Origin of the sequence: Microcoleus sp. N3A4 (assembly GCF_036701805.1) — a bacterium.
Taxonomy (GTDB): Bacteria; Cyanobacteriota; Cyanobacteriia; order Cyanobacteriales; family Microcoleaceae; genus Microcoleus.
In genome coordinates, this window is sequence record NZ_JAUBRJ010000003.1 from 115,343 (window position 1) to 173,013 (window position 57,671).

General features: G+C 44.9%; 53 protein-coding genes and 1 pseudogene (1 of these 54 cut by a window edge). 32 read left to right on the forward strand and 22 right to left on the reverse strand.

Features of this window, described 5'->3' with window-relative positions:
* Positions 1-7 precede the first annotated feature (7 nt).
* Entirely contained in the window at positions 8-658 is a 651-nt protein-coding gene (locus tag QUA56_RS02865; protein WP_333352948.1) for an NAD(P)H-dependent oxidoreductase, read from the forward strand.
* A gap of 53 nt (positions 659-711) precedes the next feature.
* Here the strand turns inward: QUA56_RS02865 and QUA56_RS36720 are convergent.
* Positions 712-1,758 (reverse strand): annotated as a pseudogene (locus QUA56_RS36720) (ISAs1 family transposase); the annotation flags it as partial.
* 109 nt (positions 1,759-1,867) lie between these two features.
* Between QUA56_RS36720 and QUA56_RS02880 the strand changes: the two are divergent.
* Positions 1,868-2,287, forward strand: coding sequence for a hypothetical protein (locus QUA56_RS02880; protein ID WP_333352951.1), 420 nt, complete (start codon positions 1,868-1,870; stop codon positions 2,285-2,287).
* Positions 2,288-2,488: 201 nt separating this feature from the next.
* Here the strand turns inward: QUA56_RS02880 and QUA56_RS02885 are convergent, their stop codons facing one another.
* A complete protein-coding gene (locus QUA56_RS02885; protein ID WP_333352954.1) occupies positions 2,489-3,868 on the reverse strand; it encodes an NB-ARC domain-containing protein in 1,380 nt (459 codons plus the stop codon).
* Between the two features lie 198 nt (positions 3,869-4,066).
* On the opposite strand from QUA56_RS02885, the gene QUA56_RS02890 reads away from it, so the two are divergent.
* The 5 genes from QUA56_RS02890 (at position 4,067) to QUA56_RS02910 (ending at position 8,064) form a co-directional block, all read left to right on the forward strand.
* Positions 4,067-4,243 carry a hypothetical protein gene (locus QUA56_RS02890; RefSeq protein WP_333352956.1) on the forward strand — a complete coding sequence of 59 codons (177 nt, stop codon included), beginning with the start codon at positions 4,067-4,069 and terminating at the stop codon, positions 4,241-4,243.
* Positions 4,244-4,331: 88 nt separating this feature from the next.
* Positions 4,332-5,504: a radical SAM protein gene (locus QUA56_RS02895; RefSeq protein ID WP_333352959.1), complete on the forward strand. Its 1,173-nt coding sequence runs from the start codon at positions 4,332-4,334 to the stop codon at positions 5,502-5,504.
* A gap of 150 nt (positions 5,505-5,654) precedes the next feature.
* Positions 5,655-6,767 (forward strand): aKG-HExxH-type peptide beta-hydroxylase, encoded by a 1,113-nt coding sequence (locus tag QUA56_RS02900; RefSeq protein WP_333352962.1) that lies wholly within the window; start codon positions 5,655-5,657, stop codon positions 6,765-6,767.
* 37 nt (positions 6,768-6,804) lie between these two features.
* Positions 6,805-7,611 carry a hypothetical protein gene (locus tag QUA56_RS02905; protein WP_333352964.1) on the forward strand — a complete coding sequence of 269 codons (807 nt, stop codon included), beginning with the start codon at positions 6,805-6,807 and terminating at the stop codon, positions 7,609-7,611.
* Between the two features lie 42 nt (positions 7,612-7,653).
* Entirely contained in the window at positions 7,654-8,064 is a 411-nt protein-coding gene (locus QUA56_RS02910) for a hypothetical protein (RefSeq protein ID WP_333352967.1), read from the forward strand.
* 324 nt (positions 8,065-8,388) lie between these two features.
* Here QUA56_RS02910 and QUA56_RS02915 read toward each other — a convergent pair whose 3' ends face one another.
* Together QUA56_RS02915 and QUA56_RS02920 are read right to left on the reverse strand one after the other, a co-directional pair.
* On the reverse strand, positions 8,389-8,907 hold the full coding sequence (locus QUA56_RS02915; protein ID WP_333352970.1) for a DNA-binding protein: 519 nt from the start codon (positions 8,905-8,907) through the stop codon (positions 8,389-8,391).
* Positions 8,908-8,966: 59 nt separating this feature from the next.
* Positions 8,967-9,350 (reverse strand): DUF6932 family protein, encoded by a 384-nt coding sequence (locus tag QUA56_RS02920; RefSeq protein WP_333352972.1) that lies wholly within the window; start codon positions 9,348-9,350, stop codon positions 8,967-8,969.
* A gap of 30 nt (positions 9,351-9,380) precedes the next feature.
* Between QUA56_RS02920 and QUA56_RS02925 the strand changes: the two genes are divergently transcribed.
* The 5 genes from QUA56_RS02925 to QUA56_RS02945 all read left to right on the forward strand — a co-directional run bounded on the left by QUA56_RS02925 (position 9,381) and on the right by QUA56_RS02945 (position 11,249).
* Positions 9,381-9,629, forward strand: a complete 249-nt coding sequence (locus tag QUA56_RS02925; protein WP_333352975.1) for a hypothetical protein — start codon at positions 9,381-9,383, stop codon at positions 9,627-9,629.
* Positions 9,630-9,689: 60 nt separating this feature from the next.
* Entirely contained in the window at positions 9,690-9,911 is a 222-nt protein-coding gene (gene vapB, locus QUA56_RS02930; RefSeq protein ID WP_106150059.1) for a type II toxin-antitoxin system VapB family antitoxin, read from the forward strand.
* A 1-nt stretch (position 9,912) separates the two neighbouring features.
* The gene (locus tag QUA56_RS02935; RefSeq protein ID WP_333352978.1) at positions 9,913-10,293 is read left to right on the forward strand and encodes a type II toxin-antitoxin system VapC family toxin; all 381 of its coding nucleotides are present in this window, start codon (positions 9,913-9,915) and stop codon (positions 10,291-10,293) included.
* Positions 10,294-10,445: 152 nt separating this feature from the next.
* A complete protein-coding gene (locus QUA56_RS02940; RefSeq protein ID WP_333352981.1) occupies positions 10,446-10,808 on the forward strand; it encodes a hypothetical protein in 363 nt (120 codons plus the stop codon).
* A gap of 12 nt (positions 10,809-10,820) precedes the next feature.
* A complete protein-coding gene (locus QUA56_RS02945; RefSeq protein WP_333352984.1) occupies positions 10,821-11,249 on the forward strand; it encodes a type II toxin-antitoxin system VapC family toxin in 429 nt (142 codons plus the stop codon).
* Positions 11,250-11,274: 25 nt separating this feature from the next.
* Here the strand turns inward: QUA56_RS02945 and QUA56_RS02950 are convergent, their stop codons facing one another.
* The 6 genes from QUA56_RS02950 to QUA56_RS02975 form a co-directional block, all read right to left on the reverse strand.
* Positions 11,275-11,568, reverse strand: coding sequence for a TIGR03792 family protein (locus tag QUA56_RS02950; RefSeq protein ID WP_333352987.1), 294 nt, complete (start codon positions 11,566-11,568; stop codon positions 11,275-11,277).
* Between the two features lie 244 nt (positions 11,569-11,812).
* Complete coding sequence (locus QUA56_RS02955; RefSeq protein WP_333352990.1) at positions 11,813-14,023, reverse strand: PAS domain S-box protein; 2,211 nt, start codon at positions 14,021-14,023, stop codon at positions 11,813-11,815.
* Between the two features lie 265 nt (positions 14,024-14,288).
* Positions 14,289-15,497, reverse strand: a complete 1,209-nt coding sequence (locus tag QUA56_RS02960; RefSeq protein ID WP_333352993.1) for an AAA family ATPase — start codon at positions 15,495-15,497, stop codon at positions 14,289-14,291.
* A 70-nt stretch (positions 15,498-15,567) separates the two neighbouring features.
* Entirely contained in the window at positions 15,568-16,113 is a 546-nt protein-coding gene (locus QUA56_RS02965; protein ID WP_333352996.1) for an RNA 2'-phosphotransferase, read from the reverse strand.
* 1 nt (position 16,114) lies between these two features.
* Positions 16,115-16,564, reverse strand: a complete 450-nt coding sequence (locus QUA56_RS02970; protein ID WP_333353286.1) for an SMI1/KNR4 family protein — start codon at positions 16,562-16,564, stop codon at positions 16,115-16,117.
* Positions 16,565-16,784: 220 nt separating this feature from the next.
* On the reverse strand, positions 16,785-17,465 hold the full coding sequence (locus tag QUA56_RS02975) for a class I SAM-dependent methyltransferase (RefSeq protein WP_333352999.1): 681 nt from the start codon (positions 17,463-17,465) through the stop codon (positions 16,785-16,787).
* Positions 17,466-18,023: 558 nt separating this feature from the next.
* Here QUA56_RS02975 and QUA56_RS02980 point away from each other — a divergent pair.
* The 4 genes from QUA56_RS02980 to QUA56_RS02995 all read left to right on the forward strand — a co-directional run bounded on the left by QUA56_RS02980 (position 18,024) and on the right by QUA56_RS02995 (position 24,027).
* Entirely contained in the window at positions 18,024-20,855 is a 2,832-nt protein-coding gene (locus QUA56_RS02980; protein ID WP_333353003.1) for a diguanylate cyclase domain-containing protein, read from the forward strand.
* 645 nt (positions 20,856-21,500) lie between these two features.
* Positions 21,501-21,794 (forward strand): hypothetical protein, encoded by a 294-nt coding sequence (locus QUA56_RS02985; protein WP_333353006.1) that lies wholly within the window; start codon positions 21,501-21,503, stop codon positions 21,792-21,794.
* Positions 21,781-22,938, forward strand: a complete 1,158-nt coding sequence (locus tag QUA56_RS02990) for a DUF6745 domain-containing protein (protein ID WP_333353009.1) — start codon at positions 21,781-21,783, stop codon at positions 22,936-22,938. The genes QUA56_RS02985 and QUA56_RS02990 overlap by 14 nt, the downstream gene beginning before the upstream one ends.
* A 900-nt stretch (positions 22,939-23,838) precedes the next feature.
* Positions 23,839-24,027: a hypothetical protein gene (locus QUA56_RS02995; RefSeq protein ID WP_333353012.1), complete on the forward strand. Its 189-nt coding sequence runs from the start codon at positions 23,839-23,841 to the stop codon at positions 24,025-24,027.
* A gap of 85 nt (positions 24,028-24,112) precedes the next feature.
* On the opposite strand, the gene QUA56_RS03000 is transcribed toward QUA56_RS02995, so the two are convergent.
* Both QUA56_RS03000 and QUA56_RS03005 read right to left on the reverse strand, forming a co-directional pair.
* Positions 24,113-24,901, reverse strand: a complete 789-nt coding sequence (locus QUA56_RS03000) for an ABC-2 family transporter protein (RefSeq protein WP_333353015.1) — start codon at positions 24,899-24,901, stop codon at positions 24,113-24,115.
* Positions 24,902-25,303: 402 nt separating this feature from the next.
* Positions 25,304-26,284 carry an ATP-binding cassette domain-containing protein gene (locus QUA56_RS03005; RefSeq protein WP_333353018.1) on the reverse strand — a complete coding sequence of 327 codons (981 nt, stop codon included), beginning with the start codon at positions 26,282-26,284 and terminating at the stop codon, positions 25,304-25,306.
* A gap of 206 nt (positions 26,285-26,490) precedes the next feature.
* On the opposite strand from QUA56_RS03005, the gene QUA56_RS03010 reads away from it, so the two are divergent.
* The gene (locus QUA56_RS03010; RefSeq protein ID WP_333353021.1) at positions 26,491-27,300 is read left to right on the forward strand and encodes a calcium-binding protein; all 810 of its coding nucleotides are present in this window, start codon (positions 26,491-26,493) and stop codon (positions 27,298-27,300) included.
* 240 nt (positions 27,301-27,540) lie between these two features.
* Here the strand turns inward: QUA56_RS03010 and QUA56_RS03015 are convergent, their stop codons facing one another.
* Positions 27,541-28,341: an SDR family oxidoreductase gene (locus tag QUA56_RS03015; protein ID WP_333353023.1), complete on the reverse strand. Its 801-nt coding sequence runs from the start codon at positions 28,339-28,341 to the stop codon at positions 27,541-27,543.
* Positions 28,342-28,665: 324 nt separating this feature from the next.
* Between QUA56_RS03015 and QUA56_RS03020 the strand changes: the two genes are divergently transcribed.
* Positions 28,666-29,592: a DMT family transporter gene (locus QUA56_RS03020; RefSeq protein ID WP_333353026.1), complete on the forward strand. Its 927-nt coding sequence runs from the start codon at positions 28,666-28,668 to the stop codon at positions 29,590-29,592.
* A 515-nt stretch (positions 29,593-30,107) separates the two neighbouring features.
* Positions 30,108-30,968, forward strand: coding sequence for an Hpt domain-containing protein (locus tag QUA56_RS03025; protein ID WP_333353029.1), 861 nt, complete (start codon positions 30,108-30,110; stop codon positions 30,966-30,968).
* Between the two features lie 138 nt (positions 30,969-31,106).
* Here the strand turns inward: QUA56_RS03025 and QUA56_RS03030 are convergent, their stop codons facing one another.
* Entirely contained in the window at positions 31,107-31,481 is a 375-nt protein-coding gene (locus QUA56_RS03030) for a hypothetical protein (RefSeq protein ID WP_333353032.1), read from the reverse strand.
* Between the two features lie 458 nt (positions 31,482-31,939).
* Here QUA56_RS03030 and QUA56_RS03035 point away from each other — a divergent pair, with 458 nt between their 5' ends.
* From QUA56_RS03035 to QUA56_RS03045, 3 genes are all read left to right on the forward strand, one after another.
* A complete protein-coding gene (locus QUA56_RS03035) occupies positions 31,940-34,462 on the forward strand; it encodes an ATP-binding protein (RefSeq protein ID WP_333353034.1) in 2,523 nt (840 codons plus the stop codon).
* Between the two features lie 123 nt (positions 34,463-34,585).
* Positions 34,586-36,049, forward strand: coding sequence for a CIA30 family protein (locus QUA56_RS03040; protein WP_333353037.1), 1,464 nt, complete (start codon positions 34,586-34,588; stop codon positions 36,047-36,049).
* 568 nt (positions 36,050-36,617) lie between these two features.
* Positions 36,618-37,496 carry a sugar ABC transporter permease gene (locus QUA56_RS03045; protein ID WP_333353041.1) on the forward strand — a complete coding sequence of 293 codons (879 nt, stop codon included), beginning with the start codon at positions 36,618-36,620 and terminating at the stop codon, positions 37,494-37,496.
* Positions 37,497-37,654: 158 nt separating this feature from the next.
* Here the strand turns inward: QUA56_RS03045 and QUA56_RS03050 are convergent, their stop codons facing one another.
* The 3 genes from QUA56_RS03050 to QUA56_RS03060 form a co-directional block, all read right to left on the reverse strand.
* Complete coding sequence (locus QUA56_RS03050) at positions 37,655-38,356, reverse strand: DUF4079 domain-containing protein (protein ID WP_333353044.1); 702 nt, start codon at positions 38,354-38,356, stop codon at positions 37,655-37,657.
* Between the two features lie 32 nt (positions 38,357-38,388).
* Positions 38,389-40,662, reverse strand: coding sequence for a glycosyltransferase (locus tag QUA56_RS03055; RefSeq protein WP_333353047.1), 2,274 nt, complete (start codon positions 40,660-40,662; stop codon positions 38,389-38,391).
* 177 nt (positions 40,663-40,839) lie between these two features.
* A complete protein-coding gene (locus tag QUA56_RS03060; RefSeq protein WP_333353050.1) occupies positions 40,840-41,628 on the reverse strand; it encodes a YHS domain-containing (seleno)protein in 789 nt (262 codons plus the stop codon).
* A 285-nt stretch (positions 41,629-41,913) separates the two neighbouring features.
* Here QUA56_RS03060 and QUA56_RS03065 point away from each other — a divergent pair, with 285 nt between their 5' ends.
* From QUA56_RS03065 to QUA56_RS03075, 3 genes are all read left to right on the forward strand, one after another.
* Positions 41,914-42,525 (forward strand): cupin, encoded by a 612-nt coding sequence (locus tag QUA56_RS03065; RefSeq protein WP_333353053.1) that lies wholly within the window; start codon positions 41,914-41,916, stop codon positions 42,523-42,525.
* 158 nt (positions 42,526-42,683) lie between these two features.
* A complete protein-coding gene (locus tag QUA56_RS03070) occupies positions 42,684-44,138 on the forward strand; it encodes a HAMP domain-containing sensor histidine kinase (RefSeq protein ID WP_333353055.1) in 1,455 nt (484 codons plus the stop codon).
* Positions 44,135-44,815: a response regulator transcription factor gene (locus QUA56_RS03075; protein ID WP_333353057.1), complete on the forward strand. Its 681-nt coding sequence runs from the start codon at positions 44,135-44,137 to the stop codon at positions 44,813-44,815. The genes QUA56_RS03070 and QUA56_RS03075 overlap by 4 nt, the downstream gene beginning before the upstream one ends.
* 261 nt (positions 44,816-45,076) lie before the next feature.
* Here the strand turns inward: QUA56_RS03075 and QUA56_RS03080 are convergent, their stop codons facing one another.
* Both QUA56_RS03080 and QUA56_RS03085 read right to left on the reverse strand, forming a co-directional pair.
* Positions 45,077-45,496, reverse strand: a complete 420-nt coding sequence (locus QUA56_RS03080; protein ID WP_333353060.1) for a DUF6335 family protein — start codon at positions 45,494-45,496, stop codon at positions 45,077-45,079.
* Positions 45,497-45,734: 238 nt separating this feature from the next.
* A complete protein-coding gene (locus QUA56_RS03085; protein ID WP_190734170.1) occupies positions 45,735-45,941 on the reverse strand; it encodes a hypothetical protein in 207 nt (68 codons plus the stop codon).
* 165 nt (positions 45,942-46,106) lie between these two features.
* Here QUA56_RS03085 and QUA56_RS03090 point away from each other — a divergent pair, with 165 nt between their 5' ends.
* Complete coding sequence (locus tag QUA56_RS03090) at positions 46,107-46,520, forward strand: peptide chain release factor 1 (RefSeq protein WP_333353063.1); 414 nt, start codon at positions 46,107-46,109, stop codon at positions 46,518-46,520.
* A gap of 317 nt (positions 46,521-46,837) precedes the next feature.
* Here QUA56_RS03090 and QUA56_RS03095 read toward each other — a convergent pair whose 3' ends face one another.
* A complete protein-coding gene (locus QUA56_RS03095) occupies positions 46,838-48,349 on the reverse strand; it encodes an FAD-dependent oxidoreductase (RefSeq protein ID WP_333353066.1) in 1,512 nt (503 codons plus the stop codon).
* 101 nt (positions 48,350-48,450) lie between these two features.
* On the opposite strand from QUA56_RS03095, the gene QUA56_RS03100 reads away from it, so the two are divergent.
* The 4 genes from QUA56_RS03100 (at position 48,451) to QUA56_RS03115 (ending at position 52,788) form a co-directional block, all read left to right on the forward strand.
* Entirely contained in the window at positions 48,451-49,296 is an 846-nt protein-coding gene (locus QUA56_RS03100) for an ABC transporter permease (protein WP_333353069.1), read from the forward strand.
* Between the two features lie 187 nt (positions 49,297-49,483).
* On the forward strand, positions 49,484-50,359 hold the full coding sequence (locus tag QUA56_RS03105) for an ABC transporter permease (protein ID WP_333353072.1): 876 nt from the start codon (positions 49,484-49,486) through the stop codon (positions 50,357-50,359).
* A 51-nt stretch (positions 50,360-50,410) separates the two neighbouring features.
* The gene (locus tag QUA56_RS03110; RefSeq protein WP_333353075.1) at positions 50,411-51,472 is read left to right on the forward strand and encodes a spermidine/putrescine ABC transporter substrate-binding protein; all 1,062 of its coding nucleotides are present in this window, start codon (positions 50,411-50,413) and stop codon (positions 51,470-51,472) included.
* Between the two features lie 227 nt (positions 51,473-51,699).
* Positions 51,700-52,788 carry an ABC transporter ATP-binding protein gene (locus tag QUA56_RS03115; RefSeq protein WP_333353079.1) on the forward strand — a complete coding sequence of 363 codons (1,089 nt, stop codon included), beginning with the start codon at positions 51,700-51,702 and terminating at the stop codon, positions 52,786-52,788.
* 276 nt (positions 52,789-53,064) lie between these two features.
* Here QUA56_RS03115 and QUA56_RS03120 read toward each other — a convergent pair whose 3' ends face one another.
* Positions 53,065-55,212 carry a protein phosphatase 2C domain-containing protein gene (locus QUA56_RS03120; protein ID WP_333353082.1) on the reverse strand — a complete coding sequence of 716 codons (2,148 nt, stop codon included), beginning with the start codon at positions 55,210-55,212 and terminating at the stop codon, positions 53,065-53,067.
* A gap of 334 nt (positions 55,213-55,546) precedes the next feature.
* Here QUA56_RS03120 and QUA56_RS03125 point away from each other — a divergent pair, with 334 nt between their 5' ends.
* Together QUA56_RS03125 and QUA56_RS03130 are read left to right on the forward strand one after the other, a co-directional pair.
* Positions 55,547-55,978: an NfeD family protein gene (locus QUA56_RS03125; RefSeq protein WP_333353085.1), complete on the forward strand. Its 432-nt coding sequence runs from the start codon at positions 55,547-55,549 to the stop codon at positions 55,976-55,978.
* Between the two features lie 197 nt (positions 55,979-56,175).
* The gene (locus tag QUA56_RS03130) at positions 56,176-57,135 is read left to right on the forward strand and encodes an SPFH domain-containing protein (protein ID WP_333353088.1); all 960 of its coding nucleotides are present in this window, start codon (positions 56,176-56,178) and stop codon (positions 57,133-57,135) included.
* Positions 57,136-57,281: 146 nt separating this feature from the next.
* Here the strand turns inward: QUA56_RS03130 and QUA56_RS03135 are convergent, their stop codons facing one another.
* Positions 57,282-57,671, reverse strand: the 3' portion of a protein-coding gene (locus tag QUA56_RS03135) for a Fur family transcriptional regulator (protein ID WP_172184862.1). Its footprint extends 3 nt past the window's final position; 390 of the gene's 393 nt are visible here — the last part of the coding sequence; the start codon falls outside the window, past its right edge; it ends in the stop codon at positions 57,282-57,284.

Here is a 57,671-nt window from a genome sequence, read left to right on the forward strand (position 1 = left end):
AAAAGAAATGAATCACATCACTACGACAGACTTACTCGAAAATCTCAAATGGCGATATGCCACCAAACAGTTCGATCCAGCCAAAACAATTGCTCCAGAAATCTGGACAGCTTTAGAAGATGCGTTAGTGTTAACACCATCTTCTTATGGGCTTCAACCTTGGAAATTTCTGATTATTACCAGCTCGGAACTTAAAGAACAGCTCAAGCCTCTCTCCTGGAATCAGTCACAGGTTACTGATTGCTCTCATTATGTCGTGTTCGCGATTAAAAAGAATCTCACTTCCGAGGATGTCGATCGCTTTGTTGCCCGCACTGCCGAGGTGCGAGGCGGGACTGTAGAGGCAATGGCAGGATATCGGAATCTAATCGTCAGTGACTTGGTTGATGGTGGCCGCAGTTTTAATATCAATCAATGGTCAACGCACCAAACTTATATTGCACTGGGCAACTTTATGACCAGTGCTGCATTGCTTGGTGTTGACACCTGTCCAATGGAAGGAATTGAACCTGTCAATTACGATCGCCTGTTGGGTCTTTCTGCAAAAGGCTTTACTACCGTCGTAGCTTGTGCGGCTGGCTATCGCTCTGAAGCAGATAAGTATGCTTCACTCGCAAAAGTAAGATTCCCTAAGTCAGAAATCTTAGAAACTTTATAAGCTGTTCTGCATTTAAATTGTATGTTAAAAAACAATCAAACTCTTGTGGGGAGTCAGGGTAAGAGCATCTCAATCAGGCTTGACACAAGCACTCTTTGAATCTGCATCACATAGTCATCATTCATCGCCGCTCGGTTCTTTTTTTTGTCGCAAACTACGTCGGAGAGTCGTTTCTTGATTGATGGCATTAAGTGCCATTCGTCTTACAAGAGTCAAATTCTGAGGACTGTTGAACGACCGAATGCAGCATTTGTCTTCATTAAAAGTAACTTTTATTGTCCAATGAACTTGGTTTTCAATCCCTCAATGTTGACGAATTGCACGGCCATTAAGCTGAGCATCCACTGGTAAAGAACTTAGGTAAAACTGTACCTCTTGAGTGGTTTTATTCCAAAGATGACGGACTCGTTCTACAAAAACAATCGTCTGAATATCTGTCCATTGTTCTTGTTTATAAAGCCCTCCTAATGCCGCCACGGACACCGCCCAAACTTTTCTAATTTCGACGCTCCGGATGTCCCTTTTCCGTTCGAGAATCCTGACCAAGAATTTCTTGATGGTACCCGCCACGTGATTTATCCGTGGAATCAATCCAAAATCTAAAATCTAAAATCCTCAAGCCCCCGAATTTATCCGTGGGGTCAATCCAAAATCCAAAATCTAAAATCTAAAATCGAATGACTCACTTCAATTCCCTCAAACTGTTGAGCTTTCGCCATCTCAAACCAGGTTTTGACGCTTATTATAAAGAGTTGGATGATTACTTTTTAAGGTGACTACATAATCGGCTTTTTTTGACGAATCAGCCGAACAATCTCGGTTTGCGTCCCCATCGCATCAATCCTAATAATGGCTCCGGTGATGTCAATTAATTCCAATAATGCCGGGTTCGCTGTGATTTCATGATTAATGGTCTTCAACTTTGACTTGTTCCAAGACTAACCGATGTTCACTCGCCCACGCCGTCACTAAATGTAAGTTTTTTACCCCTTTTTCAGGCGTCATAATACCCTCTCAGATTTTTGCCATCAATCGGGATCGCTTCGCGGGCCAACTGACCCGATTAATTGGTTAATCCATTGAGCTAATTTTTGAAGAGAAAATTTTCGGACGCTCCGCACCATACAATCTGTTTTAAATGTTCAACAGCTTAGACTTAAAAAATTCAGGAATTCGACCGGGAATGTCTTTATTTTTATCCGTAATAAAGTGACAAGATTTAAAGGATTTAAAGCTAACGTCGCTTGTAAGTGGAAAGGAAAATATCGTGGAGTTACAGTCAAAAAAGGATGGTTTATATTAACTAATTTTAAAATATTAAAAGCTGCTATAAGCGCTTATAAACAAAGATTTGATATAGAAGAAATGTTTAGAGATTATAAAAGCGGTGGCTATAACATTGAAGAGGCCCAAGTATCAAAACCCAGGATATTGACCTTAATGTTGTTAGTAAGCATCGCTTATACAGCGACAATTATTGAAGGAAAATTAGTCATAAAAGTGGGCGCAAAAATATGTAGCTCGTCCCAAACAACCCAAACGTATTTATCGTTCGCACAGTACATTTCAAGTGGGTATGCGGGCAGAAATTTGGATAAGTTTTATGGATATTTGTCAAGAAGAAGTTAGAGAATATATTAGTTTACACCCCAATAAACGGTCAAATTATCAACGAGGTAAAAGGGCGGCAAAGCTTATTAGAACTGTCTTGCAGCCATTTTTTTCACCCTTTCAGGCCTGTTCCACAAACAATTAATTTTTTTGTGGGGAGTAGGGGTTGGGCAGGATGCCCGCCCATTAAAGGCTGATTGAGATGGTGCAACATCTCAGTTACAACCCTTTGATATATTGCTTCAGTACAGGTGGCAAAGTGTAAAGACTTTCCTGTTTTTCTATCAAGCAGCGCCGCGATAGAGATTGCAATGCGTTTAGCAAATCTGATGATAATATTTGTCCGTTTTGTAGCAATTTGGCGGCGTTGACTGGCTGGTTTTCTGCCGCCAACAATGACATGACTTGTTTTTCTAGTTCGGAAGTGCGATCGTACTGCTGCTGTAAAACATCTTTCAAATCTTCGGGTAACAATATGGTATTATCTATTAATAACTCAGTCGCACCGATTCCTAACTCTTGAATCAAAGTCGCCACGCTTTTTAACCAGAAGGGATTGCCTTGGTAGCGGTGAATGAGTGCTTCGCAGTTATCGATTTCTGCTAATCCTTTATCTCTGAGGATTTCCCGTGCGGCTGCGGTGTCTAAACCAGTGAGTTGTAAGGTACGAATGGGAGTATTTTCGCTGGTGAGTTGAGGAACTTCTTTGGGTGGTTCCCAACCGACTAGCAGAAAACAACTTTGATGGGATAATTTTTCTATTTGTTTGAATAGGGAGCGATATTCTTCGTATTGTGGTTTATACTTTCCTGCCAATTCCCTGCTACAGAAAAGGTTGTGAACGTCATCCAAGACTACTAAACAGCGATGGTTTTGTAAATACTTAATCAGCGGTAAGCGTTTCTGGTTTGTTGGGGATGAATCTTGTTTTTCTGACTGGGAAAAAAGCTGTATTAGGTTAGATTGAAATTTATCGATGGTGGGGAATTCGTCTAGTGTGTACCAAGCTGCGTATTCAAACTCGTCTTTGATTTGTTGTACGAGTTTTACTGCTAGGGATGTTTTGCCGATGCCGCTGATGCCGGTGAGGGTGATGAGGCGGCAGTTTTGTTGTAGAATCCAGGTTGTGAGGGTGTGGAGTTCGAGGGTGCGATCGAAGAAATTACCCAACTCCGGCATTTCGCTTAAATCTTGATGTAGAGTTTTGGTTTCTTTTGCGTTAGATATTTCGTCATTATCTGGATGTGACGTTGATATATCTGGCGGGTATCGAGCTTCTCCACAAAAATTAATATTCCTAATTTGCACAGAGTCTTGTGCAACATTTGATGAAAATAAGGAGACTTGCAATCTCTCTATTGCCGATCGTAAATTTGATTTACTGATATCTTCTCCCAACTCTTGTGAAAGTATTTGCCATAATTCCGATCCCACTTTCCGAACACTACTTTCGGAACAGTCAAAGTCTTTGGCTATGTGCTTGTATGTCTCGCGTTGTAGAGTTCCCCGCAGAACCGCTGCTTGTAAATCGTCCAGGTGTTGACCCGTTTTCTCGAAGATTATTTTATCCGCGATTTTTAAAGCTTCTTTTAGGTTCATGGGATAAGAGATATGTGAAATTTTTATGTATTATACACATTTACCCGCTTTTTTGAACAATTTTGTACAAAAATAGATTAATTAGAGTGAAACAAGGAAAAATTGTAGGCAAAATTGAACATTTTTGTGGTAGACAAATCTTTAATTTCCATAAATAATAGGACAATGCTAAATCAATCAAATGTGCGAGGCAAATAAATGACAGTTTATCTTGGTTCTAAACCTGTTGCTGAAATTGCAGTTAATGATTTGAAAGAGGAACAGCTACAGAAAATCAATCCAAAAGTTGTAGCTGCGATTCAAGCGATTCAAGCGGAACGGATGGGTAAAGCACCTATTGAATGGTTGGATTTCAGTAGTCACAGTACTAATTGAGTCAGCTTTTTACCGATAGGGCGGTTGCCTGGGAAGGCTTTTCCCCAACAATGATTTTGGTTCTACAGCTTTGAAGGAAAATGAATGTATGTCACTTGAGTTGCTTCTACCCCAAAGAACAGAGTTCTACGAAGTCCGACCTATAACAACTGTTGTAGTTAAAATCGTCAGTCGTTGCAATCTCAAGTGTTCCTATTGCTATATGTACGAACACCCAGATCAAACTTGGAGAGAGCAGCCAGTTTTGATGAGTCTTGAGACGATCCAGCTTCTGGCGGATCGTCTCAGTAGCTATGTTCGCGATCGTAAGTTAAAGCAGCTTATTGTGGTCTTTCATGGGGGTGAGCCTCTGCTACTCGGAGCCACTAAGCTTAGAGAGTTTTTCACTATCTTGCGAAGTAGTTTTCAGGATATAGAAGCGGATATCAAATTCGGACTTCAAACGAATGCAACGCTCGTAGACGATGACATAGTACAGGTATTTCAAGACTTCAAAGTGCGTGCTGGTGTGAGTATTGATGGGCCGCAAGAATGGAACGACCTTATGCGAGTTGATGCCAAAGGGCGTGGCAGCTTTTCGCAGATTATAGCTGGTGTAGAAAAGTTGCGTAATCCCAAGTCTGGGGAGTCTGTGTTTGGAGGTTTTCTCACAGTTGCGAATCCTGAAATAGATCCTTATAAGCTATTGACATTCTTTGAGGAACTAAACACCACTGCTATAGATTTTCTACTGCCAGACTTCAACTATGATACTTTTCCCTACGATAAGTATCCCCCAGGAACTTTTGGTCGATGGCTATCCGCTCTTTTCGATTATTGGTTAGCTTCAGAAACCAAGATGGAAGTTCGTATATTCAGAACTATCATGAAGCTTTTAATGGGTGGAAAGAGAGGCTATGATTCCTATGGGGCATTGAGTGATGGAGTTATTGTGGTTGAGACTGATGGCACTTATCACGGACTAGATGTTCTGAAAACTGCATATCATGGTGCTACCAAAACAGGTATGTCGCTCGCTTCTCATCCGATAGAAGCTTTAGAGTGTTTGCCACTCGTAACAGCACTATCTAAGAAGCAGTTTTCTGCACCGGAAAAGTGCCTTGATTGTCGCTTGTTTGATATCTGTGGTGGCGGATATCTGCCTCATCGTTATAGTTCCGAGCATGGCTTTAATCTGGAATCAATTTATTGTGAAGATTTAATAATTCTCATCGATCACATCAGAGATTATTTGTCCACTGAACTATCAGGTATCTCATAAGGACGTTGCGTTATGATCGTGTGTGCCGAGCAAGAGACTAAGATTGGAACTGTTGACTTGGAGTTGACCTGTAAGCTAGATGATACTCAACTATTCTACCACAATGCGTTGATTAAATATGTCGAGGAGTCAGCTACCCGACACATAGCCATGCTACATATTCTTAGCGATCGAGGTTATGAGCTAGCAGCGGCGCTTCTAAAACAAAGCGATGATGTGGATATATTGAGCGGTTTGTTTTTGCAATATCGGGAACTGGAAGCAAAAGCTCGATCACTTTTTCAAGCTTATGTCAGCGGTGATACTGATAGGATTCAGGAATTATTAATTAATTTTTATACTCTGTTTTCACCGCTGAGTGGGGGCTTGACTTTAGGTTTAGATCCTCTCAGAAACGTAAAAGTCACTGCCGGCTCTATTCTTTGTTTTCCTACGCTAGCTAAAGCGGGGGCTGTGACGCGAGATAGCGATCTAGGAGAAATTACAGAACAAGCAATTGAGGTGCTAATTGATGATAAATGCGATCGCATAACTTGGTGGTCAGACAGCTTTACACGATCGGGAATTCGGATTTCCACAGCAATAACTCAACCAGCAGCAGCGGGAAATGAGTTTAATTTCATTGAAAAAGATTATGTTCATGATATTTCGGCTGTAACTACCAGGCATGATGAAATCCGCCTCTGTTTGGATATGCTTCCATTCCTAGATATCGGACTTGGTGTCAGCATGAGTCGCCTGATGAAAGTTTACACTGTCTTACCTCGTTACTCTCCAACTACGCGCAAGGCAGGTTCTGTATCACACTTGCCTGGTTGGGCTTGGCAAGACTTCGATCCCGAAGCCGATCGAATGGAAGAAAGATGTCACTTGTGCGTACAAATGGTGCATGAATTTTTTCATACGAAAGTTAATCTGGTTGAAAAAAATGTGCGTCTATACACAACAGACGGAAATTCACCAGAGGTTTTCTCTCCTTGGAAAAACAGAGCTCGTCCTCTTAGACAGGTGATTCATGCTTTACTGACATTTTCAGCCGGGGCGGCTGTATGGGCTAAACTTGTATCTTCTCCTTGGTTTTCATCTGAAAAGTTGTACTCGGAAGCTGAGAGTTACTGGGTTGAAACACTGAGTTTTACTGATATAGCTTATCAAGGTTTAATAAAGTCTGAATCCTTAACTGATGCGGGTAAGGTTTTAGTTAGTTCTTGTGTTGATAATTTGCGAGTGACTATTAAATCAGGTCGCAGCAATTGGTCTTAGTTTATAGTAATATGAATCGATCGATGAGGCTGGATGTGTGAATCAACTGATGGAAGGAATAAAAATCGTTTGCAGTGATAGCGACATAAATTTGAAAGATCGCCTTTTCTTAAGTTCGGGAACAGAGCCAGCTAGTGTTTCGACAGATTGCGGTTCTACTCCTTACTGTAATAATGCTCTTGTCCCTCGATTACCGTGGCGATCGCTTACTTCAATGGAACAACAAATCCTTTTTAACACTAAGCTTGAGAAGCTAGAAAGTCTTTATGTAAGTATTCTAAATATTCCTCAAAATATTTTAGATTGTCTGAAAGAGCTAAATAAGCTAGAAGATCGTAGGTTTTTGAAGGATATTTTACAAACAGAGAGGGTAAAAAAAGGGGTCGCTCTAATTCATGAGTATATTGAAACATTTCGCATGCAAAGTGCAGAATTAAGCGAGTATAGAATTGACTGGAACGAGCCGAAACAGATGACTGTAACTGTGGACAGCGAGCGCTGTCGCGTTGGTCTCCACATCGATAATCAGCGTGGCTCATCTCTGCATCGTATCTCGATCAATCTAGGTTCTGAACCGCGCTATTTTTTGTTCATAAATTTATCAATTGACCAGTTGTATAGATTAATTTTCGAGACAGATGGTAATGCAGTTAGTATAATTTCGGGTCGTTCAAGAATTTGCATGGCATTCATGCAGCTTTTTCCAAATTATCCGGTTGTCAAATTGAGAGTTAATCCAGGCGAGGCTTATATAGCTCCTACAGAACATATTACTCATGATGGGTGTACGGAAGGAACCCATAATCTTGATGTATTCTTCACGCTGCGCTCCATATTTAGTTAATGAAGTTGGTATTATTGTCCAATAAACAAGAGTGTGAAAATCATGGAAGAAAATTTTATGCTATTGGGTGAGTTAGCAAAAAGACTATCCTATAAGCCAGGTTATAGATTTTTAATCCGTCGAATCGATAAGGAAAAAGCTTTAATTTCTCTTAGATGTCCATCCTTACCTCATTCTGAAGAAGAAGGGGAAGAGGTTGGGTTAACAATTAATAATACAGTAAAGCTGTCAGCGATATCAACACCATCAGATGCCTTACACGCTTTTGCGAACCTCGTGGCAAGTTTGGAGCTTCACGAATCGGCAGAATGGTTCAAAATCGACGATCGCCAAGTATTCCTGCCACATGGTTGGGGAGATGAGTTTGGCGGTTTTAAGTGGGAAGATTTTATGAATCTTAATGGTAAGTTTCTTACGGCTCTAAAAAACTTTATGGAGCAGCCTAGTGTATGAAGTAGAGATGCTTGCATGGATAGCGATCGCCCCAGCACGCATCAAGATCGATCGCCCTTCTGATTTTTTCCGATGAGCGAGATCCTAAAATGAAAGAGCGATCGCCCGAACACGTATCAAGAGCGATCGCCCTTTGTTGCTTCTAATAACCGATCGCCTAAAATGAAAGAGCGAGATCCCTTACTATTTTTTCAGCCAGGTGCGATCGCCCTTTCTTTTTTATGATAAACGAGAGGCTAAAATGAAAGAGCGAGAACCCTAGCTAATTCACAGCCAACAAACCAAATTAACTCTGATTTTTGCCTGAGCAAGTTATCCAAATCTTTAGGCTATTTTACTTGCATTCTCCCTTTTTCGTTGGCGCCATCTTTCCGCTGTTTTTTTAACCGCCTCTATTTCCTCAAAATCTACCTGCATCACAGCATTTTTAAACTCCAATCCCAAAGCAAAGCTAATATCAAGAAGTTCCAGATAACTAGCACCTTGATAATTTTTCTTCTCGTGTTCCTTGATTCGTTCTGGGTCAATATCCAAAATTTCTGCTAGCTCTTCCTCGCTCATTTTTGCTGCCATCCGAGCTTTAATTAAAGCATCTGACAGTTTATTGAAATTCTCAACTACAATTTCGATCGGCTTGCTTTTGTCACACTTAATCAATCTTTCATATTCTGCTATTTCTTCATGTAATTGATCTAAATGGCATTGGATCGCACTTCTACCTGCATCCCATTTGAGAAAATCCTTTGTTTTTGCTTCTTCATCCCGCTCCATTGCTGCTATAGTTTTGTTAAACCTTTCTACCCATTCTTTACTGAATTCATATTGTGATTCATTTTTAATCATGGTTCCCACCTCATTAAATCTATCGCTATAATTCCTTTCTTATTTTTGTCTCTGTCAGTTTAAAAAAAATCAAAGGAATTATCGCCGTAATTACCTACAGGTTGGTCAGAGGGAAAAATCTCCCCTCTATACTTAGCTTTTTGGGCATTTCGGTCATAATGATTAAACAATCTAGGAGCATTAACTCTCAGATTATTCATGTCTACAGTTTCGCGATCGTAACAAGCGTCAAAATCTTTAGGCTTTTCTTCGCTGGTAACAAAACTACCATTAATATAAATAGTTCTACTACCTGCTGCTTTTAACTGGATCATTGCCAGTTTCAATCCCTCTATCATGTTCTGTCTTTTGACAGTCGTACCAAATCTCTCGTTAAACTCCTCCCATTCGCAGAAATGAACTCCCGGTGGTAGATTGCCCTTTTCATCGAATTCTGGAATCACTCTCTCACACTCATTTTACATATTAACTATTTGTCTCTTAATCTTAGCATATTTATCATTATAACTCACCTGTATCTAGACGACAGACTTGCTATAGGTGTAGAGGAAGGGATTGATCGATCGCCCTTCACACCAAATACCCAACACTGCGATGATTTTACCGAGAACGATCGCCCTTACACGCATCAAGAGCGATCGCCCTTTCTTGTTTCTGATGACCGATCGCGTAAAATGAAAGAGCGATCGCCCATAAGTCAAGAACTCCTGCACACCCTATGACCATCACTGCAATTACAGTATAATGAGTAAGTATGATATAGTAAAAATTGTACAAAAATCATGACTATCGATCTACAGATTTTTCAAACTGTCGTCAAGATGCCAGAATCTCTCAAACAAGAGATATTGCATTATGCAAAATATTTACTTGAGAAACACGCCAAAACTGAATCATCTCCAGAACAACTTGAACAACCTCATGGTTATGGTAGTTGGGCCGGTCAAATCGTCATGTCTGATGATTTCGATGAACCGCTAGAAGATTTAAAGGAATATATGTAAGATGGAATGCCTTTTAGATACTCATGCCTTTCTGTGGTATTTGCTTGGCGATTCCAATCTAGGTAGTAAAGCAAAAGAAGCGATCGATACTAAAACAGGTTTGTATTTTAGTATTGCCAGCCTGTGGGAAATCTCCATTAAAATTAATGTCGGTAAGCTTCAACTGAATCGACCATTAGAAGACCTTCCGAAGGAATTGCAATACATTAACGCTCAAATTCTACCAATTACATTTGAAGACACTGAGATTTACGCAGGTCTTCCCCTGCATCACCGAGATCCTTTCGATCGCATTCTGGTAGCACAGACGATGAATCATTCGCTTGTTTTGATTAGTCGTGATGAGGCTTTTGATGCTTATCCAATTCAGCGGGTGTGGTGATAAACAAGGCATAAAGTTTATACTTGCGATCGCCCCTCACACCAAATACCAAACACTGCGATGATTGTACCGAGAGCGATCGCCCCTCGCACCAAATACCAAATCGATGTCTGCGGTACAATAAAAGTAAACCCATAATTAGTCTTTCAAAAATGAACACGATCGACCTAGAGTTACCGCAGTCCGATCCCTTCAGCAACCTCAAGGTGACGCTGCTGCTAGAATCACTCACATCCGGGGAAGTTGCGGCATCTGTCAGAGAGTTTCCCGACTGTCAAGTGAAAGCAGAAACACGAGAAGCGGCGATCGCACAAATTCAAGCTACCTTTTTAGAACGGCTCAAAAATATAGAAGCGATTTCATGGAACGTGCCGATTAAAGCTTCAGAACCAACCTGGATGAAATTTGCAGGTGTGTTTAAAGACGATGCCGATTTTGTGGCAATTATGGAATCTATTCGCGCCGAACGAACCTCAGATGATGACTCAGAAGTCGATCCTTCCTATTACCTGTAGAGGTGGCTTTTTGTGTCTCGATATATTCTGGATACGGATTGCGTTTCACTGATTCTCTACAATCATCCCCATGTCACCGCTAACGCGACAAAGTATCAGGTTGCTGTCACGATTGTCACAGTTCAAGAACTCTTCAATGGCTGGGTTGGCAAGATTAACGATCCGTCCCTGCTGCATAATCTACCTGCACTCTATTCAAAACTTTGGACAACTGTAAAATATCTCCAAACTATTAAGGTACTGGACTTTACACCGGAAGCTGATACTTGTCTCAAGAAACTGTTAAAAGATAACCCGCCCCTGCGGAAAAATCGCCTGCAAAAAGATATGCGGATTGCAGCCATTGCTTTGTCTGTCGGTGCTACCGTTGTCACCCGCAATCAACGAGAATTTTGTCAAGTTCCGGGACTTTCGATCGAAGATTGGACGCTTGATTCCTAACTCCTAACTAATGACTGCTGACTAACTAATGCAAAAACTTGCGAACTTGATATTCGCGACTTTCGGCGATCGCAATTTGCAAATCGCCCATTTGGTTATCCAACTCATCTATTGTGCTTTGCGGAACCGATTTCCACTGCTTCCTAGTTTCCCAGCGAATCAAAATCACCACCTCATTTTCTACCGCATCCACCCAAATTTCTTTGCCCAAATAACCTGGGAAATTTCTTAGTCCGGCCGTCCAAACTTCTTCATCTCGCCGAATAAACGCCTCCCACTTTTCGGGAGGTACTTTAAATCTCAACCACTCAATTATCATATTATTTTCCCCTTGTAACTCAGTCGATTTTTGATTGTAAAATTGACTCTGCAGCAGCGCTCTGGGCGCTGAAACAGGAGTTACGAAAAAAAATGTTTTACGCGCTACTTATAGCGGTAAGGTGAGCTTCTGCAGTGCACCCTACATAATTAGGTTCTGCATAAGTCTTGTTAAACTAATATCTAAAATTTTCGCTCTGGGCGACTTTTGGCGGGAGATTGTCTCCATCTTTGAGTGAAGTCAATTAATCGTTACCGATCGCAATTTTAACGATCAACTCAGTTCCCTGTCCCGGAAGAGAAACACAGTGCAACTTACCACCGTGCTTTTCTACTACTAAATGCTGGGATATTGCTAGACCCAAGCCAGTCCTCGTGTCGGGAGATTTAGTGGTAAACAAAGGGTCAAAGATGCAGCCGAGGACTTCTTCCGTCATCCCAGGGCCGTTGTCGCTAATGGCGATCGCAACTTCGCTTTCCCCTACCACGGACGTGCGAATCCGAATTTCGGGATTGAATATTTTAGCTCCCGAGCCGCCCGAAGACAAGAAAGACCGATCTTCCATTGTACCGTACTTTTCGGGATTTCTCCCCCCTTCTTCCAAAGCGTCGATCGCATTTGTCAACAAGTGCATGAACACTTGATTTAACTGTCCGGCATAGCAGCGGACTCGCGGCAAATCCCCGTATTCTTTGACTAGAGAAATTCCCGGGCGTCCCCCTTTAGCTTGCAGGCGATTTTGCAAGATCAGCAAAGTGCTGTCCAAACATTGGTGGATATCTGCGGTCTTCATTTGGGCTTCGTCGGTACGCGAGAACAAGCGGAGCGATCGCACGACATCCCGAATCCTTTCCGAACCCACTTTCATTGAATTTAGCAATTTCGGCAAGTCTTTTTTGATGAATTCTAAGTCTAATTCTTCCATCCAATCTTGAATTTCCTGGACGGGCTGCGGATAATACTTTTGGTAAAGCTCGATCGACTGCAGCAGTTCTTGAATGTAGCCGGTGGCGTGGCTGACATTGCCGGAAATAAAACTAACTGGATTGTTAATTTCGTGCGCTATTCCTGCAACCAACTGCCCCAGAGATGACATCTTTTCTGTTTGAATCAGTTGAGTTTGAGTTCGCTGCAAAACTAACAAAGTCTGCTCTAATTTCGTCGCTTGCTGCCGCAGGCGCTCTTCGGATTCCTGCAAAGCCACAAGAGACTGTTTGCTTGCTGTAATGTCTACTCCCACAAATACCGCAGCCGTACTTTTTTGATATTTTTGAGCGACAATTAAATAAGTTTTATTTTCGCCTCTGATGCTCGCTGTGACTTCTTGAGATGTCTTCTTTTCAGGGTTGGCAAAAAAATCGTATACTAAATCGTTAAATTTGGGACTTGTCTCTAAAAAACCTACTTTTTGACCGCTAAATACTTCGGCAGGCATTTGGTAGGCGGTAGCTAAATGTCGATTTACTCCCAAATAGCGCAAATCGGAACTTACCCAAGAAACTAATCCGGGCACGGCGTCCAAAACGGCTTGAAGTTGCTCTTTCGCTTCTAAAAGGGCTGATTCTGCTGCTTGGCGAGCGGAAATGTCGCGGGCGATCGCGCAGCGGTATTCGCAGCCGCCGTATTCTAAATAATTGACTTTAACTTCGACCGGAAAAGTGGCGCCGTCTTGGGTTGTGTAACAGGTTTCAAAAGTGAGGTTGTTTTGCTGCTTGAGTTGAGCCCAGTGCTCGGGCCAATCCGATGCTGACAACTGCGAATCGATGTCGGTAACTGTCAGGTTTAGCAGTTCCGATTCCGAGTAGCCCAAAAGATGGCAAGCGGCTTTGTTTGCGTAGCAAATTTCACCGTCGGAGGTAGTAAAAAAAACTGTATCAGCAGCATTTTCGAGGGCAATTTGAATTACTTGCGGTCTTGTTTCTAACTGCTTGCTTTTGACCTCGGACTGAAATTTATTATAGCAATTTGTTTCAGCGAGCTCCTCAGCTATCTCAGAGGCAAACAGGATCAAACCGCCGATCGCACCTTCGCTATTTTTCCAAGGTCGAAATACCCATTTTACCGACGCGCTGACTGCGCCTCCGATTTGTCCTGCTACAGATGGGGTCGATCGCCCTACTACAAACTCGCTGTATTCCAAAACACCAGCCAAACAAGCCCGAGCATTTTGCTGCCAATATTCGGGGAGATTCGGGAACAGTTCCCAATGAGACCGGCCGATCGCCTCGCCGCCATCCAACCCGCAATCTGTTTCCCAGCGACGAGAAACCGACAGATAGCGCATTTCACAGTCTACCATTGCTACGGCGTCGGCGGAGCGCTCCACAAACCGCCGAAATCGCTCTTTACTCTCGAACACGGCTGCCTCTGCGGGTTGTTGGTGGGCGATCGGGATTGTCCCGTCGGCGTACCTTCCCAGTCCCTGACTTTTTTTCTGAACTGGCTTAGTTTGCACGGTTTGGGATTTCCTCCATAGCTGTTGAGTTTGAAAAAGTCTGTTTGAGACCAAAAATGCTGTTCTCCTGATTTGTTCTCTCGGGTGATACCCTTAGAGGGTATCACCCATCAGTGATATCATTTTTGATGGGGATGTGTCTATAGGTACTCAATACATTTTTCCCCAAACTTTGAGATTCAGAACATTTCCTCGCGATTGTTTGGTATTTGAGGTAGTGCAGCCAGTGCGATCGCCGAGATTGCTCTAGAATTTAAGAGTTCGCTCAAACAAATTTGTGTGTAAATTCACGGGTAAAATCCACTCTCCCTTTCCGCAACATTGCAGGATCTAATCTTTCAGTCGTGTTGCAAGTCATTAACACTACGAGCTTTTGCTGAAATTGAATGCCGTGTTCGTCAATGACGCTTTGATACAACGTTCCGTCGAGCAAACTCAAAATGTGTTCAGTTTTGTTAGTGCGTTGGGCCTCTGCGGTCGATCGATCTTGAGCCAAATTATCAGCTTCATTGATAATAATACAAATCCGCTCCAAATAACTAGGCGGCACAAAATTTTCCACAGCATCGTGATCCAAGATAAAAATTACATAACCCAGCGGCACTAAAATTTCCTTTGCTACCGCTTGCGTCCAAGCAGTTTTGCCCGTACCCGGTTCACCGCTAACCAAAACAGCCAACTGATTTTGATCCAGAATTGCCTGCTGAACTGTATCGGTAAAACTTTGAACTTCCGCAGAAAACGTCCGAATCGGGAACTGACTGTGAACCTGTCCGACGCGGCTTTTGTACCCGCCCAGAATCACCGCTAAATTGTAAGTTGCCTTGCTAACCAGCGGCGCAATATCTTTAGAAATCAGAGTGTAGCAGCGTCTTCCCCTGTCGTAGCTGTCAATTTGCAGCCAGCAGCCGAATCCGGCCCAATGAGCGTAAACAGTACCCAAAACTTCTAAGCGTTCCCAGCTAACAAACCGCTCCGGGGGATAAGAAAAATGCCGCTCCATAAAAAACTGGGTAATCGCATCCGGTTTTCCCAGCAAATCGAGAACTTTAAAAACAGTAATCTCTTGAAGTTTGTTGAGAACGTAGTCGATGGGAATGCTAGCGCGGCTGACCAATTGCACCACAGGCGTTTCGGTAATTAAAACGTCTTTGTAGCGGTAATCAGGGTAAACTGGCTGCGGAGTAATGTAATCCCAAAATTCATCGATTTCGTAGCGAGTATTTTCCGAAAATACATTTAAAATATTTGCCCACCAGGTATATTGGTGTCGTCCCATTGCGTCTGCAATGTCGCTAGCTGCATCTAAACTTTTTTGAGCTAGTTCAAATGGGTCGCTAGATGCTAAGTGCAGCAGGTGTTCCAAATCAAATTGACGGTAGAGAGGTCGCCAGCCAGAGCCGAGCAGTCCTCGATTTTGAGGGTTATTTTGATTGTAATTGTTTTCGCGATCGCCCATATGTTCCGCACTCATTTTCTGAAACTCCTAGTTACTATAATTCTAAAATATTTCGCGCACAATTCACACAAAAAACAGGAATTTCTCAACTGAGTTTGAGATAATTGGGCGGCACAAAATCTACTAGCCAAACTTTGTTGACCGAGCAGTAAAATATATAGCCGTCGCCTTGCATGGCTGCGGCATCTACAGTAAAGACTGCCGGGATGCCGTGTCTTGCACCTACTTGGCGCGCCGTCTGGATATTCACCGACAAATGAACGTGATGCCGCGACATTTTCCTAATTCCTTGACTGAGAATAGACTCGACGGCAGTGCTACCTGTTCCGTGATATAAAATATCCGGGGGAACAGCGGGTTCTAACTGCAACTCAACCTTTACGCTGTGTCCTTGGTTGGCACGAATTAGAGTGCCCGTTTCGTCGAATGAAAAGCGCTGTTTGTCATTTTCGGCAACTACTTCTTTGAGTTCTGCAAGCTGAACTGGAAAGTTATTTTTTTGGCACGCAGCGAGGAGTTCGCTAACAGGAACCCAGCCGCCTGGAGCGAGTTGAATGCCGATGCGATCCGGGGCGTGTCGCAGGTGTCGGCTGAGGTATTTGCTAATTTTGACTAAGCGTGAGTTATTCATTTTATTTTTTCAAATAAAGTCTTTTTTTCTCAAAAATATATTTACCAGTTTCTAAATCTGTGGCTAACTGTTCTAACCATTCTTGCAAACTTTTAGCAATAAAGCCTCTGTAAGCATCATCGTGGCACATAAAAATAATTTGCCCAACTTGACCTCCTGCTGCTGGATCTAAATCCACACAAAGACTGTCGCCGCTGAGGTCGGAAACGATCGGAATCCATTTCGGATTCCACCACAATTCTGTCCGAATCAGTCCATCTGAAGCGCAGCCACAATCATTGCCATCTTCTTCATTAAAGTCGCCTGCATCCAGTAATTCTTTCCAAGAATTCCACTCTCCTATCATTCCTTCTAAACAAAGAAACTGCCAGTATGGCATTATTGAATATCTCTCTTCAAACTGACCGTTATGAATGCGGTAAGATGCTTTTACATCTTCAGGAAACTCGATTTATAAAAATAGTTCTGCAGCTTTGATAGCTTCATGGGTTGCTCCCGGTTGCAGATTGTTCAGGATTTATGGCGCATTAGCAGCAAGCCAAGAGTCAATGCGATTCCAGATGGTTTTTATGATAGTGTAACGTTAATTTATGGCATATTTACAGAATTCGATCGGTTAAAATTTTTGTCGCAATCGCAGATATATCCTAACGAAGCTTCACCAGTTGCATTCACTTCTTAACTCCGCCAAAAATAGCAAAATTTAGATAGCGCCAGTGACATCCTGCGTCTGTAAAACCCGCTTCTGCAAGCCACTTTGTCTGCTCTTCCACAGAGGAGGGAATATCTTCGTCGAGATACTTTTGAAACCAGGCTGCATCGTCTTCTCCGTTAGCTTTCATGTACTGCCGCCACAACTGTTCGTATTGCTCAGTCAGCCTGGGGGTAGCACCTGTCACAATATCTCGAATTAGCAAGATTCCCCCTGGATTCATGGAGTCGAAAAGTTTGTGAAAAAGTTTTTGTTTCCCTTCGCTATCTAGGTGGTGAATTGCCAACCCAGAAACTACTAAATCGTAACCGCTGCCGAAATCATCTTCGGCGAAGTTTCCCTGCTGCAAGGTCAGCCGTTTTTGGAAAGCGGACAAATTAGTTTGGCAAATTTTCAGCATATTTTCCGCGATGTCAAAGGCTGCGACATTTGCTTGCGGAAATCCTTGCAAAATCAGAGCTGACAGTATGCCCGTTCCTGCGCCTAAATCCAGGACTTTTATGTTAGCATTAGTTTGAAAAGGGATTAACTGCAATATTAAATCGTGTTGCTCGCGATAGCGTGGAATGAGGCTGGGAATTAAACCATCATAATCAAATGCTCTTTGTTCAAATTGCTCGCGTACCTTGTCTAAATTCACAGCTCATTTTCCTCAAATTGTTAATAGTTGAGTGCGTCAATGCAGTTGGGCTGCTCTCTCATTCGAGGTTGTATTACAGTTTATAATACAAAAAGTATGCAGAGGTGTCAAGATGTAGAATAAAATAATTTAACAGAAGTTGGGGACGATCGCAAGACACGGACTTTGTTCGCCCAAACCCGCTAATGATTTGGGAATTGTCAAGCCCTGCACATATATCTTGTTGAGTGGAAATTAGGGAGAATGCCGGAGACCCGAAAGCCTGCGGAAGCAGAAATTTGGTGCCAGATGCGGAGGGTAATTGTGAGAAAAATGTTGACGTTTATTATACCAATTTAAAACAAGAATGCAACTGTAGGGCCGTGCTCCACACCCTCAATTCATCAGTCATTCGCCATCCTAAAATCGAAAATCGAAAATCGAAAATCTAAAAGGGTATTACCCAGCGCCCGATCGGGAAAATCTGAGAAACTATGTCCTCAGATTGACAAAATTTAGCTCAACAGTAAATAAAATTTGAGTTGACTGCCGAGTAGATGTGCTGCCTGGGGATTTATCATGATAATGAAGAAATACAAAATATTGCACCCGCTGGCACGGGGAAAAACAGCGATAATAAATCAGGATGCGAGTAGATTAGGTGTCAGCCGTCAGGGGAAAATAGAAGCAATGGAAATCCAACAGCGGAGCAAGCATCAGGCCGATAGCCAGCAACCGAACGCGCCCGATCGTTCAGGTCAAATTTCTACGACAAAAGAACTAGATTCGTCGCTGCAAGAATGTTTAGATTTTAAAGAAGCGATCGACAGATCGGCACTGGCGGTGAGGACGGACGGGCGAGGAATTATCAACTACGTCAGCGATCGAGTTTGCTCCATCTCCAACTATTCCCGCCCCGAACTGATCGGCTGCCACTTCGGCATCCTCCATTCGGAATATAAGTCTTCAGAATTAATCAAAAATCTGCGGTCAACCGTTACCAAAAGTGAAGTTTGGCAAGGAGAAATTAAGAACCAATCTAAGAATGGCAGCGATTATTGGGTGTACGCAGCAGTAGTTCCGCTGTTGGACAGCAAGGGAAAACCCTGTCAGTATTTGGCGATCGGATTCGACATCACCAATCGCAAAGTCGTTGAAGCAGCCCAAGCCGAAGCCAGCCGGGCAAAAGACGAATTTCTGGCGATCGCCTCCCACGAACTGCGATCGCCCCTGAGCGCGATTTTGGGATGGGTGCAGCTAGCTCGATCGCGCAAGTTAAACGAAGCCACCACCAACCGCGCTTTGGAAATCATCGAGCGCAACGCCAGATTGCAAAATCGGCAAATAGACAATCTCCTCGACCTCTCGCGGCTGCTGCGGGGGAAAGTGCGCCTGAACATCGGCCGGGTTCACCTCCCGTCTCTGATAGAATCTGCGATTGACACCCTCCGTCCCGCCGCCGATGCCAAAAACATCCGGGTAGAAACACATTTCGACCCCGCCGTCGGCTACATTTTGGCAGATGCAGAACGCTTGCAGCAAATAGTCTGGAACTTGCTTGCTAACGCCATCAAATTTACCCCGGAATCCGCCCCTGGGCTAGTCCAAATACAGATCGAGTCTACTGCGTCCGGGGCGCTGATTCGCGTCAGCGACACCGGTTGCGGGATCGACTCCAAATTTCTGCCGCACATCTTTGACTACTTCCGCTCGACAGATAGCTTCCAGACCAAGGAACAGCACCGGCTTGGCCTGGGGCTCTCAATTGTGTGGCAGTTGGTGGAACTGCACGGAGGAACTATTTCGGCTGCGAGTTCCGGTATCGCTCAGGGAGCGACGTTTGAGGTGCACCTACCGATCGCCAACAAAAATGTACCCGACGATCGCACTGCTGCGATCGCCCAAATCGAAAGCAGACCCGGATCGGTTTCTAAACCCCTAGCGGGAAAGCAAGTTCTGGTGGTGGAAAGCAGCGCCGAGATCCGGGAATTTCTGAAAACTGGCCTCGAAGCATTTGGAGCCAAGGTAACAGCGGTTGGTAGCGCCGGCGAAGCAATGGCCGAGTTGGAACAGTCGCGGCCCGACGTGTTGGTGAGCGATATGGCGGTGTCGGGAGCAGACGGCTGCGATTTGATCCGCCGGATCAGAGCAATGGAAATGTCCGAGCAAAGGGAACAGCTACCGGCGGTGGCGCTGACGGGAGGCATCCGGGAAGAAGATTCGGCATCGGCGCTGGAGGCGGGGTTTCAGAGGCATTTGTCGAAGCCGGTGGAAGCGAATCAGTTGGTGAGTGCGATCGCCCAATTGGCCGGACTGACTGGATTCGGCTCCCGAGAGTGGGACGCGGGAAATTTCCGGGCGATGGGTGCGATCGCCCCGATGCCGGACTCTAATAGTTTGGACGACAAAAACAATTGGGAACAATCAACATCTGACAGCCGAGAATTACCACTGTTGCTGCTAGTAGAAGACAACAATTTTCTGCTGGCTTACCTCCAAACTTTATTGAGTCCGTACTATCGAGTTGCCGTGGCGAGTGACGGGGTTGAAGGTTTAGAAAAAGCCAAAAATTTGCAGCCAAATTTGATTGTTAGCGACCAAATCATGCCCCGACAAAACGGATTGGATTTGCTCAAGGAGATTCGGAACACGCCGGAATTGAGTTCGACTCCGGTAATCTTTTTGACAGCGCGATCGGGGATGGAAGCTCGGATCGAAAGTTTGGATGCGGGTGCTGACGATTATATTTCAAAGCCTTTTGACGAGAGGGAACTGCTGGCGAGGGTGAGAAATTTACTCAGAACCCACGCAGCCGAACAGCAATTGGCGGCGCTCAACCGTCAGTTGCAGGAGCAGAAACGGCAGTTAGAAACGGTGAATCGAGCCTTGCAGTATTTGGCAACTTACGACAGTTTGACTGAGGTAAGAAACCGCCACTCTTTTAATGAATATCTCGATACGGAATGGCGGCGTTTGGCGAGGGAACAAGCACCGCTGTCTTTGGTTATGTGCGATATCGATTATTTCAAACTTTACAACGATACTTACGGGCACCAAGCGGGGGATGAATGTTTGCGGGAAGTGGCGGCGGTTCTCCAGAATTCTGTAAAGCGATCGGCAGATTTAGTAGCGCGTTACGGTGGAGAAGAGTTTGCAGTAGTTTTGCCGAATACGGATATTGAAGGTGCGGCTTGCGTAGCTGAAATGATCGGCCAAAAGGTGCGGGATTTGCAGATAGTTCACGCTAAGTCTGCTGTCAGCGAATACGTGACGCTGAGTTTGGGTGTAGCTTGCTGCATTCCGGCGCCAATGTCCCAGCCAGGGACGCTAATTGCGATCGCCGATGAGGCGCTTTATCGGGCAAAAAAAGCAGGGCGCGATCGGGTTTCGGTTGCCGCATTTGAAGGATAATAGTCATTAGTCCTTAGTCAGTTCGCTCCGAGCGAATTGGAAAAACTAAATATCTTACAAAAATAGGTTCTGATTAAGGACTTCCGTCCTTAAATCAGACTTAAGAAGCACTAAAGTCCTGACTAAAAACTTAACTTATTTCTAATAGCAACAGAATAATTATAGCAGGTCGTCTCATGACATTAACATTAGATAAGCCTAAAGACCAAAGGCTAGTCCACTCCGAGATTAGCTGGCAACAATTTAAACAATTCAGCAGGGCTTTTCTAACTCCCCCGGCATCAGATTGTTTTATTTCAAAGGTGAGGTAGAAATATTGTCAGTCTCGCAAAAACACGAAGTCTTCAGCAGAATGATTGCAAGCTTGCCGATCGACTACTTTGTTGAAAAAGACATCGATACAAACCCTCTAGCTGCGCGTAGGTAGGCATTCAAATCTAAAACTTTCTCGAAACTGGCATCTATTATAGCATTTCTGTTTCCGATCGCACTTTCACGCTCGAACATAACGCCTGTCAGTGCAGCAAACATTTATGGAATATGGTGTCGGTCGATCGCTCTTGACGACCGTGTATTACCTATGTAGTATAGAGTTGCGGTCGGAAAGCTCGATCGACACCAGCAAACAAAATAGAGAAAAAACCTATGCAACCCATCCGACAAGGCGACGTAATTCTCACCCCCGTACCGCAAATCCAAGGAGAAAAAAAACCTCACCTAACTCTCGCCGAAGGTGAAGTCACCGGACATTCTCACCAGATTATTGAGGGACAAGCTGAACTGTACGAAAAAGACGGCACTCTGTACTTGCGGGTGCTTTCGCCGACAGCTTTATTGAGTCACGAAGAACACCATGCGATCGCAATTCCCGAAGGTAATTGGAGGGTGCGAATTCAGCGGGAATACGAACCCCAAGGTTGGAGGTATGTCACAGACTAAGGTTAAAAAACTGACGCCAGCACAAGAGGCTCTGATTCCAGTTTATCGGGATAAGTGGAGAGAAATTGCTCTCTCCCCTGGGCCGATAAATCGCTCGCAAGCTGCGGAAACAATTAAAGCGGCTTACGCGATAATGGGCAAAAAACCACCGGAAATAATTTTTTGCGATCGCCCCTACCAAGCTGCCGATCTAATCCTCAGTCACGCAGACAATCCCAGGAGCCTACTGCGGAGTCAATTCGAGACAAAACTGCGCGGCGAATTAGAAAAACAACTGCGGAGTTATCTACGCAGCGAACTTGAAAGCCAACTGCAAAGACAACTGCCAAGTCAACTAGAAAATCAACTTTACAATGCACTGCAAAGGCAACTATGGACATCTCTCTGCGAGCAATTAGATAGAGAAATTTATCGGAAATCTTCACAACATTTGAGCGGGACTCTGAGTAAAGAAATCTACTGGAAAACATTAGGAGAACAACTCAATAATTGCATTCACCCAGAATTGTGGGCTTGTTATGGTAGTTTGTTAGATTTTTGCATTTCCGTTCTAAATTTACCTCATTCTTACGGCAGAAATTGGATTGTTTTTCAATCGATTGTCCGGGATTGCGGCTGGATTTATCCATATGAAAAATTTTGTATTGTGTGCGAAAAGCCGATCGCCCTTTGCGTTGACAGCGACTACCGCTTGCACGCCGAAGGTACACCAGCCGTACAATTTGCCGACGGTTTTTCGATTTACGCCTACCACGGCGTGATTTTACCCGAATGGTACGGCAATTTGTACCCGCACCAGTGGCAGTCTCAGTGGGCGTTAAAGGAACATAATGCGGAAGTTCGGCGCGCATTAATTCAGGGCATTGGTTACGATCGCATTTGTCAAGAATTAGAAGCTACAGAGTTAGATACATGGCAGGAATATACCCTGTTAAAAATTGATTTTAAGGACGATTTAGACACCGATGGGAAGCCATTACCAGTTATTTTGTTAAAAATGACCTGTCCGAGCACCGGATTTATTCACGCTTTGCGAGTGCCACCTGATGTGCGATCCTCTTCGAGGGCTTCGCTAACGGCTCAAGAAGCAATTCGTTGGGTAAATTGGGATATCGATCCAGAGGACTTTAGCGTGCAAACTTAAAGATTTGTCATTACCCACAAGCCCGCCTGGGGTTTAAACCCCAGGCTCAAAGCTAAAGTCACGTGAGTTCGACGCGGGCGATCGCGAGGAACTATCCTACATACAGATAGAGTATGCTGGGGTTTAGATGCAGGCGATCGCGAGCAACCACTCAAACTAATACTAATTCTCAAAACTCATGCAACAGTATTTGTAGGGTGCGTCGCCACCCGTAAATATTAAAGAATATCCACAATCTTTGAGCGACGCACCCGGAGATCAGGCGATCGCAAACAAACCCACACTTATCATTGTTGCTTTCTGGAGGCGAGAATTGGTATAACAGATAGGCATTTTAAGGAATTAGCCCCATCAGGAGATGTTTTATGCAATACCGCTCATCCCGCGCATGATATTACGGAAATTTTTTGCGCTCTTGCTGGGGGGTGACAAAGAGGTCTAGGAGATAGAGCCAATAAGGGTTGCAGCCCTTATACCCCAATACGCTTGGGTTAATGTTTTTTTGTCATTGCCAGCTTTGGGCGAAGCATAAGCCCGAAGGGCAGGCTTCGCCAACGCAGTATCTATTTTTCACAGGGTTTTGTCTCCATGAGTGTCCGATCCCAAGCGTATTGGAATATACACCATATTCCATGTATATGCGGTACACACAATCTTGAGATCGCCCGTGTAAGGTGCGTCGCCCTCAAAAATCTGTAAGTTTTATCAAATATGAAGCAGCGACGCACCCTACTGATTAACACCACATAATTAAGGCGGATACTGTACTTCATGAACCACCGAATATGCTGTATGAGAAAAAAACTGTCAATTCAACTTTCTTATTGAGCGGCAAATTCAGAGAATAATGATACTAAAACCAGAAACAATCGGCAGGTTTCTTGGGGCTGCGGGGAATGTATGAAAACTCTCAGTCATCCGAGCCAAATCTGCGGAATGTGGGTGGTAAATGTGGTCGATCAAATCTATAAAATTGGTCGAAAGGTGACTGATGATTTCCAGAAAAATCTGAAAATTGTTTTTGATGAATATTTACCCAAATGGAACTATCGAGCCGTACCTCAACTCACTAAGCAATCAAGTTATTAATTTTTCATTCCTAAGTCCAATCAGAGGCACTCCCCCGCGAAAACAGAAGCCCACGTTTTATGCGATAGCATCAGCGCTGGGTAGTTCACGCTCCCATGCCCGAATACTGCTTTAAACCCTGCCGCCAAAGCCAGCGATTCCACACAAAAAACACCGCACCCCAACCCAGCATCATCAACAAACCGCGACCCACATCTACGGGTAATCCGATCAAGATGGAAGCGGGAAAATGAATCAAATAAGGAAACGGCGTCCACAAAACCACTTCGCGCACGGGTGCGGGAAACACTTCTAGCGGCGCGATAACTCCCGATAAAAACAGGTACATCAACTGCCAAAATTGTTCGATCGCGCTTGCCCTTTCCAGCCAAAAAGCAAACAGTGCAAAAGTATACTGGATCAGGAACCGCAAGCAAAAAGCCAAGACGACAACCAACAAAAACAGCAAAAACCTGCCCAAACTCGGCAGCCAAAAAGATTGCGGGTAAAGTGCAAAAAACAGCAACACCAATCCGAATACAAACGGCAGCCTCGCAAACCTTTCGGAAACGTGAGATAAGAAGTGGTGCCATACGGGATCGAGAGGCTGCAACAATCTATTAGATAGCCTGCCTTGCACTACTTCCTTTTCAAACTCCCAAATTACCCAAACTACATTTATTTGCCTGACAATGAAAGTGGCTAAAAAATAACGGGCAAAGTCGAGGGAATTCAGCCCAAATTGACCAGTTTCTGCCGCCTGCATCCAGACACCCATCAAGATAAATGGCAAAGCTCCCGACAGCGCCCACAACAACAATTCTGCCCGGTATTCGAGCATATAAGCGTAGTAGGTAACTAGCAAAGTTTTAGCAATTCTAAAAATTTTGTTCATATCAATTTTAGAGTTAATTTTTAGGTGTTAGCAACGGGCTAGAAGCCCGTTCCACAAAAACACTGAATCTCTAGTGGAACAGGCATCTTGCCTGTTTTTTGGGGTTAGCAACGGGCTAGAAGCCTGTTCCACAAAAACATTAAATCTCTAGTGGAACAGGCATCTTGCCTGTTTTTTGGGGTTAGCAACTGGCTAGAAGCCCGTTCCACAAAAACACTGAATCTCTAGTGGAACAGGCATCTTGCCTGTTTTTTGGGGTTAGCAACTGGCTAGAAGCCCGTTCCACAAAAACACTAAATCTCTAGTGGAACAGGCATCTTGCCTGTTCTACTTTATAACTATTATAACTATAGTGGAACAGGCATCTTGCCTGTTATAGAGAATTAGCTGAGCCAAAAAACCTTACACTTTTCCCGTGCGAAAAACTCGACCGATTACCTCTTCAATTGGCGGATCGGTAACAGTCAAATCTATCACTTCTAACTCCGCCAAAATCTTCGCCACGCTCACCGTAAGCTCTTCCCTTTTGACCAAAAACCGCACTGATTGTCCCTCAATTGATTCTACCTCCCCGTAAGCAAAAGCGCTATCTTTTGCCAGCGGATGGGCTAATTCTACCTGAACTTCCCGATAAGGTGCAAACCTGTCGAGCAATCCGTCCAAACTGCCATCATAAACTAATTGCCCTTCATGGATCAACAAAACGCGCTTGCACAAAGCAGTAATGTCAGCCATGTAATGGCTCGTCAACAGCACCGTTGCTTGATAGCGATCGTTATATTCTCGCAGAAATTGCCTGACGCTAAACTGTGCGTTTATATCCAAACCTAAAGTCGGTTCATCTAAAAATAATACCTCCGGCTGGTGCAGTAGTGCTGCCATCAATTCAGCTTTCATGCGTTCGCCCAAAGACAGCTTGCGTACCGCCTGATTTAACTTGCCTTCTAGTGACAGCATCTCTGTCAATTCTCCGACTCGCCGCCGATAATCTGTATCGGAAATGCCGTAGACAGCGGCATTGATTCGCAGAGAATCAAGCACGGGTAAATCCCAAATTAACTGCTGTTTCTGCCCCATCACTAACGTGATTCTTTGCAGAAAATCTGCTTGGCGACGGAAAGGAGTGCGATCGCACACTCTCACAGTACCAGCCGACGGATAAATCAAACCAGTCAGCATTTTCAGCGTCGTAGTTTTGCCCGCACCGTTAGCGCCGAGAAACCCCACCACTTCCCCCGGTTCAATACTGAAAGAAACGCCCTCAACAGCTTTGACATTGCGGTAAGTGCGGTTAAAAAAGTGCCGCACTGTTCCTTTAAGTCCCGGTTCTTTAATCGCTACTGGATAAACTTTGCTCAAGTCTTCAACTAAGATAATTGGCATCGGCTCAAATTTTAACTTTTATTTTAATCTATGATACTTCCATCAGGCTTGTGCCAAGATGGAGCGATCTAGCTGTCTAGTAGGGTGCGCCAACGATTGCTCGATCGCGAGTGAGAAAGTAACTGTGTTCGGGCGCACCCTACTAAGCTGTAGAATATGGCAAAATATCCACGATCGCATCGCACAAACTTTACAACTATACAACTATGGTACTCACCCCAGATAATTCAGACATCTCTCGTTTGGTAGGAGACAATTCTCCTGAAAATATTACACTGGCACCAGGACAACTTGCTAGTTTTCCTGGGGGAGTTTGGATGCTGGGCGGCAATGATACTGTCAGGGGATCGTCAGATGCAGAACGAATTTTCGGCAACGATGGTAAAGACAGTCTGTTAGGCGGTGTCGGCAGTGATTCTATTTACGGCGGCAAAGATGATGACGATGTTTTGGGAGAAATTGGCGACGATTTCTTGACAGGAGAGAGAAATAGCGATTTCATTGATGGGGGTGCCGGAAATGATTTTCTGCGCGGTGGACAAGGTGTTGATTTGTTAGTTGGCAGTGACGGCAACGATACTTTAATTGGCGACAAAGATGTAGATATTTACCAAGGTGGTGGGGGGAGCGATCTCTTTGTTTTTAGAGTCGATCTAGCGGGAATCAGAGTAGCTGGCATTGAAGTTCCTGACGCGGTAATTGTGGATTTTGATAAGTCTAGCGATTCGATTGGAATTAGTGTGGCATTTACCAGCAGCAATATCTCATTGGAACAGGTAAATTATAGCTTAAACGATCCGAGACTGCTGCTGATCGATCCTGGAACTATAGCGGGGGGAACGAGTTTGTTAGCCAAGGGCGGGATCTCGCGGCAAAGTCTCGATCCCGATGGCAACGGCCGCGTGGAAGCTACTAATATTAGATTCGGTTTTACTAATGCTTTGTTGGGTACTGTGTTGAACGTGACCCCAGCCGATTTAAACGGCCGTTTTATTAGTGCTAATTCTTTGCTTTGAAGCAGCTAGTTGATTAATTATCTCTCAAGAACGGGCAAGATGCCCGTTCCACAAAAAAAACTAACTCAGTGGTAGGGTGCGTCAGGTTTTAGATTCTGAAAAAGCATGGAAAGTATAGTTTTGACGCACCATTTATTCTCAGGTGCGTCAGTTCTGAGATTGTTGGTTTTTGGCGAAGATCGCGGTAGCTGACGCACCCTACTTATTGTCGCATTATCTGTCAATTACCAATTAGGATGATCACTTTCCCTTTGCCATTGCCCACTGCATCAAACCGGGGAACAACCGATAAGCTTCCGACGCCAAAAAAGCAGGGCCGACGGTAACTTCTGCACGCTGATTTTTCACAGCATCCCAGATAGCTCGAGCAATATCTTCCGGCTGATTTGCCCAGTCAGATTTTAGCATTTGGCTCATTTTCTGGCGGCGCAATTCGACTGCGGGTTCGTCTCGATCGCGAAATTGAGTTCTTTCTAAAAAATCGCTGTTAATCAAGCCCGGATGCACGGCACAAACGTGAATGCCTTGAGGCGCTAATTCCAATCGCAAAGTTTCTGTTAAACCCGTTACTGCATATTTGCTGGCGCAATAAGCAGTCATTTGAGGCAAAGGCATTTTGCCGCCAATGGAACCAACATTGACTATTGTCCCAGTTTTTCGTTCCAGAAAATGTGGCAAAATTTCTTGAATTGTGTTAACGCAGCCCCAAAAATTGGTATTCATTAATTGCTGCCAGTCTTCAAAGGTAGTGTGCTCGATCGCCCCCGCGAGACAAATGCCGGCATTGTTAACCAAAACATCAATGCTGCCGCAGGCATCTAGGGCTTTTTGGACGATCGCGCGCACTTGTTGAATGTCGCCAACATCCCCCGGAATAGCGACAGCGGAAGTGCCTTCACGCTGCACTTGAGCCGCTGCCGCCGCCAATCTCTCTGGCTGGCGGGCCACCATCACTACATCGTAACCTTTACTTGCAAATAAAATTGCTGTTGCTTTGCCGCTTCCTTGAGAAGCCCCTGTAATCAAAACTGTAGGAGCCATAGATAGTTATAAATTGTAAGTGGGGAAATCGTTTCCTGCGCTCTTGAAACTCTAACAGAGGTAAGGTGCTTTTTGGCTCACTCTATATAAATAGTTTTTCTTAATTATACTAATTTTTAATAATTCGCGATAGGGCTTTTTTAACGAACCGCTTTCCTCGCGTTACGCGAAGCGGCGCGTAAGCGCGAAGGACGCGAAGGAAGAGAGAAGAGGAGAGGAGAAGAAGAGAATAGAAATTATTCATAATTTGTGCGAAAATTGCTTTGTAAATTTTCCCAATGCCCAATGCCCAATGCCCAATGCCCAATGCCCAATACCTAAAAAATGAATCTTCCGAAACAACCGCCGAATTGGTCGATCGCCCTAGTGTTAATTATCGGCGTTTTAGCCGTCTCAACTTCCTCAATCTTAATTCGGCTGGCTAACTTTTCAGCAGGCGCGGGCGGCTTCGGTTTCAGTCTGGTACTCGCCGCCTCTCGCCTGACTTTATCTGCTTTAATTCTGCTTCCGGCTTGGCGGAAAATTCAGTGGAACGCCCTGCGGCCCGGAGCTCGGCGCTATGCTGCTGCTGCGGGTTTGTGTCTCGCCCTGCACTTTGCCCTCTGGATTACCTCACTTTCTTATACTTCGATCGCCGCCTCGACAGCCCTCGTCACCACAAATCCTGTCTGGGTAGCGCTGTTGTCGCGCTTCTGGTTCGGCGAAAAACTCAGCAAAATGTCGATCGCTGGCATTACTGTAGCCCTGGCTGGGGGAATGGCGATCGCCCTCGGAAGCGCGGGCGCAGCCAATGCCGACAGCAGCAAACTTTTGGGCGATTTCCTGGCTCTGGCTGGTTCCTGGGCCGTCAGCTTGTATTTGCTGCTGGGCCGGGAAGCTCAGCGGCGGGGACTGGGAATTGGTGGCTATATCGCGATCGCCTATACTGTTGCTGCGATCGTCCTGCTGCCTCTCCCCTTCGCCTTCGGCACTACTTATACTAATTACCCCCACCTTGTATACTTTTATATTTTATTAACGGCCGCTTTGCCTCAATTAGTCGGCCACACCATTTTGAACTGGGCCGTAGTGCAGATTTCCCCAACTCTGGTAACTCTTGCCATCTTGTTTGAACCGGTTGGGGCGAGTTTTTTGGGTTATTTGATGTTTGGGGAAGTGCCGGCGCCGGCGGTACTCGCAGGTGCTGCAGTGCTGCTGTTGGGGGTAGCAACCGCTACCGTCGGAGCCAAAAAAATCACAGTCAACAGTTAAGAGTTAACAGTTTTCGACATTGCCACTACAGTTGCCGTGAGTCAGAATAAAACAAATTAGGGCTTGAAAACACAAATAACTCGTCAGTTAAATATCGGTTCCAAACTACAGCACTTTTGGTGGTAAGTAAGCCCTTGTAAAGACACCGCATTGCCGTGTCCCTACGGGGATCTATCGATAGAAGGGTGTACTTGATAAACTTGCCATCTGCTGTATCAAATGTCTGACTGTTGACTGTTGACTGTTGACTGTTGACTGCTGACTGTTGACTGTTGACTGTTGACTGCTGACTGCTGACTAATGACTGCTGACTGCTGACTGCTGACTGCTGACTGCTGACTGCTGACTGCTGACTGCTGACTAATGACTGTTGACTGTTGACTGTTGACTGCTGACTAATGACTGTTGACTGTTGACTGCTGACTAATGACTGTTGACTGCTGACTGCTGACTACTGACTACTGACTAATGACTACTGACTAATGATACTCGGGTGCCTTTCGGAGAATAAAATTATGCTGCCAGAACAACTACAGCGCATCATCGGCTACTTTATCGAAGAAGCCACAGAACACATCCAAATCATCGAACAAGGTTTGCAAGACTTGCAAAACACCGTGCCAGCTACCCAAAGAATACACCAGCTAATCCGAGCCTCGCACTCGATTAAAGGGGGAGCAGCTATGCTCGGATTTAGCAGCATTCAGCGAATTGCTCATCGTTTGGAGGATTATTTAAAACTGCTCAGAGAATGTCCGATCGCCATTGATAGCAGGCTGCTATCGCTGTTAACCCAAGTTTTTGATATTTTAGCAGCGCTCGTGTACAAGGTTTCTAAGGGTTTTGGGCTCAACAGCGAAGACGCAAACCAAATGCTCTCCCTCGCGGAACCAGTTTTTGACGAACTCGACGCTTACCTGAGAGCGCTCATTCCCACTCGCCTGACTGTCAGAGCTAGTACGGACGAACACATTCACGTTTTCTGTGGTTACTGCACTTCACTGGGCGAATTTTCCTCGGCTATTGCCTCGCGCGTCGGTTTGCTCGGAGGCACTATTACCCGCCACGAGCAAGAAGACTTGGGCATACGCCTTTGTGTTGACATTTACCTGCCGCCTTACAGCAGGATCGAAAACATCCGCCAAGCTGTCGAACTCTCCGGCGCTATTATCGGGACTGTTCAGACGCAACGCGACTTTTCGCTGCTGGCGACTGCGGATTATCCGGTTTACCAAAGTGCGATCGAACGTCCCCCAATTTGCACCGGATGCCGCTACTATTACGGCAGAAGCGACGGCGGCTACCAGCTCAACTGCACGATCCATCCCCGCGGCCCGGAAGAACAAGAACGCTGTCGCGATCGCGAACAGGAATAACCGCTGAAAACTCAGACCTGGGAAGTACGATTTGGCACCAGAACAACTTGCTTCTGAAACCAATATTTTCCCTGAAACCTTTCACATTAACCCCTGCCAAATTCTTTTTGAGTTCCTAGATAACTAAATCCTTTTCTCCTAGATAACTAAATCATTCTTCCTTCTGAAAGTTCCCCTCAAAACTGATACCGCAACTCGAATTAATTGCATCATGCTTGCAGGATGAGCGATCGCCCAGACATTGATTGTCAGACAAGTGATTCCCATAACTAGCAAGATGTATGTCGGAGGCATTACTACCCCGATGGCGAACCAGGTAAAAACGTGAAATATCATTGCTGTAGCCCAAAGGCTTGCCACAACCGCAGACGCCCAAACTTGTATTCTAGGTCGGTTTAGTCCTGTCAAAATCCCTGTCTGCAAAGTAGTCAGCAAGTTTGCCGGAACTAAAAAGGCACAGATAGATATGCAGTAGGTATGAGAAAAATCACTAACTGTATTTAAGTCGAGCATCAGTCTAATTGTCGGGCCTGTTGAATATACTTAAAGAGCTTAACGTGACTTGACTCTTATATCTTGTCACCATTACCTTAACTTAATATTTTCCTCAGTAGGTCGGTCTGAAGGCAGATTTATCTCCCCCTTTTTCTGCTGGCAATACTTTACCACAAATATTAAATTTGTGGTAAAGTATTAAACCTACTTGAAGAATTACAACAATTGCTGCCATAATTAACATCGGGGATCGATCGTATAGAAGAGCCAAGTGCGTAAAATATCTAGAATGCCCGCGCCGGTGCAGCAGCAACACAACGGCAGGCCGATTTTCGACTGATTGATTGTCAGCGTCTATCTAGGGATCGAGCCGTTATGCGATCGAACAATATTAAGATTCTTATGGAAAAGCCAATTTAATCTCAAATTTAAATTAATAGAACCCTCTCGAAAATTTACAGCGGAAAAAACCCAAAATGGATAGACAAATCACAATCCCAGCAGTCGAAGAAGTTGACTTGACAAACTGCGACAGAGAACCAATTCACCTATCGGGACACATTCAGCCACACGGGGTGCTAGTTGTTGTACGAGAACCTCAACTAGAAATACTGCAAGTCAGCGAAAATACGCAAGATTTGTTAGGAGTCGATGCGGAAAGTGCGATCGGTCAAGATTTGAGCTTATTGTTCGATCGATTTCAACTAGAAAAACTCAAGGCCTGTTTGCGGAATGAAAACTTAAAAACCGTCAATCCAATTAAACTATTTTTTAAAAGAGCAGGCAAATCTTTAGAATTTGACTGCATCCTTCACCGAGTAGAAGAAGTTTTGATGGTCGAGTTAGAATTAGCCACCACCCAAGAAAATCTTTCCGTTTTTAGCTTTTATCATTCAGTGAGAGCCACTGTTAGCAAAATTCAAAGCGCCAAAAATCTCAATGAATTATGTCAACTGACTGTAGAAGAAGTCAGAAAAATATCTGGGTTTGATAGAGTTATGGTCTATCAATTTGACCGCGAAGGCAACGGCGCTGTGATCGCTGAAGACAAAGCAGAAAAGCTGAGTCCTTTCTTAGGATTAAACTACCCCAGCTCAGATATTCCCAAACAAGCCAGACAACTGTATTCGTTAAACTGGCTGAGGTTAATCCCAGATATTAATTATCAACCAGTCCCCATTATTTCAGGAAACAAGGCTGTTACCGATCGGCCCCGAAACCTCAGTTTCAGCGTGTTGAGAAGCGTTTCTCCCATTCACATAGAATACCTGCAAAATATGGGCGTTGCAGCTTCGATGTCAATCTCGTTAATCAAAGACAAAAAACTGTGGGGATTGATTGCTTGCCACCACTATACACCGAGATATCTCAACTATGAATTGCGCGCAGCCTGCGAATTTATCGGACAAGTAATGTCCTTAGAACTGCAATCAAAAGAAGGAAACGAAGACTACGACTACAAACTACACTTAAAATCTATTCAAACCAAGATTTTTGAAGACCTATCCACCTCTGAAAACTTGTCCCAAGTGTTAGTTAACTGTCAGCATAATTTGCTGGAAGCAGTCAACGCCCAGGGAGCAGCCATAATATTTGGAGACAATTGCTATCCAGTCGGGCAAACACCTCAAGGAGAATCGCTTAAATACTTAACTAAGTGGGTGCAAAAATACCTAAAGAAAGAATTTTTTTATACAGACTCGCTGACCAAATTCTATCCAGAAGCTGAGGAATTTAAAGACACGGCCAGCGGGTGTTTGGCTGTAGCAATATCGCCGACTCAGAAAATATACGTTTTGTGGTTTCGCCCGGAAGTAATTAAGACTGTAAATTGGGCTGGCAAACCCAACAAACCAGTTCAAATAGATGAAGATGGCAGCCATCGACTGTCTCCTCGGAAATCCTTCGAGCTGTGGAAAGAAAATGTGAAGTACAAATCGTTGCCTTGGAAACAATGCGAAATAGACGCTGCATTGGAACTCAAAAAAGCAATGATTAATATAGTGCTGCGCCAAGTAGCCAAACTCGAAAAATTAAATACAGCACTAGAAGCATCAGTCGCCAGAGAACGCGAAAAAACAGCTCATTTAAAAACAGCGATGTCCGAGCTTAAGCGGGCGCAAACTCAATTGGTGCAAAGCGAAAGAATGTCAAGTTTGGGACAGTTAGTGGCGGCGGTAGCTTATGAAGTCACTAACCCGATTAACTTCATCTACGGAAATATTAGCTATGCCAACGAATACAGTCAAAAAATGATTAATTTATTGCAGCTTTACGAGCAACACTATCCGTCGCCTTCGCCAGAAATTCAAGCACAAATAGAAATAGCAGAATTAGAGTTCATAGTTGAAGACTTGCCGAAGTTGCTGGGTTCAATCAAAGTAGGAGCTAACCGCATCCGCGAGATAGTTCAGTCGCTGCGAAACTTCTCTAGAATTGACGAAGCAGAGATTAAACCAGTTGACATTCACGACGGATTGGACAGCGCTTTGCTGATTTTGAGCAACCGACTCAAACCGAAGCCCGATCGACCCTCAATTCATCTCATCAAAGAATATGGCTGTCTGCCTTTGGTCGAGTGTTTCGCAGTTCAGATCAACCAAGTATTTATGAATGTACTGGCAAATGCAATTGATGCTCTAGAAGATGCCTTTGTCAACAAGAATTTATCGCCGCACTACGGGGGCGAACAAGAGCCCGTCAAGTGGGGACAAATTCGGATCGTGACTGAAGTTTGTCCGGGAGAAAAAGCCGTAGCAGTTCGGATTGAGGACAACGGTTGGGGCATGAACCAAACAGTTCGCCAGAAAATTTTTGAGCCGTTTTTTACCACAAAACCTGTGGGCAAAGGTGTGGGGATAGGTTTGGCGATTAGCCGCGAAATTGTGGTAGAACAACACGGCGGCAAATTGACTTGCATTTCAGCCCCCGGAGAGGGAACGGAGTTGATTATTGAGATTCCCTTGAGCCAAACTCATCCCACACCCATTGTCAAGTGAACAAAAGTCCGCGCGAACGAAGCTATCCCGAATGGTAGGGAATCGACCAAATTCAAAAATCGAAAATTCGATTAAAATACAAAAGCAGCTAAGTAGATTTGAGCCAATTCAGAGGAAGCGACTATGACTGAAAAAAAAACCGCCCAATGGGATGCCGGCAGGTTTGTCAAAACCTTGGCTTATTTCGGCGTCATTCCCTTCATTGGCAGCATTAGCTGGCTGCAACAACTGTTTGGAAGCAGCAGCAACAGTAAAAAAGACCAACCCAAACTGATACTGGTAGCCGGTGCCACCGGCGGCGTCGGGAAGCGAGTTGTCAAGCGGCTGCAACAGCGGGGATATAAAGTACGCTGTCTCGTCAGAGATGCTAAAAGAGCAACAGAAATTCTCGGCAAAAATATCGAATTAGTCGAGGGAGATATCACTCTCCCAGAAACCCTAACACCGCTAGTAACCGAGGGCGTAGAAGCGGTTATCTGCTGTACCGGCACTAAAGTTCAACCAGTAGAAGGAGACACCCCAACTCGGGAAAAATACTATCAAGGCATCAAATTTTATATGCCGGAAGTTGTCGATGTTCCCGAAATTGTCGAATACAAAGGCCTTAACAATTTAGTGCAAGCTGTTCGCCGCCAGCTAATTCAAGCAGGCGACAAAACAATTTTTGACTTCACAAAACCCAGCCAAGATTTAAAAGAAACTTGGGGTGCCCTCGACGACATCGTGATGGGCGGCACCAGCGAAAGTTCGATCGTACTTACAGACAATACAGCTATATTCACAGGCAATGTTTCTACTGCCAACTCGGGCGGCTTTGCTTCGGTGCGTACCCGCAACTTCGATCCTCCGCTCAATCTCGCAGGATTTAGCGGCCTCCAACTGCGCGTTAAGGGCGACGGCAAGCGCTACAAATTGATTGTTCGCAGCGAAGCTAAATGGGATGGAATTGGCTATTGCTATTCTTTTGATACTGTTTACAATATCTGGATTACTGTCACTGTTCCTTTTGATGAGTTAATTCCAGTATTCCGCGCGAAAACTGTTAAGGATGGCTCGAAATTTGATACCAGCAGTATTTTTTCTTTTCAGTTAATGTTGAGCAAGTTTGAATATGACGGCGCGCTCAACCCGAAATTTACACCGGGTATTTTTCAACTGGAGTTAGAATCTATTAAAGCTGATGGGGGAGATAATTTGCCGCGATTTGTGATGGTGAGTTCGGCAGGAGTTACCCGCCCGGGCCGCCCGGGAATTAACTTGGAAGAAGAACCGCCGGCTGTCAGGATGAATGATATGTTGGGGGGGATTTTGACTTGGAAGTTGAAAGGGGAAGATTGCGTGCGATCGAGCGGCATACCTTATACTGTTGTCAGACCCTGCGCTTTGACTGAAGAAGCGGGAGGCAAAGCTTTAATATTTGAGCAAGGAGACAATATTAGGGGCAAAGTCAGTCGGGAAGATATTGCAGAATTGTGCGTGGAGGCTTTGGAACAACCGCAAGCTTGCAATGTTACTTTTGAGGTGAAAGAGGGGGAAAATGCCGGTTCTCCCGGAGATTGGCAGGGTTTGTTTTCGGGAGTTAAATAACAATTGTTTGTAGGGTCGAAGTCTAGATCCCCCCTAACCCCCCTTAATAAGCAGGGTGGTTTTATTGTGAGGAGAAGAAAACTGAAACGACAGAAAGCACCGCTCAAAGCTCGCGTCTGGGACGCAACTGTTATATTAATTAATAAAGGTACGTAGTTGGGCTTTAGCCCTCTTTAGACGTATATATAAAGAGGGCTAAAGCCCAACTACGTACCTATTTCTAGGATGACAATTAATCCACCCTGCCTAACCCCCCGCGGGAGGGGGGGACAAGAAATATTAACTGGTTCCCAGGCTCAGCCTGGGAACCAATGTCCAGAGGCTCTGCCTCGCTTGTTAGTAGGAAAATTGGAGGCAGAGCCTCCGGATCTGCGTTACCAGGCAGAGCCTGTTAACGAGTAAAATGCGAGTTTTATAGCTGGTTCCCAGGCTCAACCTGGGAATCAATGTCCAGAGGCTCTGCCTCGCTTGTTAGTAGGAAAATTGGAGGCAGAGCCTCCGGATCTGCGTTACCAGGCAGACCCTGTTAACGAGTAATAACTAATAACCAATAACTAATAATTAATTTATGTCTGTGACTTTTTCCCGACGCTATTTGACGCCTTATTTGTTTTTGCTGCCGGCTTTATTTATTTTAAGTTTGACTGTTTTGTGGCCGGCGGTGCAAGCTTTTTATTTGAGTTTTACCAACTACGAATATGATTTGACTCAAATGCCGCAGTGGGTGGGGTTGAAGAATTTTTACAGGTTGTGGGGCGATCGAGTATTTTGGCAAACTTTGACGAATACGCTGCTGTATCTCACCTGCGTTGTGCCTGTATTGGTTGTTGTGCCGTTGGGAATGGCGATTTTGTGCAACCAAAAACTTAAGGGGATGAACTGGTTTCGAGCAGCATACTACACGCCGGCGGTGATTTCAATGGTTGTCGCCGGGATTGCTTGGAAGTGGCTGTTTGCTGAGACTGGACTGCTGAATCAGTTGGGGGAATTGTTGGGTTTACCTCCTGTTTCTTGGCTGGCTAATCCGAAGCTAGCAATCTTTAGCGTCATGGCAGTTACTATCTGGAAAGGATTGGGTTATTACATGGTGATTTATTTGGCAGGGCTGCAAGCTATTCCGGCAGAACTTTATGAGGCGGCTGCTATTGATGGTTCTGATGGTTTGGGAAAGCACTGGGATATTACTGTGCCGCTGATGAAGCCTTATCTAGTTTTGGTTGCGGTAATTTCGGCGATTTCTGCTACTAAGGTTTTTGAAGAAGTTTATATTATGACTCAGGGCGGGCCTCGCAATAGTTCTAAGACTGTTGTTTATTATCTTTACGAACGGGCTTTTAATGATTTGGAAATTGGCTATGCTTGTACGATCGGGCTGGTTTTGTTTTTGCTAATTTTGGGTTTGTCGATTTTGCAAGTTAGTCTTCAGGGTTTGGCTCGCAATGATTAAGATTTATGACTGATTAGGGCTGACGCAATTCGGGCATCATAAACTCGGTTTCTCGTTCTCATTCCTGTGATTACCAGGACTTTATTACATTCAGAAACCGGGTTTATTGCTCTAATTTCTACTAATTTTAGGCTGGAATCTCGAAGTAATGCGATCGCTCACGGCTTTGGGCAGGTCTTATTGGCGAAATCACAGCTATAAATATAGGGTTTCTGCCAGTTCAGAGGAATTTGTAATAAATCCCTGGTTCCGGTCATTCCCTGTCCCAGAAAGAGCAGCACAGCGATCGAGTTCAAGATGACATGGATAGTGCGCCAGCGATTTGAGCGGTCTTTGTAAATGTCTTGAATGATCGCAAGGGAGAAAACCATAATTAGCGCAGCGGTGATGCCAATGTAGTAGTGAGACCAATACCATTCATTGGTTAGCCGATAAACGCCATCTTGAGTGCCAAGAATCACCAAACCAGTACCTGTTAGAGTGGCAAATATGCCCCGCCATAAAGCGGGTGTCGATCGATATAGCATGACCAAAGAGGCGATAGTTGCAACAAACATCAGCACAATGAAAATGACCTGAAAGGAGTTTTTGCTCCAAACATCCTTGCTCAAAATATGCTCAAAAATCGGGTAGGCTAGACCCAACAACGTCACTCCTACCACAGAACCTGACAGAATTCGACCTGCTTTGACGTGTTCTTGACCGACTACAGGTGGAATTTTGCTCTTGGTGTCGATCGCAATTTGCTTCCGACGCTGCATAGTTTGCCACGCCATATTGAGAACAACACCAAGCATAGGAAAAACAATCGCTACAGCGAAAATAGGATGCAGCAAAACCAGAAAATCTTTAAATTCCATACAGCACCTTTTCGTTCTTAAAGTTGATAAAACTAAACTTTTGAGACCTTCAGGAAATCGATCGCCCGATCGCGATCGAACAAAATCCGAGGCTTCAACAAAATCCCAAATAGCAGGAACAGAGACTTTAACTCACCAGGAGCACAAGGACGTTTCCATTGACCTGGACGGCAAAACAACATCTCCACCAGACACCGATGTTGAGCAAGATCCAATTTGTCAAAGTGGATCTGTACAGAGGGAAATTCACCACTCAAGTCAATCTGAGCGATTTGCCCTTGTAAGCTCAAATTATCTTCCAGAATTTTTAGTGTCACCGGGAGTGTTTCTCCTGTAATAATAACAGGCAATTGGGCTTGAGTCATCTCTACGTGAACCCCCACTTCAGAAATGAAAGTAGTCACGCCCCAAAAAATCTGTCCATTCACCGCAAGCCGTACCAATCGACGCAGATCGAACCATTCATAGCGATCGGATTTAGGAGCGTCTAACAAAATTAACAGCGTGATGCTCATAATTAAAAGGTTGTAGGCGCTCCAAATCCAACCAATCCCCAACCCTTTGAAATGCTGGATGATTTCCGGCTCTGATGCGTGCATTTGAAATTGAATCAAACAGGTTCCCAGAACGTGCCACAGGCCGATCGCATTTGGAATAAATAATAGCAGCAACGGTAGCGCTAACTTCCAGTTGAAGGAAAAGCGATCGCTCACAGTGCCTTTGGCTGTGACGTTAAATCCTTTGGAGAAGGGAGACAGCATCACCTGAATGATGGTCAGAACCAGCGGGAACGCTAGTAACAGTGAATAAATATCAGACAGTAATGCCGATCGCGATCGGTGATTCAACCAAGAAAAAACCGTTAACTGTACTAAATAATAGGGCAGAAAAAAGTACAACATTTCTTGAACACTGGCTCGGATGGGAATCACGCCCAAGAAGGAATAAGCTAAAGGCATCAACAGAAAACCCACGCGGGGAATGGAGGTAAACCAATGCAAAAGTCCTTCAAAATGAGCCAGTCGCTGAATCGGTTTAAGTCCGCGAATAGTCAGAGGATTGGAATCAATAAAAAACGCCTGTAAAGTTCCTCGCGCCCAGCGCAGGCGTTGAGTTGCATAAGCTGCAATATTTTCCGCCGCCAAGCCAGCGCTGAGTTTTTCATTGAGATATACCAAGCGATAGCCTTTAGCAGAGAGTTTAATGCCGGTGAAATAATCCTCACTAAGAGATTCGGTGACAAATCCTCCGGCGTGTTCTAAGGCGCTGCGTCTCACAACAAAGGAGGTTCCCGAACAAACTACACTGCCGGCACCATCTTTGATAGGTTCAATTTGGCGATAAAAAACCTCTTCTTCCGGTGTGATAACGTTATCTAAGCCTAGATTACGGGCGATCGGGTCAGCATTGTAATAACTTTGAGGCGTTTGAACCAGGGCCACTGTGGGATCTTGGCAGAAACCAAGGGTGCGAATCAGAAAGTTTTTGGTAGGGATAAAGTCGGCATCAAATACAACAATGAACTCTCCTTGAGTATAAGCTAAGGCATGATTCAAATTTCCTGCTTTCGCATGAAAATTATTAGGTCTAGTGATGTATTCACACCCTAATTCATCTGCAAGTTGCCGGATTTCTTTACGCCGCGTATCATCGAGCAGATATATCTTTTTATTCGCATAGTCGAGGGCTTGACAACCAATTACCGTGCGTTTGAGAATATAGGCAGGCTCGTTATAAGTGGGTATCAAAATGTCAACCGATGGCGTGAATCGACCCTCAACCACATCGATTGCCAACCGATTCGCTTCTGGACGCCGATCCTTTACCCACAACATCAAAAATAACTGAAGGATATTGGTAAGCAAGAGGAAAATTTCTAGAAGGAACAACCCAATGCTAAAGACTCCATCTAATGGATCGGATACATTTAAGGTTGTGAGCGATCGCCACAGCAGATAACGAGTCACCAACATCAACAAAATTCCCACAACTACCACCCGCGACCAGGTTCGGGGTACGGGCGAAACCCGCATAATCACCCAAGAAATCGCCAGCAGAGCGACCGTAGGTGTTAGCAAATACTCCCCCATGACCATCGGCACTTGCAGCCACATGGGAGGATGATTTTGCATTGCTTGGAGTTGGGCAAATAGACGATCGAGAGTGCCGTTACCGGAAAACCAAGCAGCGACAAGTCCACCCGCTAAAATGACCGAACCTAACATGACGGTGGTGGCGATCGGTATCCGGTTTCTGGGGGTACGATCTCGACGATGAAAGCCCAAATAATTAAGCCATGAAGTCATAATTTTGTTTCAGCAAATTCTATGAATTGGCGCCACAGGCAAGATGCCTGTGCCACCAGACATCAAATTGGTTGTGGGGTGTCCCGCCCGCCCTAAGCAGCCACAGGCAAGATGCCTGTGCCACCAGACATCAAATTGGTTGTGGGGTGTCCCGCCCGCCCTAAGTTCTATTTGAGCTTAGCGGAACAGTTCTTTGTTATTCAGAATAGCCGGCCAATTTTTGTTTGCTGAAGCAATGTGACCGGGGATATCCCCCATCCACTGTGCTTGTACTTTCTTGTCGTAGTTGAGATAAAGCTTCCCATTAACGATTTTCCAAGCGTCAGGCTGAGTGACAACAAGATTTCCTTCACTGGTAGCCTGGGCGCAATATCCACCGTATTGAGGAGCATACTTTTCAGGATTTTGAGCAAACATATCACGGTTTGCTGCACTAGCAAACATCCAAGTTGTTCCACCCCAATTATGTTTAAATTGGCTAACTCCCATAACTAATTTGCTTTGGGTGAAATAGGCTACGACATCTTGACCATCAAGAGCCACACCTTTTTCAGTGTAAAACTGAGGATGAAGGGTTGTTGTGCTGCTTTTACCAGCGCAAGGATTGGCTTTACCAGCGCAAGGATTGGCTTTACCAGCACAAGGATTGGCTTTACCAGCACAAGGATTGGCTTTACCAGCACAAGGATTTTCTTTACTAGCGCAAGGATTGGCTTTACCAGCGCAAGGATTGGCTTTACCAGCGCAAGGATTGGCTTTACCAGCACAAGGATTGGCTTTACCAGCACAAGGATTGGATTCTGCAATCTTGAATGAAACGGTTGTAGAGTTTAAGCTTGTGGCAGCCTTGAAGTTGGCGTAGCTAACATTAGCTGTTGCCAAACCGAGAATGGTGGCAATGGCGATCGTGGTAATGTATTTTACTTTCATGTGTCTAATTCCCAGATAAATTGTTAATAGTTCCATCCCAGATATTTGCTTGAGACTTCTTGCTCTCTGGCAATTTTTCTGGCTTTTTGTTGTCCTCAAGACTTGAGGTTGTTTACATTAACACTCAATAAAATGAGTGCTAGATGAGGAAGAGATGGATGGGAGATAAAACTCTGAATACTTTATACGCCACTTTCTTCAGCAAAAATTCATCTGGGAATTAGGAACGCATCATCTAGTTGCCAGGAATGTCTTATAGAGTGGAGATTAACCCTGATTATCTTTTAGTAGTGCAGTAATTTAACCGCGAGTTGAGAAATTATGACAGGACAAGACTGGTTAGTGACTGATGATGGACAGTGCAATATTTTTGAGGCTACAAGTCAAATTGAAGATTTGACCCATCCCTACCGACTTTACCGCTTTTTAACTGACTTGGAAGATGTATTAGACCAAATTAGTGATGATTATTTACGACTCCAGGCAATTTGTCCCCTTGTCCGCAGGTTGTTAGATAGTTCTTCCTGGTTTCAAATTGCTCTCCTTGAGCCTGACTCTGAGACAGGGTGGGCAGTACAAACACTTTATGATGAACCATTTTTTCCTCTGACGGTGCAGTTGGTGGCTTGGGCACCGGGTGCTGTTTCTCCGATTCACAATCATGCCAGTTGGGGATTGGTGGCGCTACTTGATGGACAGGAGAAAAATACTTTTTGGCAGCGATCGCCAACTCGCAAGTTTCCCGATAAAATCACAACAGTGGGCGATATTTTGCTTGCTCCTGGTGACGTTTTGTGCTTAATGCCAGATGCGATTCATCATGTGGAAGCACTGGGAGATCGACCAACCATTAGTTTTAATCTTTATGGTGTAACAGATTACGATCGGCGATTTGAGTTTAACCAGAGTAAAGGCACTGCAGAAAACTTTTAAGATAGCAGTCTGATGAAAGCAAATATCAACAAACCTCAAATATAACGGGCGATTATCGCGGCTGCACCAACTTTCGTCTGTTCCACGCGATACTAATTTTATCTAGTTGAATTTTGACTCATTTTAATGCTTAATTCTCCTCACTACATGACCATAAAATGAAGCTAATTAGCCAATTTAAAGGCGCTATTAATCATCTCACTGGCAAGCGAATTTCTACCTCTTCGCTTCAGTTTCGCCTGACGCTGGAATTGCTGGTACTCTCGATTTTAGGACTTAGCAGTGTGGCATTTTGGGCCGGCTGGCAAAGGTCGCAAAATCTAGTCGGTGCCCATAAACAAACCCTGGAATACATTGGAATACGCTTTCCCGAACAGGTTGAGCTTTATAGTGAAATGGGTTCACTAGAAATTGGCTTAACCCGAAGCGTCCACAAAGCTTCGACAGGAGGAATCATGGTGTGGGTGAAGCGAAATGATGGGATGCTTTTGGTAAATTCACCTGATATGGATCTGCAATCTTCTAAGATTACGAAGATGATCTCGTTGACGGAAGTACCTGCAGAGCCGACTTTTGTTCAAGTGGGCGATCGCTATTTGGTGATCTGTAGCAGAACTCTGAGGATTAAAAATGAGTTACTGGGTACGGTATATTTCTCTCAAGATATCACTGATGAGCAACGTCAGTTAAATGATGGGATTCGCAGTCTAATTGTTGTCAGTATTGTGGTAATCTTAGTGTTAATGTTGGCGATCGCCAGTCGCATTCGTCATGCTCTCCATCCTTTGGAACATATGAGTCAGGTAGCTAGCACTTTGTCGGCTGATAATTTGCAGGCGGCAAAACTCCAACTGCATCAGGCTCCTGATGAGATTTTAGGACTAGCGCAAACCTTTAATGAGATGTTGTTTCGCTTATCTGGTTCTTGGGAGCAACAACGCCAATTTGTCGGTAATGTTTCCCACGAATTACGCACTCCTCTGACGGTTGTAGTTGGTTATTTACAAAGTTTGCTGCGTCGCAGCACTAACTTAAGTGACTATCAGCAACAAGCACTGGAAACAGCCGTTGGGGAAACTGAACGCACGATTCGGATGTTAGAAGATTTGCTCGATTTGGCACGGGCTGATAGCGGCAACTTGCACTTTCGTTTGAATCCGGTGATGCTGAATACTCTGGTGGCTGAGGTGGCCGAAATGAGTCAAAAAGTTAGCAATCGAAAAATTCTTTTGGTGTCAACTGATGAGGATGTTGTAGCCTGTGCCGATCAGGATCGTTTACAACAGGTGTTAATCAACTTAGTTGATAATGCAATCAAGTATTCTGCTCCCGAACAACCAGTTGAGTTAGTATTAGAAAAGAAGGAACAGCAGGTGATGATTCATGTGGGCGATCGCGGAATTGGTATTTCTCTGCCCCATCAAAACCGGATTTTTGAACGATTTTACCGGGTGGATGAGTCAATGACGCGCTCTAGAGACGGTACGGGGTTGGGATTGGCGATCGCCAAAAGTCTGATCGAAGGCATGGAAGGACGTATTACGCTCCGATCTAAACCGGGAGAAGGTAGTATTTTTACTATCACCTTACCTGTCTGGAATCCGCAGCTATGAGCGATCGCATTCTCCTTGTTGAAGATGACCCTAAACTGGCAAAGTTCATCGAATCTGAACTTAGTCTTGAAGGATATCACGTCACTGTCGCCCCAAATGGATTGGATGGATTAATGATGGCTCGTGATGCTCAACCGGATTTATTAATTTTAGATTGGATGCTTCCCGGCATCTCTGGATTAGACATCTGTTTAAGGTTGCGATCGACTGGTGTTCAAGTACCAATAATTATGTTAACAGCAAAAGATGAAGTACCCGATCGCGTGACGGGATTAAATGCTGGAGCCGATGATTATGTTACTAAGCCTTTTAGTATGGAAGAACTCCTCGCGAGAGTCAAAGCACGTCTGCGCCGCACTCAACAAAATGACGCCGATAACTTACAATTTGAAGACCTAATCTTGAACGGTTTAACCCGTGAAGTTTATCGAGGCAGTCAACTAATTGAACTCACTGCCAAAGAGTTTGATTTGCTAGATTTTATGCTGCGAAATCCCCGCCAAGTCATTACCCGCGATCGAATTTTAGAAAAAGTCTGGGGTTACGATTTTATGGGCGAGTCAAACATTATTGAAGTGTATATTCGTGCGTTACGGATTAAGTTAGAAGCAAGTAACTCAAAACGCCTGCTGCATACTGTTCGGGGAGTTGGATACGTGTTGCGAGAGCAAAAGTGAGGAGGGGCGGATTTACAAATACTTGGCAGATTACAGCATATTCCATGTATATGCGGTACACACAATAAGAGTCGTAAGTAAGGTGCGTCGCCACCAGTAAATCTGCAAGTTCCATTAAACACGAGCAGCGACGCACCCTACATAACACGTACCACACAATTAAGGCGGATACTGTACTTCATGAACCTGGAATATGCTGTAAGTGTGGATACTGGTGAACCCGCTCCTATTATAGTACCTATTTTTTTGTAAAAATTAGACCTAGAAATCCGGTCGTTCCTGATAATCTTCCGCAGAACTCGGGTCTAATTCCCACCGACTTTCATCTCGACGTTCAAGCATATCTGTTGTGTGCAAAATAGCCCCATCGGCCATTTCTATGCCCGCAGCGGCTCCGAGTTCGTCAACCATATCCATGTCGGGAGTAGGCGCACTTCCGCCCACCGATTGCTCGCCAGTCGCACTTTCTTGTTCCGCAGCCGGATCGCCATCCTCGCCGCCGATGTGGGAAGTGGAAGAGTATTCCGAACTGCTGTCCTGCAGGGTTGTTATGTCGTCTTGGCTCAATTCCGGTCGATCGATGACGCCGGTACCGTAAGATTCGGTAATTTCTTGAGGCAATTCGCCCAAATTATCGCGTTCTGTTGTTGTTTTTGCGTTGCCTTTTTTTTGCTGTGCCACGATACTTGCTCCTGTTTGTTTTTGAACTCAATTAAATTAAAAATGTCCGAATTTGGCTTTAGCTGAATTGTTTTTATTAATTGCCCTTGGCTATAATTAAGTAGTATGATAAGTGCTATTTAAGCTTTTAGCTTCTATCCCAGGAAATATATTGATTCGGCTCAGCTATTTCATTGGGAATACAAAAAGCGATCGCCCGTTTCAAAAGGGCGATCGCTTTTTAATGGGGAGGCTAATTCTATTCGGGAAAATCAGGAATTACCCATTTGGGGGGTTCCATCCGTTTCCTTCTCACCGCTTCCTCTGCTATTTCTAGCATTTTATCCAGAGAAGTATTTTCAATAAAGTTGGACGTTGCTTCTGCGTATTCCCGCTTCGGGCACTTGTCGCCCAGAACGCAGCCATTGACGCAAGCTACAGCACAATCGACAGTGTTCTCCACCATAACTTTTTTCCTTTCACGTTTCCAACAACTAATAGGCACGTACTCTGGGTGAATTTGTCAAGAGACTGCTCTATATCTTTATTTTACTTCACAAATTGTCATCAAAGGTCGATCGCCAGGGCAAAACTGTTATAAAATCAAAGCAACCTACCTAATCTGCCGATCGTGAACAATTTTCTGCGGCGCTTAAAACTTTTACCTTGGCGAGAAATGCTGCAAATTGCCGCGCTCGTCAACTCAATCGTGATTGGGCTAGAGCTATTTTTAGCCTGGGGTTTCACGCAATCGCGGGCAATCCGCAACGTCCTGATGCTTCTCTACGGCTCCTCCCTCGGGATATTGATACCTTTCGCAGTAGCAGTGGGAATGGGAGCTTTAGCAGTCTACTTTTTAGAGTATTGGCAACAACAATTTTTGCTCAACCGAATTAGTTTGTGGGTTTTAGTTTTGTGCGTGCTCTTGGGTTTGGTTTTAAAATCATTCCTACCCATACCTGCTTCTTTAGCAAGTTTATCGGAAGCTGCACTAATAGGAATTGCGGTGGGAGTTTTTTGGAAAGGCCGGCCTTATTGGCGATAGTTGTTAGTCATTAGTCATTAGTCCTTAGTCATTAGTCATCAGTCATCAGTCATTAGTCATCAGTCATTAGTCATCAGTCATTAGGTTGCACCTTACCGCTATGAGTAGCGTGTTAGCATTCCTAGATGCAGATCCTCATTATTTAGGGTGATGATATAGCAGTTCTAAATCATTTGTGAATTTCTTACTCCCTCCCCTTAGTAAGGGGAGGGTTGGGGTGGGGTAAAAAGATTTACGACTCATTTAGGATTGCTATAGTTGCACCTTACCGCTAACTATTAACTAATGACTAATGACTGATGACTAATGACTAAAAATTATGGCAGCCAAAAATCGGGAATAAAAGTTTTAGTCAAACTGCGAGCAAACTGATTAATCTGTCTCCCGATTTGAATATGCGGTTCGTCAGCTTCCACGGGAATAATTGCCGCTTTGTTTCCGATTCCGAAACGCGAAATCACCAAATTTGCCGCTTCCAAACCAGTAACATAAGCCTTTTCTTGCGACCAAGAACCGTGGCGGGTCACAACCCAATCGCCGCTCATCAATACATTATCGTAACTTGTTACTGCCGGCAACAAATACTGATAGCTGCCAGGGGCAAAATGCGTCACCGCCCGCGACAGCCGAATCGCGCTGCTATCAATTACTTTTGCCTCCCGAAAAGCCGGAATGCAAGTCGCTAAATCCCGCTGAACTAGGGAAACAATTTCCTCATCTTTGAGGGGAATTAATTGATTTGCGTGATAAAAGTCAGCTTCGACAACTGTTCCCGATTCGTCTCGAAATTCGTCGTGCAAAGCATTCAAATCAAAAAACGTCCAACCTGTAGTTGAACTAAATCCAAAACAGGCATTAGAAGGCAGGGGAATGTCAATTTTTCTGTCAAACCACAGGCGAACAGCTAACACGTCCACTGCACCCAAATTCATCGCATCCCGAAACTCTGGGCGGCTTTGCAAAGCTGGACTGCTGCTGATAATTTTTTGCATTCCCGTGACGCCAACTGCAAAAATAACTGCATCTGCCTCGAAGGTTTTGTCGCCGCAAACAACGCCAGTTGCTTGATTGTTGCTGTCAACAATCAAATCAGTAACTCGTTGGTTTGTCAATACTTTTGCGCCGAGTTTTTCCAGGCGATCGACCCAGGGGCGAAATATTTTTTCTCCGACTGTTCCGCGACACCAAACTACATCAAAATCCGGTTGGTGTGCTAATATGAAATAATAAAGCATTCCCAAAGCTGCGGCAGCAGAACACTGTTCTCCTGGTGCAAATAAACCTACTAATAACATGGGTTCAAAAGCATCGCGGTAAAGTCTTGCAGACACGCCAAACTGTTTGAACAATTCGCGGGCGGTGACGCGATCGTACCTGCGCCAAGCTTCGTCGGAATTGTCGAAATCTAGGACGGCGTAGAGTAAGGGTAAGGCTGAAAGCCGATCGACTAATGGCAGCCTTTTAAATCTGGTGTAAAGAAAGGTTCCTAACGGTGTGGGAAGGATCGGTTCGTCCTGAAAAATCGGCGATTCTACTTCCAATCCGGCGGGTGAATACTGACAAGAACGAGTCCAAGGCGTGAAGGGATCGAGTCCTAATTCCTTGACTAAGGAAAAGATGTTTTTGTAGGGATACCAAAAGCCATGAATCCCAGCTTCTACGGAACGCCCGCCGGCGGTTTTCCACCCCGCAACTAAGCCTCCCGGATAAGGGCCTGCTTCTAGCAGGGTGACATCATAGCCTTGCTGGGCTAGGTGATAGGTAGCGCCTAAACCGGCCCATCCTGCACCGACGACGACTATTTTTGGGGTTGACGATTCTGCTGACATTGCATACCTCTTGATAATTTATTAATGATGGCATAATTCATAAAATGCGGATTTGATATAAAATGTGTTGCATTATGTGCTAAATTTCGCTTGAGTGAATAATGAGTGTCAAAAACCGCCAGCAAGCTAACCTGTTGCTGCTATTATTTCCCGCTACCGCATGGCTGATGGTTTTCTTCATTTTGCCAGTGCTAATTGTACTGTTGTACAGTTTCTTAGAACGCGGTACTTACGGCGGCGTTACTTGGATATTTACTCTCAGCAACTACCAGCGTTTGTTCAGCGAACTTTTCTTAGGAGTAATTGGGCGATCGCTCTGGCTGGCTTTTCTGACAACAGCCGCTTGCTTGTTAGTGGGCTATCCCCTAGCATTCTTCATCGCCACCCGTTCTCCCCGCTGGCGAAATGCTTTGCTTTTGCTGGTAATTATTCCATTTTGGACTAATTTTTTAGTGAGAACCTACGCCTGGATCGTACTCTTACGCAGCGAAGGAGTAGTTAACACAGCCTTGCAAAGCTTGCAAATTATTAGCGAACCGTTGAACTTGCTTTTTACGCCTTTCGCTGTGGCGATCGGTCTTATTTACGGCTATTTACCTTTCATGGTTCTGCCTTTATATTCTAGCATAGAACGCTTCAATTTTTCATTGGTAGAAGCTGCTCACGATTTAGGTGCAAACGATATTCGCACTTTTTGGCGCGTGTTTTTACCATTAACAAGTCGCGGTATTGTTGCAGGATCTATTTTAGTTTTTGTTCCAGCAGTCGGCGCTTTCATCACACCGGATATATTGGGGGGTTCTAAAACAGTTATGGTGGGTAATCTGATTCAAAATCAGTTTATGAAAGCCCGCGACTGGCCTTTTGGATCGGCGCTTTCTATGCTGTTGACGGTAATCATATTGATTCCTGTGTTAATTTACTTCCGCGTGTCTGATGAAACTTAATAAGGTAAGGTATACACAAATCGTTGCACCCTGCGTTTAGCTTAAAATGCGCTAATGATTAATGACTACTGACTAATGACTACTGACTACTGACTACTGACTACTGACTACTGACTACTGACTAATGACTACTGACTAATGACTACTGACTACTGACTACTGACTACTGACTAATGACTACTGACTAATGACTAAAACAAAACTAGATTTACTCGTGCGGGCGATCGGCAAAAAGTGGCTTTGGGTACAAGCTGCACTAGCATTTGCCTTTCTTTACTTGCCAATTCTGATCTTAATTATTTACTCCTTTAACGCCTCCAGATTCAATGCCGTTTGGCGCGGCTTTACCCTCGACTGGTACCGCAGTTTATTCGGCGGTGCAGGTACACTCGGACTCGAAACACAGCTAGGAATGGCTAGCAGCAGCGCCGGGATCTGGACAGCCCTCAACAACAGCTTGCTAATTGCAGCTATTTCGACTTTGCTGGCAACCGTTTTTGGTACAACGATCGCGCTAGCATTGGAACGCTTTCATTTCCCGGGGCGCAAAGCAGTAGAAGCTTTACTGTTTTTGCCGATTATCATGCCCGAAATTACGATCGGCATTTCGCTGCTAGTTTTCTTTACCCTAGTATTTCGGATCGTAGAAAATCTCACGGGAATTCGCCTCAATCTCGGCTTACCTACCGTAATTATCGGTCACGTTGTCTTTAATATTTCCTTTGTGACTATTACTGTCAGGGCGCGTTTGGCGGAACTCGATCCGATATTAGAACAAGCAGCTTTTGACTTAGGCGCTAACGAATGGCGGACTTTTTGGCGCATCACTCTGCCTCTAATTGGGCCCGCTATTTTCAGCGCGGCACTGCTGGCTTTTACTCTGTCGCTGGACGATTTTGTCGTAACATTCTTTACCACCGGCGTCGGTTCGATGACGCTGCCACTATTTGTTTACGGCATGATAAAATTTGCAGTAACGCCAGCGATTAATGCCATTTCTACTTTGATGTTGTTCGCTTCCTTATTGCTGGTTTTATCATCGTTAAAAGTTCAGAAAAGTTAAAAAAATTGCTTTTTGTGTCATAATTATTGTCGTCTGCAATTAACACAACCTATGAAACGCCTGCTGACTTTCCTAATTTTGTTTGCGATCGGTGCAACCGTGGCTTTCGGCTGTAGCCCCACAGGTGGCAACCAGCAGCAAGTGCTCAGCATTTACAATTATGCAAGTTATATCGCCCCAGAAGCGATCGCCCAATTCGAGAAAGAAAACAATGTTAAAATTCAATACGACACTTTCGAGAACAGCGACGCACTCTATGCCAAACTCAAACAGGGAAACCCCGGTTACGACTTAATATTTCCCGCCGATTACATGGTGAAAATCATGATTGCAGAAAATATAATTGAGCCGCTGAATTTAAACAATATTCCCAATCAAAAAAACCTAGAACCTAAGTTTATAAATCAAGCTTTTGACCCGGGGAATAAATATTCCCTGCCCTACCAGTGGGGAACGATGGGAATTGGCTACAACGTGAAAACAACCAAGGGCGATATCAACAGTTGGGCGGCGATGTTCGACCCGAAATATACCGGAAAAGTGGCGTGGCAAGACGATGCCAGATACACATTTGCAGGAGTTTTAATGTATTTAGGATTTGACCCCAATACAACCAATCCCGAAGAGATTAACAAAGCCCGCGATTTGCTGATTAAAAGTAAAAATATCATTGCCGCTTTTGTCCCCGACACCGGTCAAAATCTGCTCGATCAAGGAGAAGTAAATCTGACGATGGAATGGAGCGGCGATGTTTTTCAGGTAATGAAAGAAAATCCCAATCTCCGCTACGCTATTCCCAAAGAAGGAACAATCATTTTTTCTGACAACATGGCAATTCCCAAAGGTGCGCCCCAGAAAGAATTAGCGGAGAAATTTATTAACTTTATTTTGCAGCCAGAGATAGGCGCTAAAATTTCTAATTTTACCCACTTCGGATCGCCCAACAAAGCAGCAATTGATAAAGGTTTAATCGACCCGAAAGATTTGAAGAATCCTCAAATTTACCCGCCGGCTGAGGTGTTTGGCAAAATGAAATTATTGCAGGATGTCGGGAAAGCAACTGCATTGTACGATCGAGCTTGGACGGAAGTTAAAGCAGGGGCCGGAAAGTAGATATAAAACAGGTTTCTGCCGGGGCTGGTTTACTTAAATTTTTAGCTTGTATTGGAGTTGCACCCTTCTCAAGAACAGGCAAGATGCCTGTTCCACAAGAAAATTAAGTTTTGTGGAACGGGCATCTTGCCCGTTCATAAAAGCCTTATTGAAAATGGTGAAATATCTCAGTTTAACCGGGTTCTCTCTCAGATTTTTATTACTCATAACTCATACATACTAACACAATGCACGCCGTAGAAGTCCTAGAAGTTTCCAAAGTATTTAAAAGTGTCCGCAGTCAAGATTTTTTAGCTGTAGACAACATCAACCTGCAAATTTACGATCGCGAATTCTTTTCTTTACTCGGCCCTTCCGGCTGCGGCAAAACTACAACTTTGCGAATGATTGCCGGTTTTGAAATTCCCACAGCGGGCGAAATTTACATTCACGGCCAACCGATGCAAAATCGCCCGCCGTTTCACCGCCCAGTAAATACGGTATTTCAAAACTATGCTTTATTTCCGCACATGACAGTAGCACAAAATGCCGCTTTTGGGTTGGAGATGGAGAATTTGCCTCAGCAAACAATTCGCGATCGCGTTGTTGAAGCCTTAGCATTAGTACAGTTAACCGATGTAGAAAAACGCTATCCCCGCCAACTCTCAGGGGGACAGCAGCAGCGAGTAGCGCTAGCAAGAGCATTAGTCAAACAGCCGTCTGTTTTGCTGTTGGATGAACCCCTAGGAGCGCTGGATTTAAAATTGCGTAAAGAGATGCAGTTAGAATTGAAAAAAATGCAGCGAAAATTGGGAATTACGTTTATTTATGTGACTCACGACCAAGAAGAAGCGCTAACAATGTCGGACAGAATTGCAGTGATGGATGGAGGAAAACTGCAACAAGTCGGGACGCCTGTTGATATTTATGAATATCCTAAAACGCGGTTTGTTGCTGATTTTATTGGGGACAGCAATTTTTTAACCGGGCGAGTAGTAGAAAAGCAACACGGTCAAATAATCGTGTTGGTTGACCAGCAGTTGCCCGTGTTAGTTGCGACAGCAGAAGATATGCCCGCTGGGAAAGTTGTCACCCTGGTGTTGAGGCCAGAAAAAGCTGCTATTTTCCCGGCTAATTATGATGTTGAAAATAGCTGGCCGGGAATAGTAGAAGAGGCTATTTATATTGGCACTGACACGCGCTATACGGTACGGTTGACTGCTAAAAGTTCGATCGCCCTTCGCCGACAAAACTTGCACAGAGATGACTTGCAGCGGCACAAAGTCGGCGACAGCGTTCGAGTTGCCGTGCCGCCGGAAAGTATCTGCATTTTATGAAACTTACATCTTGCACCATTGTCAAGAACAGGCAAGATGCCTGTGAAGCGAGAGATGAATTTTCTCGTGGAACAGGCATCTTGCCTGTTCCTAAACAAGAATGGTGCAACATCTCAGTTGAAACGTTCTGCTTAATTCAAACTCCCTTACTGCAATACTCCGGACAGTTTTTGAGACCGAGGCTGAAACCCTCATTCTACCGTTAGCATTTCACCTCACTGAGAAGGCTGAAACCCGCATTCTGCCGTTAGTGATTGAAAACTGTCCGGACTATTGTTACTGCGGTGATGGCGGAGGAGTTTCCGCTTCGGGCGAGGGAATTTCCGAAGGAGTCGAGTCTGGCGACGGCGAGGGACTCTCGGCCCCGGGCGAGGGAATCTCCGAAGGAGTCGAGTCTGGCGACGGCGAGGGACTCTCGGCCCCGGGCGAGGGAATCTCCGAAGGGCTTGGGGCGGGAGTTTCCGGCGGTGGCGGAAGTTGTGCGGGATCTGGCTGGGGGCTTTGGAGGCTTTGCACCCACAAACCTAAAGCGCCGCAGGCTAACATCAGCGCCAACAGCCCCAGCATGGGCAGCAAAAGCTTGAACTTGGGTTTTTGAATTGGTTCCGGGGCGAGGGGAGTTTCGGGGTACAACAACTGTTTGGACGATTCTGAAAGCTGAGATTCTGGAATTCTCCCGGACTTCTGGAGGGACCGCGGCAGGGACATCGGCAGCGACACCGAGGCTGACACCGGCGCTGATGCCGGCACTGATGCCGGCGCTGACGCCACCGCCGGATCGAACAGTACCAATCTCTCCGGCGACATCCGACAGTAAGTTGCCACCACAGAGGTGTTGTCGTAACCGTTTTTCTCGTTAGCGAGGCGAATCCAAGACTGAACCGAGGCTTCCAAAGACATTTTGCCTTCGAGCACATCTGGGCCGTAATTCTCCCAAGACTGTTCTACCCAGTCGTTGTCGCTCAAACCGTCGGAACACAGCAGCAGCAAGCCTTCCTCTTCGACAATAAATCGCTGAATCGTCGGGCGCAGGAAATCGCCGTCCCTTGTGCCCAAAGCTTGAGTCAAAGCTCCTGAATCCGATCGCAGTTGAGTTTCCCAGTATAAACTGTGTCCTAGCTGGACTTCCCTTGAGGCTACGTCGTCGTCCACAGTCAGCCGCTGACAGTAATTTTTGCCAATCCAATAAGCGCGGCTGTCTCCAACATTGACTAAATAAAGTTCGTGACTGTTATTCGAGGGCAAATCCTCGGAAATTTTCACTTTTTGAGGCAACTGGAGGGCCATCACCAAAGTCGTTCCCATCCGCTGCCGCAACTCTTTTCCCTGCTCGTTATTTTGAGCGGAAATCACATTATTCACAACTCTCACTATTTCTTCGAGTTGCTTAATTACCATTGCTGGCGTCATCAACTCTTCTTGTTCAGCAATTTCTGCGAGCAAATTTTGGATTAAAGCTTTCAGGGACTGCACGGCTAATTGACTGGCAACTTCTCCTCCTTCGTGGCCTCCAACCCCGTCGCAAACCATTGTCAAGTAAGGAATTAGTTTCTCTCCCCCCGAAGTTTTGCTAGATTGAAAATCAGCAGCAGTCGGATAGCAACTGTCTTCATTTTGGGAGCGCTGCGGCCCGGTATCAGTCAAGCCGACTACTTCTAAGTGCAGAGGCAATTTAGCGGCTTGTTCTAATAGTAAATCGTTTAGTTCCAGGGCGATCGCATCGAAATTCATGCTGCTGCGGCGCATAAACTGACAAATCTCTCCGAGTCTCGACTGCACCTCGGGCCCGGCCGATTCCACCAAACCCGACCATACATCTCCCAAATCGCGCAGCGTCGGTACAAAATTGCCGGGGTGCAGTTCCAGCAAGCGTATCCGCCAACCTTCCACCCGCAAATTTTCCGGTACCAGCAAACTCGAAGCGACTCCCTGTTCCGACAGCGGCATCCACAGTTGGAGCATTTGCCACAGCCAGTAAACTTGGCGCGCGGCGGTTGTCCCAGACCAAGCTTCTAAAATAGAAGGATACAGGCGACCGAAATTATTGATGGGCACATTTTCCAACAACAGCACCTCTGTGGCTTCCGGTGCTTCCCCCAGGGAACAAAAACCGTATACTTCAGGCGTATGCAGCCGTTGCGGATACAAATGCAGGTAAGGCATAATGGTATCCGGCAGTTGTTCTGGGACGCTTGGTGGCAGAGCGGGACGGCTGTCTAGCCAGATTTGGGGTGCAACGACAAAGTATCGATCGCCGATGACCTTACCCGTTGGCACTTCTTCCGCTGCTTGGCCCACCGCCCACAAATATCGATAAATTAAAGCGGTTTCGCAAGCTGCACAGTGCTGGCGGCCAAAGGTATTGCGTGGCTCGGCACAGCTAAGATTCGGGCAATAAATGGGTTCGGAGAAACTGCTGATCATATCGAAATAGTTTGTGTAAAAACATTCTGAAGATATATGATTCGCAAGCCCAAATTCATGAGCTTAAGAATAAACTGATTTTAGCCCCTATCAATTTCTTAACTGCCTTTGGGCCCCTAGAAATTGTAGTTTCTGCCAGTCTGCACCGGCTAAAATTGTAATCTAAGTTACTAAACTCTGACTTGGAGTACGATGGAAGCCTCAACCTGATACCGCGGCGCGAAAAATCGCTCTGAGGGCCCGCAAGTCGTAAACCCTTGCAGAGTCAGTTGTTTGCATTTCTTAAATCTTAAATTTCCAATCTAAGATCTAAATAGTATCACCTATTCTTTTTATGATCTGGACTCCCACGCTCCTTTGGCTGCTAGCTGGGTCTTTGCTCTGTTTGGCAGAGCTATTTCTCCCGACTGCTTTTGTCGCTTTTATGATGGGACTGAGCGCCTTTGCCGTAGCTGGATGCTCTCTAGTTCTACCTTACGTTAATTTACAAATATTTCTGTGGATGGTATTTTCGACAGTTTTTGTGCTGCTGTCCCGGCGGTTGATACCAAAAGGCAAGGCAAGGGCGATCGCAGATTCTCAGGAAGCAAAAACTTTAACAGAAATTCCCCCCGGAGAAGCCGGCCGAGTCATTTATGAGGGGAATTCTTGGCAAGCTCGCTGCGAAGACACGAAGGCCACTATCCCCCCCAACCAAAACGTAATTGTCGTGGGACGGAAAGGCACTACTCTGATAGTTTTGCCAGAAAATCTCTTGCATTTTTAAACAAAATGCGTAATTAATCAGAGACAATTAGTAGTTAGTCAGTAGTCATTAGTCATTAGTCAGTAGTCAGTAGTCATTAGTCATTAGTCATTAGTCATTAGTCCACAAACAGTCAACTGTTAACAGTCAACAGTTAACAGTCAACAGTTAACAGTCAACACTCAACACTCAACATTTAACATTTATAGGAGGCGACAGTGGAACAGTTTTTTTTACTCGTATTTTTAGCACTAGGCGGGTCAGCCCTCGCAGGTTCCGTCAAGATTATCAATCAGGGAAATGAAGCGCTGGTGGAAACTTTAGGTAAATACAGTGGCAGGAGACTCGAACCCGGTTTGAATTTTGTCAAGCCGTTTCTCGATCGCGTCGTTTACGAGCAAACCATTCGGGAAAAAGTCTTAGATATTCCCCCGCAAGCTTGTATTACCCGCGATAACGTTTCTATCACAGTTGATGCTGTGGTTTACTGGCGGATTGTAGACTTGGAAAAAGCTTGTTACAAAGTAGAAAATCTCCAGTCAGCAATGGTAAATATGGTGCTGACTCAAATTCGCGCCGAAATGGGTCAACTCGACCTCGAACAAACCTTTACTGCTCGTTCTCAAATTAATGAAATCTTGCTCAGAGATTTAGATCTTGTTACCGATCCTTGGGGAGTGAAAGTGACGCGGGTAGAACTGCGCGATATTGTCCCTTCTAAAACTGTACAGGAATCGATGGAATTGCAGATGGCAGCCGATCGGCGAAAGCGGGCGGCAATTCTGACATCCGAGGGCGAACGCGAGTCAGCAGTTAACAGCGCCAAAGGTAAAGCTGAAGCGCAAGTTCTGGATGCGGAAGCGCGCCAAAAAGCGACTATTTTGGAGGCGGAAGCTCAACAAAAGGCGATCGTCCTGAAAGCTCAAGCAGAACGCCAAAGTCAGGTTTTGAAAGCTCAAGCTACTTCTGAGGCTTTGCAAATTATCGGCAAAACTCTGCAAAACGACCCCAATGCCCGGGAAGCTTTACAATTTTTGTTAGCTCAAAACTATCTGGATATGGGCTTGAAAATTGGCAGCAGCGACAGCAGCAAGGTGATGTTTATGGACCCGCGCAGCATTCCCGCTGCGCTGGAAGGAATGCGATCGATTGTTGGGGAAAGTAATAAGGCTGATTAGCCAGTTAACAGTTGACTGTTAGCAGTTGACTGTTAACTGTTAACTGTTGACTGTTGACTGTTGGTTATTTGTTATTTGTGAGTGCCAATGCCCAATGCCCAATGCCCAATGCCCAATGCCCAATGCCCAATTACCTATTACCAAATTTAAGATTCTTGAGCCAAAGTACACCGATCGCACAATCCGAAAAACTCCAAAGTGTGATAATAAATTTTGAAAGAATGAGATTGTTGCAGTTGGCTTTCTAAGTGGTGAACCGGGCATTCGTCGATCGTAATGGAGGCACCGCATTCCAGACAAGTTAGGTGGTGTTGATCTTGGTGGGCGGCACCGTAGAGAGACTCGCCACTAGCGAGGGTTCTGACGTGAACGAACCCCTCTCGCTTTAAACCGTCGAGGGAGCGGTAAACGGTTGCTAAGCCCATGCTTTGGTCGCTGTTACGCAGTTCTAAGTAGATATCTTGCGCTGAGAGCGATCGATTCAGGACTTTGAGCAAGTTTAAAATACGCTCCTGACTGCGGGTGTGGTTGGTTCT

Coding starts and splice junctions, on each gene's coding strand:
- QUA56_RS02865 (WP_333352948.1), top strand. CDS start 8: ATGAATCACATCACTACGACAGACTTACTCGAAAATCTCAAATGGCGA.
- QUA56_RS02885 (WP_333352954.1), bottom strand. CDS start 3,868: ATGAACCTAAAAGAAGCTTTAAAAATCGCGGATAAAATAATCTTCGAG.
- QUA56_RS02890 (WP_333352956.1), top strand. CDS start 4,067: ATGACAGTTTATCTTGGTTCTAAACCTGTTGCTGAAATTGCAGTTAAT.
- QUA56_RS02895 (WP_333352959.1), top strand. CDS start 4,332: ATGTCACTTGAGTTGCTTCTACCCCAAAGAACAGAGTTCTACGAAGTC.
- QUA56_RS02900 (WP_333352962.1), top strand. CDS start 5,655: ATGCTACATATTCTTAGCGATCGAGGTTATGAGCTAGCAGCGGCGCTT.
- QUA56_RS02910 (WP_333352967.1), top strand. CDS start 7,654: ATGGAAGAAAATTTTATGCTATTGGGTGAGTTAGCAAAAAGACTATCC.
- QUA56_RS02915 (WP_333352970.1), bottom strand. CDS start 8,907: ATGATTAAAAATGAATCACAATATGAATTCAGTAAAGAATGGGTAGAA.
- vapB (WP_106150059.1), top strand. CDS start 9,690: ATGACTATCGATCTACAGATTTTTCAAACTGTCGTCAAGATGCCAGAA.
- QUA56_RS02935 (WP_333352978.1), top strand. CDS start 9,913: ATGGAATGCCTTTTAGATACTCATGCCTTTCTGTGGTATTTGCTTGGC.
- QUA56_RS02940 (WP_333352981.1), top strand. CDS start 10,446: ATGAACACGATCGACCTAGAGTTACCGCAGTCCGATCCCTTCAGCAAC.
- QUA56_RS02950 (WP_333352987.1), bottom strand. CDS start 11,568: ATGATAATTGAGTGGTTGAGATTTAAAGTACCTCCCGAAAAGTGGGAG.
- QUA56_RS02960 (WP_333352993.1), bottom strand. CDS start 15,497: ATGAGTGCGGAACATATGGGCGATCGCGAAAACAATTACAATCAAAAT.
- QUA56_RS02965 (WP_333352996.1), bottom strand. CDS start 16,113: ATGAATAACTCACGCTTAGTCAAAATTAGCAAATACCTCAGCCGACAC.
- QUA56_RS02980 (WP_333353003.1), top strand. CDS start 18,024: ATGATAATGAAGAAATACAAAATATTGCACCCGCTGGCACGGGGAAAA.
- QUA56_RS02985 (WP_333353006.1), top strand. CDS start 21,501: ATGCAACCCATCCGACAAGGCGACGTAATTCTCACCCCCGTACCGCAA.
- QUA56_RS02990 (WP_333353009.1), top strand. CDS start 21,781: ATGTCACAGACTAAGGTTAAAAAACTGACGCCAGCACAAGAGGCTCTG.
- QUA56_RS02995 (WP_333353012.1), top strand. CDS start 23,839: ATGAAAACTCTCAGTCATCCGAGCCAAATCTGCGGAATGTGGGTGGTA.
- QUA56_RS03000 (WP_333353015.1), bottom strand. CDS start 24,901: ATGAACAAAATTTTTAGAATTGCTAAAACTTTGCTAGTTACCTACTAC.
- QUA56_RS03005 (WP_333353018.1), bottom strand. CDS start 26,284: ATGCCAATTATCTTAGTTGAAGACTTGAGCAAAGTTTATCCAGTAGCG.
- QUA56_RS03010 (WP_333353021.1), top strand. CDS start 26,491: ATGGTACTCACCCCAGATAATTCAGACATCTCTCGTTTGGTAGGAGAC.
- QUA56_RS03015 (WP_333353023.1), bottom strand. CDS start 28,341: ATGGCTCCTACAGTTTTGATTACAGGGGCTTCTCAAGGAAGCGGCAAA.
- QUA56_RS03020 (WP_333353026.1), top strand. CDS start 28,666: ATGAATCTTCCGAAACAACCGCCGAATTGGTCGATCGCCCTAGTGTTA.
- QUA56_RS03025 (WP_333353029.1), top strand. CDS start 30,108: ATGCTGCCAGAACAACTACAGCGCATCATCGGCTACTTTATCGAAGAA.
- QUA56_RS03030 (WP_333353032.1), bottom strand. CDS start 31,481: ATGCTCGACTTAAATACAGTTAGTGATTTTTCTCATACCTACTGCATA.
- QUA56_RS03035 (WP_333353034.1), top strand. CDS start 31,940: ATGGATAGACAAATCACAATCCCAGCAGTCGAAGAAGTTGACTTGACA.
- QUA56_RS03040 (WP_333353037.1), top strand. CDS start 34,586: ATGACTGAAAAAAAAACCGCCCAATGGGATGCCGGCAGGTTTGTCAAA.
- QUA56_RS03045 (WP_333353041.1), top strand. CDS start 36,618: ATGTCTGTGACTTTTTCCCGACGCTATTTGACGCCTTATTTGTTTTTG.
- QUA56_RS03050 (WP_333353044.1), bottom strand. CDS start 38,356: ATGGAATTTAAAGATTTTCTGGTTTTGCTGCATCCTATTTTCGCTGTA.
- QUA56_RS03055 (WP_333353047.1), bottom strand. CDS start 40,662: ATGACTTCATGGCTTAATTATTTGGGCTTTCATCGTCGAGATCGTACC.
- QUA56_RS03060 (WP_333353050.1), bottom strand. CDS start 41,628: ATGGAACTATTAACAATTTATCTGGGAATTAGACACATGAAAGTAAAA.
- QUA56_RS03065 (WP_333353053.1), top strand. CDS start 41,914: ATGACAGGACAAGACTGGTTAGTGACTGATGATGGACAGTGCAATATT.
- QUA56_RS03070 (WP_333353055.1), top strand. CDS start 42,684: ATGAAGCTAATTAGCCAATTTAAAGGCGCTATTAATCATCTCACTGGC.
- QUA56_RS03075 (WP_333353057.1), top strand. CDS start 44,135: ATGAGCGATCGCATTCTCCTTGTTGAAGATGACCCTAAACTGGCAAAG.
- QUA56_RS03085 (WP_190734170.1), bottom strand. CDS start 45,941: ATGGTGGAGAACACTGTCGATTGTGCTGTAGCTTGCGTCAATGGCTGC.
- QUA56_RS03095 (WP_333353066.1), bottom strand. CDS start 48,349: ATGTCAGCAGAATCGTCAACCCCAAAAATAGTCGTCGTCGGTGCAGGA.
- QUA56_RS03100 (WP_333353069.1), top strand. CDS start 48,451: ATGAGTGTCAAAAACCGCCAGCAAGCTAACCTGTTGCTGCTATTATTT.
- QUA56_RS03105 (WP_333353072.1), top strand. CDS start 49,484: ATGACTAAAACAAAACTAGATTTACTCGTGCGGGCGATCGGCAAAAAG.
- QUA56_RS03110 (WP_333353075.1), top strand. CDS start 50,411: ATGAAACGCCTGCTGACTTTCCTAATTTTGTTTGCGATCGGTGCAACC.
- QUA56_RS03115 (WP_333353079.1), top strand. CDS start 51,700: ATGCACGCCGTAGAAGTCCTAGAAGTTTCCAAAGTATTTAAAAGTGTC.
- QUA56_RS03120 (WP_333353082.1), bottom strand. CDS start 55,212: ATGATCAGCAGTTTCTCCGAACCCATTTATTGCCCGAATCTTAGCTGT.
- QUA56_RS03125 (WP_333353085.1), top strand. CDS start 55,547: ATGATCTGGACTCCCACGCTCCTTTGGCTGCTAGCTGGGTCTTTGCTC.